Annotated in this window: 51 protein-coding genes and 1 other annotated feature (1 of these 52 only partly in view); of the genes, 32 read left to right on the top strand and 19 right to left on the bottom strand. The window is 56.7% G+C overall.

What is annotated here, in order from left to right; all coding sequences use genetic code 11:
• The first annotated feature begins 122 nt into the window (after positions 1–122).
• From RQI55_RS21900 to RQI55_RS21890, 3 genes are all read left to right on the top strand, one after another.
• Positions 123–1,889, top strand: a complete 1,767-nt coding sequence (locus RQI55_RS21900; protein WP_192067353.1) for a sensor domain-containing phosphodiesterase — start codon at positions 123–125, stop codon at positions 1,887–1,889.
• Between the two features lie 51 nt (positions 1,890–1,940).
• Positions 1,941–2,942 carry a sensor domain-containing diguanylate cyclase gene (locus tag RQI55_RS21895; RefSeq protein ID WP_311272951.1) on the top strand — a complete coding sequence of 334 codons (1,002 nt, stop codon included), beginning with the start codon at positions 1,941–1,943 and terminating at the stop codon, positions 2,940–2,942.
• Positions 2,943–3,056: 114 nt separating this feature from the next.
• Positions 3,057–3,112: a sequence feature (sul1 is cis-regulatory element that is thought to sense ions involved in sulfur or methionine metabolism; They are found in Alphaproteobacteria), on the top strand.
• Positions 3,113–3,179: 67 nt separating this feature from the next.
• Complete coding sequence (locus tag RQI55_RS21890) at positions 3,180–4,646, top strand: SulP family inorganic anion transporter (RefSeq protein WP_311272950.1); 1,467 nt, start codon at positions 3,180–3,182, stop codon at positions 4,644–4,646.
• 62 nt (positions 4,647–4,708) lie between these two features.
• Here the strand turns inward: RQI55_RS21890 and RQI55_RS21885 are convergent, their stop codons facing one another.
• Positions 4,709–5,086, bottom strand: coding sequence for a PH domain-containing protein (locus tag RQI55_RS21885; RefSeq protein ID WP_243257884.1), 378 nt, complete (start codon positions 5,084–5,086; stop codon positions 4,709–4,711).
• A 179-nt stretch (positions 5,087–5,265) separates the two neighbouring features.
• Between RQI55_RS21885 and treZ the strand changes: the two genes are divergently transcribed.
• Positions 5,266–7,044, top strand: coding sequence for a malto-oligosyltrehalose trehalohydrolase (treZ, locus tag RQI55_RS21880; RefSeq protein ID WP_409233765.1), 1,779 nt, complete (start codon positions 5,266–5,268; stop codon positions 7,042–7,044).
• Positions 7,045–7,196: 152 nt separating this feature from the next.
• The gene (locus tag RQI55_RS21875) at positions 7,197–9,281 is read left to right on the top strand and encodes a carboxy terminal-processing peptidase (protein ID WP_311272948.1); all 2,085 of its coding nucleotides are present in this window, start codon (positions 7,197–7,199) and stop codon (positions 9,279–9,281) included.
• Positions 9,282–9,338: 57 nt separating this feature from the next.
• Here RQI55_RS21875 and RQI55_RS21870 read toward each other — a convergent pair whose 3' ends face one another.
• Entirely contained in the window at positions 9,339–9,806 is a 468-nt protein-coding gene (locus tag RQI55_RS21870; protein WP_311272947.1) for a DUF3597 domain-containing protein, read from the bottom strand.
• A gap of 225 nt (positions 9,807–10,031) precedes the next feature.
• Here RQI55_RS21870 and RQI55_RS21865 point away from each other — a divergent pair, with 225 nt between their 5' ends.
• Entirely contained in the window at positions 10,032–10,745 is a 714-nt protein-coding gene (locus RQI55_RS21865; protein ID WP_042616962.1) for an outer membrane protein, read from the top strand.
• A 126-nt stretch (positions 10,746–10,871) separates the two neighbouring features.
• Here RQI55_RS21865 and RQI55_RS21860 read toward each other — a convergent pair whose 3' ends face one another.
• The 5 genes from RQI55_RS21860 to RQI55_RS21840 all read right to left on the bottom strand — a co-directional run bounded on the left by RQI55_RS21860 (position 10,872) and on the right by RQI55_RS21840 (position 15,380).
• Positions 10,872–11,207 carry a hypothetical protein gene (locus tag RQI55_RS21860; protein ID WP_052496774.1) on the bottom strand — a complete coding sequence of 112 codons (336 nt, stop codon included), beginning with the start codon at positions 11,205–11,207 and terminating at the stop codon, positions 10,872–10,874.
• A 100-nt stretch (positions 11,208–11,307) separates the two neighbouring features.
• Positions 11,308–12,336, bottom strand: coding sequence for a hydroxyacid dehydrogenase (locus RQI55_RS21855; protein WP_042616963.1), 1,029 nt, complete (start codon positions 12,334–12,336; stop codon positions 11,308–11,310).
• A 47-nt stretch (positions 12,337–12,383) separates the two neighbouring features.
• Positions 12,384–13,025, bottom strand: a complete 642-nt coding sequence (locus RQI55_RS21850) for a ThuA domain-containing protein (RefSeq protein WP_042616964.1) — start codon at positions 13,023–13,025, stop codon at positions 12,384–12,386.
• A gap of 17 nt (positions 13,026–13,042) precedes the next feature.
• On the bottom strand, positions 13,043–14,143 hold the full coding sequence (locus tag RQI55_RS21845; protein ID WP_311272946.1) for a Gfo/Idh/MocA family oxidoreductase: 1,101 nt from the start codon (positions 14,141–14,143) through the stop codon (positions 13,043–13,045).
• Between the two features lie 37 nt (positions 14,144–14,180).
• The gene (locus RQI55_RS21840; RefSeq protein WP_311272945.1) at positions 14,181–15,380 is read right to left on the bottom strand and encodes an ROK family transcriptional regulator; all 1,200 of its coding nucleotides are present in this window, start codon (positions 15,378–15,380) and stop codon (positions 14,181–14,183) included.
• A gap of 233 nt (positions 15,381–15,613) precedes the next feature.
• On the opposite strand from RQI55_RS21840, the gene RQI55_RS21835 reads away from it, so the two are divergent.
• From RQI55_RS21835 to RQI55_RS21820, 4 genes are all read left to right on the top strand, one after another.
• A complete protein-coding gene (locus RQI55_RS21835; protein ID WP_409233764.1) occupies positions 15,614–16,873 on the top strand; it encodes an ABC transporter substrate-binding protein in 1,260 nt (419 codons plus the stop codon).
• A 79-nt stretch (positions 16,874–16,952) separates the two neighbouring features.
• The gene (locus tag RQI55_RS21830; RefSeq protein WP_192067333.1) at positions 16,953–17,891 is read left to right on the top strand and encodes a carbohydrate ABC transporter permease; all 939 of its coding nucleotides are present in this window, start codon (positions 16,953–16,955) and stop codon (positions 17,889–17,891) included.
• Entirely contained in the window at positions 17,884–18,732 is an 849-nt protein-coding gene (locus tag RQI55_RS21825) for a carbohydrate ABC transporter permease (RefSeq protein ID WP_042616969.1), read from the top strand. Before RQI55_RS21830 ends, RQI55_RS21825 begins: the two co-directional genes overlap by 8 nt.
• A gap of 14 nt (positions 18,733–18,746) precedes the next feature.
• A complete protein-coding gene (locus RQI55_RS21820; protein ID WP_311272943.1) occupies positions 18,747–19,820 on the top strand; it encodes a sn-glycerol-3-phosphate ABC transporter ATP-binding protein UgpC in 1,074 nt (357 codons plus the stop codon).
• 62 nt (positions 19,821–19,882) lie between these two features.
• On the opposite strand, the gene RQI55_RS21815 is transcribed toward RQI55_RS21820, so the two are convergent.
• Positions 19,883–20,287, bottom strand: a complete 405-nt coding sequence (locus tag RQI55_RS21815) for a host attachment protein (protein ID WP_311272942.1) — start codon at positions 20,285–20,287, stop codon at positions 19,883–19,885.
• 107 nt (positions 20,288–20,394) lie between these two features.
• Positions 20,395–20,904 (bottom strand): 2'-5' RNA ligase family protein, encoded by a 510-nt coding sequence (locus RQI55_RS21810; RefSeq protein ID WP_311272941.1) that lies wholly within the window; start codon positions 20,902–20,904, stop codon positions 20,395–20,397.
• 205 nt (positions 20,905–21,109) lie between these two features.
• On the opposite strand from RQI55_RS21810, the gene RQI55_RS21805 reads away from it, so the two are divergent.
• The 5 genes from RQI55_RS21805 (at position 21,110) to RQI55_RS21785 (ending at position 26,306) form a co-directional block, all read left to right on the top strand.
• Positions 21,110–22,639, top strand: a complete 1,530-nt coding sequence (locus tag RQI55_RS21805) for an ABC transporter substrate-binding protein (protein WP_311272940.1) — start codon at positions 21,110–21,112, stop codon at positions 22,637–22,639.
• An 82-nt stretch (positions 22,640–22,721) separates the two neighbouring features.
• A complete protein-coding gene (locus RQI55_RS21800) occupies positions 22,722–23,663 on the top strand; it encodes an ABC transporter permease (RefSeq protein ID WP_311272939.1) in 942 nt (313 codons plus the stop codon).
• A gap of 13 nt (positions 23,664–23,676) precedes the next feature.
• A complete protein-coding gene (locus RQI55_RS21795) occupies positions 23,677–24,555 on the top strand; it encodes an ABC transporter permease (protein WP_042616975.1) in 879 nt (292 codons plus the stop codon).
• 1 nt (position 24,556) lies between these two features.
• Positions 24,557–25,762: an amidohydrolase/deacetylase family metallohydrolase gene (locus tag RQI55_RS21790; RefSeq protein WP_042616976.1), complete on the top strand. Its 1,206-nt coding sequence runs from the start codon at positions 24,557–24,559 to the stop codon at positions 25,760–25,762.
• 46 nt (positions 25,763–25,808) lie between these two features.
• The gene (locus RQI55_RS21785; protein WP_042616977.1) at positions 25,809–26,306 is read left to right on the top strand and encodes a RidA family protein; all 498 of its coding nucleotides are present in this window, start codon (positions 25,809–25,811) and stop codon (positions 26,304–26,306) included.
• Between the two features lie 9 nt (positions 26,307–26,315).
• On the opposite strand, the gene RQI55_RS21780 is transcribed toward RQI55_RS21785, so the two are convergent.
• Positions 26,316–27,149 carry an IclR family transcriptional regulator gene (locus RQI55_RS21780; RefSeq protein ID WP_311272938.1) on the bottom strand — a complete coding sequence of 278 codons (834 nt, stop codon included), beginning with the start codon at positions 27,147–27,149 and terminating at the stop codon, positions 26,316–26,318.
• 102 nt (positions 27,150–27,251) lie between these two features.
• Between RQI55_RS21780 and RQI55_RS21775 the strand changes: the two genes are divergently transcribed.
• From RQI55_RS21775 to RQI55_RS21745, 7 genes are all read left to right on the top strand, one after another.
• Complete coding sequence (locus RQI55_RS21775) at positions 27,252–28,448, top strand: aminotransferase class V-fold PLP-dependent enzyme (protein WP_311272937.1); 1,197 nt, start codon at positions 27,252–27,254, stop codon at positions 28,446–28,448.
• Between the two features lie 40 nt (positions 28,449–28,488).
• Positions 28,489–30,333, top strand: coding sequence for an ABC transporter ATP-binding protein (locus tag RQI55_RS21770; RefSeq protein WP_042616980.1), 1,845 nt, complete (start codon positions 28,489–28,491; stop codon positions 30,331–30,333).
• 295 nt (positions 30,334–30,628) lie between these two features.
• Positions 30,629–32,455, top strand: a complete 1,827-nt coding sequence (locus tag RQI55_RS21765) for an ABC transporter ATP-binding protein (RefSeq protein WP_042617042.1) — start codon at positions 30,629–30,631, stop codon at positions 32,453–32,455.
• A gap of 41 nt (positions 32,456–32,496) precedes the next feature.
• On the top strand, positions 32,497–34,029 hold the full coding sequence (locus tag RQI55_RS21760) for an ABC transporter substrate-binding protein (RefSeq protein WP_311272936.1): 1,533 nt from the start codon (positions 32,497–32,499) through the stop codon (positions 34,027–34,029).
• Between the two features lie 60 nt (positions 34,030–34,089).
• Entirely contained in the window at positions 34,090–35,013 is a 924-nt protein-coding gene (locus RQI55_RS21755; protein WP_311272935.1) for an ABC transporter permease, read from the top strand.
• Between the two features lie 5 nt (positions 35,014–35,018).
• Complete coding sequence (locus RQI55_RS21750) at positions 35,019–35,867, top strand: ABC transporter permease (protein ID WP_192067319.1); 849 nt, start codon at positions 35,019–35,021, stop codon at positions 35,865–35,867.
• Positions 35,868–35,873: 6 nt separating this feature from the next.
• Positions 35,874–37,610, top strand: coding sequence for a M14 family metallopeptidase (locus tag RQI55_RS21745; protein ID WP_311272934.1), 1,737 nt, complete (start codon positions 35,874–35,876; stop codon positions 37,608–37,610).
• Positions 37,611–37,633: 23 nt separating this feature from the next.
• Here RQI55_RS21745 and RQI55_RS21740 read toward each other — a convergent pair whose 3' ends face one another.
• The 5 genes from RQI55_RS21740 to RQI55_RS21720 form a co-directional block, all read right to left on the bottom strand.
• Positions 37,634–38,554, bottom strand: coding sequence for an SMP-30/gluconolactonase/LRE family protein (locus RQI55_RS21740; RefSeq protein ID WP_042617043.1), 921 nt, complete (start codon positions 38,552–38,554; stop codon positions 37,634–37,636).
• Between the two features lie 29 nt (positions 38,555–38,583).
• Positions 38,584–39,531 (bottom strand): ABC transporter permease, encoded by a 948-nt coding sequence (locus tag RQI55_RS21735; protein WP_311272933.1) that lies wholly within the window; start codon positions 39,529–39,531, stop codon positions 38,584–38,586.
• On the bottom strand, positions 39,528–40,469 hold the full coding sequence (locus RQI55_RS21730; RefSeq protein ID WP_311272932.1) for an ABC transporter permease: 942 nt from the start codon (positions 40,467–40,469) through the stop codon (positions 39,528–39,530). The genes RQI55_RS21735 and RQI55_RS21730 overlap by 4 nt, the downstream gene beginning before the upstream one ends.
• Positions 40,466–41,929 (bottom strand): sugar ABC transporter ATP-binding protein, encoded by a 1,464-nt coding sequence (locus RQI55_RS21725; RefSeq protein WP_311272931.1) that lies wholly within the window; start codon positions 41,927–41,929, stop codon positions 40,466–40,468. Before RQI55_RS21725 ends, RQI55_RS21730 begins: the two co-directional genes overlap by 4 nt.
• A gap of 104 nt (positions 41,930–42,033) precedes the next feature.
• Complete coding sequence (locus RQI55_RS21720; RefSeq protein WP_042616988.1) at positions 42,034–43,050, bottom strand: ABC transporter substrate-binding protein; 1,017 nt, start codon at positions 43,048–43,050, stop codon at positions 42,034–42,036.
• A gap of 289 nt (positions 43,051–43,339) precedes the next feature.
• On the opposite strand from RQI55_RS21720, the gene RQI55_RS21715 reads away from it, so the two are divergent.
• Together RQI55_RS21715 and RQI55_RS21710 are read left to right on the top strand one after the other, a co-directional pair.
• The gene (locus RQI55_RS21715) at positions 43,340–44,572 is read left to right on the top strand and encodes a sensor histidine kinase (RefSeq protein ID WP_311272930.1); all 1,233 of its coding nucleotides are present in this window, start codon (positions 43,340–43,342) and stop codon (positions 44,570–44,572) included.
• A gap of 1 nt (position 44,573) precedes the next feature.
• The gene (locus RQI55_RS21710) at positions 44,574–45,296 is read left to right on the top strand and encodes a response regulator transcription factor (RefSeq protein WP_311272929.1); all 723 of its coding nucleotides are present in this window, start codon (positions 44,574–44,576) and stop codon (positions 45,294–45,296) included.
• Between the two features lie 2 nt (positions 45,297–45,298).
• On the opposite strand, the gene RQI55_RS21705 is transcribed toward RQI55_RS21710, so the two are convergent.
• The gene (locus tag RQI55_RS21705) at positions 45,299–46,186 is read right to left on the bottom strand and encodes a LysR substrate-binding domain-containing protein (RefSeq protein WP_311272928.1); all 888 of its coding nucleotides are present in this window, start codon (positions 46,184–46,186) and stop codon (positions 45,299–45,301) included.
• 146 nt (positions 46,187–46,332) lie between these two features.
• Between RQI55_RS21705 and RQI55_RS21700 the strand changes: the two genes are divergently transcribed.
• Positions 46,333–47,310: a putative sulfate exporter family transporter gene (locus RQI55_RS21700; protein ID WP_311273098.1), complete on the top strand. Its 978-nt coding sequence runs from the start codon at positions 46,333–46,335 to the stop codon at positions 47,308–47,310.
• Positions 47,311–47,352: 42 nt separating this feature from the next.
• Here the strand turns inward: RQI55_RS21700 and RQI55_RS21695 are convergent, their stop codons facing one another.
• Genes RQI55_RS21695 through RQI55_RS21685 form a run of 3 tightly spaced genes read right to left on the bottom strand, consistent with a single transcriptional unit; the run spans position 47,353 to position 49,927 of the window.
• Positions 47,353–47,880, bottom strand: a complete 528-nt coding sequence (locus RQI55_RS21695) for a flavin reductase family protein (protein ID WP_311272927.1) — start codon at positions 47,878–47,880, stop codon at positions 47,353–47,355.
• Positions 47,880–48,770: an aldo/keto reductase gene (locus RQI55_RS21690; RefSeq protein ID WP_311272926.1), complete on the bottom strand. Its 891-nt coding sequence runs from the start codon at positions 48,768–48,770 to the stop codon at positions 47,880–47,882. Before RQI55_RS21690 ends, RQI55_RS21695 begins: the two co-directional genes overlap by 1 nt.
• Positions 48,770–49,927: an LLM class flavin-dependent oxidoreductase gene (locus tag RQI55_RS21685; protein WP_311272925.1), complete on the bottom strand. Its 1,158-nt coding sequence runs from the start codon at positions 49,925–49,927 to the stop codon at positions 48,770–48,772. Before RQI55_RS21685 ends, RQI55_RS21690 begins: the two co-directional genes overlap by 1 nt.
• 101 nt (positions 49,928–50,028) lie before the next feature.
• Here RQI55_RS21685 and RQI55_RS21680 point away from each other — a divergent pair, with 101 nt between their 5' ends.
• The 7 genes from RQI55_RS21680 to RQI55_RS21650 all read left to right on the top strand — a co-directional run.
• Positions 50,029–50,733, top strand: a complete 705-nt coding sequence (locus RQI55_RS21680; protein ID WP_192067299.1) for a GntR family transcriptional regulator — start codon at positions 50,029–50,031, stop codon at positions 50,731–50,733.
• A 202-nt stretch (positions 50,734–50,935) separates the two neighbouring features.
• A complete protein-coding gene (locus tag RQI55_RS21675) occupies positions 50,936–52,009 on the top strand; it encodes a sn-glycerol-3-phosphate ABC transporter ATP-binding protein UgpC (RefSeq protein WP_311272924.1) in 1,074 nt (357 codons plus the stop codon).
• A gap of 56 nt (positions 52,010–52,065) precedes the next feature.
• The gene (locus tag RQI55_RS21670; RefSeq protein WP_311272923.1) at positions 52,066–53,301 is read left to right on the top strand and encodes an ABC transporter substrate-binding protein; all 1,236 of its coding nucleotides are present in this window, start codon (positions 52,066–52,068) and stop codon (positions 53,299–53,301) included.
• 134 nt (positions 53,302–53,435) lie between these two features.
• Positions 53,436–54,374, top strand: coding sequence for a carbohydrate ABC transporter permease (locus RQI55_RS21665; RefSeq protein WP_409233763.1), 939 nt, complete (start codon positions 53,436–53,438; stop codon positions 54,372–54,374).
• Positions 54,371–55,225 (top strand): carbohydrate ABC transporter permease, encoded by an 855-nt coding sequence (locus tag RQI55_RS21660; protein ID WP_042618746.1) that lies wholly within the window; start codon positions 54,371–54,373, stop codon positions 55,223–55,225. The genes RQI55_RS21665 and RQI55_RS21660 overlap by 4 nt, the downstream gene beginning before the upstream one ends.
• 43 nt (positions 55,226–55,268) lie before the next feature.
• On the top strand, positions 55,269–57,260 hold the full coding sequence (locus tag RQI55_RS21655) for an alpha-glucosidase (protein WP_311272922.1): 1,992 nt from the start codon (positions 55,269–55,271) through the stop codon (positions 57,258–57,260).
• Positions 57,261–57,452: 192 nt separating this feature from the next.
• Positions 57,453–57,671, top strand: the beginning of a protein-coding gene (locus RQI55_RS21650) for a tail fiber protein (protein WP_311272921.1). It continues 618 nt past the right edge of the window; only the first 219 of its 837 coding nucleotides appear in the window; it begins with the start codon at positions 57,453–57,455; its stop codon lies beyond the right edge, outside the window.

The raw sequence follows: 57,671 nt of genomic DNA, 5'->3' as shown, positions 1-57,671 counted from the left end.
AGTTTGTCCGATCCCGTCACCGTGGATATAAGCGCCGACATGGCTGCACCAAAAAATGAACCGCCCCCCACATTGTGGATGCGCACAAAGGTCGCGCACCAGTGTTGCCATGGATTTTTATCATGCAGAATGAGATCGCACGCCTATCGACCCTTAAAAATCTGAGGTTGCTCGATACGCTTCCCAGCGAGAGTTTTGACCGCATCACCCGGCTGGCCGCCAGCATTTTCGGCCTCCCGATTGCCGCCGTATCCCTCACAGACATGCAACGCCAATGGTTCAAATCGAAGGTCGGTGTCGATCACTTCGAAATACCGCGCCATAAGGCGCCCTGCGCCACCGTTGCTGAAACCTGCAAGCCTTTCGTGATCGAAGATTTCAAGCAGGACGAATACTATGTGGACAGCGTTCTCGGAAATGCGGGCATTCGCTTTTACGCGGGCGCGCCATTGGTCACGCACGATGGATTTGGCCTGGGTGCACTCTGCGTGCTGGGAACCGAGCCACGCGAGGTCACCGATGCAGAAATGGCGACTCTGAAAGATCTCGCGGCTATGGTGATGGATCAGGTTGAGCTGACCCATGCCATGGGGCGCATCGAAGCATCGAGCGGTCTGCCCAACCGGTTTCAGCTTTCGAATGATCTGTCGGATGCGGTCCTGCGTGGCGATAGCGGTGAGCGCATCATCGTTCTGCTCGATCTGGCGCAGACGGAGCAGTTCGAACGGATCTCGCGTGTGCTTGGCCCTTCCTATCTGGATGACGTCATTCAGGCCGTTTCGCTGCTTCTGCGCAAGCATGTCGGGGAAGAGGCCGCCGCTTATCATGTCGGCCCCACGCAGTTTGCGTTTTTCGCGCCTCACAACATGAGCGCTGATCGCTATGTTGAATTCCTCAAGACGATGCTTGGCGAAATTCAGGACTATAGCGACACACAAATCTCGATGTCGCCCTCCATTGGCATGGTTGCCTACGACCCGCAGACCATGCCGCCGGATGACATTTTGAGATCGTTGCAAAGCGCCATTCAGGACGCCCACCAGAGCCCGACGAAAATCGGCATGTTTTCGCCAGCCATCGACTTGCGCCACAGGCGCAATTTCCGAATCCTCAACGATTTTCAAACGGCATTGACGGCCCCCGACCAGCTTTCTCTGGTCTTTCAACCGCGGCTGGATGTTGCGAGCGGCGAGGTTCACAGTGCGGAGGTTCTCCTGCGGTGGAACCATCCCGTTCTTGGCCCGGTGTCGCCTGTCGAATTCATTCCTGTGGTCGAAGCCTCCGCATCTGCACGAGAGCTGACGGACTGGGTCATAAACGAGACGCTTGTCACGCTTGCGGCTTGGGAGCGCAGAGGCCTTCGTTTCAGTGTGTCCCTCAATCTCTCGGCTCTCAATCTCGAAGAACCAGACTTTTACGAGCGGTTGATGTCCAAGCTTGCTTCGTTCGACATCAGTCCGGCGCAGATTGAGCTGGAACTGACAGAAACCGTGATGATGAAAGAGACCGATGGCGCTTTTGAGCTGCTGAACCAGTTGAAGGCAGCGGGCATCCGCCTTGCCATCGACGACTTTGGAACTGGCTATAGCAGCCTTGCCTATCTTCAAAAATTACCGGCAGACATTGTAAAGATCGACCGTTCATTCGTCTCGGACATGGAAAACGGCAACCGTGAACGGGTTCTCGTGCGCTCCATGATCGATCTTTCGCACAGCCTGGGTTATCGCGTTGTTGCGGAAGGCGTCGAAACGCTGGAGGCAGCCGATTTGCTGGGCGTGATGGGTTGTGACGAAATCCAGGGTTACTGGCTCTCGCGGCCTGTTGGAAGCGAGCAACTGTTTGCCTGGTTGATGGAACGTCAGCGCCCGAAAGTGTGTGCTGCAGGATAGCATTGCATTCTTGATTGTACTGTGTCCCGGAGCCCAAAAGACGGTGGTGAAATGAAGCATATCCTGCAAAGAATGGTCAGTGGCACTCATCAGCCGGATGATGAATTTCTGCTTCTTCTCGATGCCCTGCCAATTCCCCTATCCTGGGCATCCTATCCCGAGGGCCGGATACGCTTCATCAATAAAGCTTTCATCAGGACTTTCGGCTACCCCAATGGCCATTTCGAAACCATCCAGCAATGGTTCAGCGAAGTCTATGTCAACGATATCGAGAGCGGGGGCGCTTGCAGGATCTGGGCAGCCACACTGACACCGGGCGCATTGGGCATAACAGAGGTCGAGCCCTACGAAGTGCAGGTCAGGCACGCAAATGGGAATATTGTTCCGGTTCTGCACCGGGGCATCGTCATGCACGAATTCGGCCTCGTCATCACGATTTTCGAAGATCTCACCAACCATAAGCTTGCAGAACACGTACTCAGGCGCATTGCGTTCGAGGATGCGCTGACAGGCTTGGGCAACAGGCGAATGCTTGAGGAGCGCTGGAACACCGAGATTGCCCAGCGGGCAACATTCACGTCGCAAAAGCTGATCGCGGTTCTGATGATCGATCTCGATAAATTCAAGCCGATCAACGATTATTTTGGCCATGCGGCCGGTGATGAGGTCTTGAAAAGCGCAGCACACCGCCTTCGTCACTCTGTGCGCTCAGATGATACCGTCGTCAGAATGGGGGGAGACGAATTTGCTATTCTGCTGACCGATCTGGACTGTCAGGTCGATGCAGACAAGATTTGCCAAAGAGTAACGGACGCCTTTAACGAGCCGTTTCTGGTGAGCGGTAAAAAGGTTATGGTTGGCGCAACGGTGGGGGCGAGTCTGTATCTGCGCCATGGCAACGATATCGAAACGCTGCTGAGTGCGGCAGACCAGGCGCTTTACCGCATGAAGCGAGAGGGCAGGCACAACTGGGCATGGTTCGACCAATCCTTCAAACCGGCGAACGAACAATTGTCTTTTGCACCCGCTGTCATGGAAGCCAGAAACGCTTGAGGAGGGTTGCATGGCCTTCCCGACACGCGCCCGCGCCATGACGATCTGTCCGCCGGCCTGTTGCCAATTCGGGCTTGCATCGAGAGATTTATTCGGTATTTAGAACATACTCACCACGGACCCGGTGAAACTCCGGGTGGCTCTTCTGGCCGCCGATCCGCCAGATAACGCAAATACCGCATGCCCATTTTATGACCGCTAACGATGCGTGTCGGCATGCTTTGCGAGATATCACATATGCAACTTACATCTATCCGTCGGGATTGGTCCGCCAATCCCTTGCGTGAAATGCTAGCCGGGGCTGTCGCGACATTCGCGCTCATTCCGGAAGTCATCGCGTTTTCCTTCGTTGCTGGTGTCGATCCACAGGTCGGCCTCTTTGCGTCCTTTGTTATCGGCATCGTCATCGCATTTTCCGGTGGTCGTCCTGCCATGATTTCGGCTGCTGCCGGTTCAGTTGCGCTTGTCGCAGCACCACTGGTCCATCTGCACGGCTTGCCCTATCTTTTCGCTGCGGGTCTGCTTGCCGGTGCGTTTCAGATTATATTCGGATTGCTGCGACTTGGCGTGTTGATGCGGTTCGTTTCGAAATCCGTTCGAACAGGCTTCGTCAACGCCTTGGCAATCCTCATCTTCGCCGCACAGCTTCCGCACATTATTGGCGGGGATGTGCTGGCCTATGGCATGCTGGCAGCGGGGCTTGTGCTGATCTATCTGGTTCCCCGGCTGACGACGGCCGTGCCTTCGCCGCTGATCTGTATTCTGGTTCTGACCGGGGTATCCATTTTCCTGCAATTGCCGGTCATGACCGTCGCCGATCTTGGGAAGCTGCCGGACAGCCTTCCCATGTTCGCCTGGCCTCAGGTGCCGCTGACGCTGGAGACGCTGAAGATCATTGCCGGGCCTGCGCTCGCCATCGCCATGGTGGGCCTGCTGGAATCGATGATGACGGCGAGTGTGGTGGACGATCTCACCGGCACGCCAAGCTCCAAGAACCGGGAATGCACAGGTCTGGGCATTGCCAACACTGCAGCCAGTCTCTTCGGCGGCATTGCCGGTTGCGGCATGATCGGGCAGACCGTCAGCAACGTGAAATATGGCGGTCGCGGCAGGCTGTCCACATTGTTTGCGGGTGCATTTCTTTTGATCCTGATGGTGGTCCTTAAGCCTTGGGTGTCTCAGGTTCCGGTGGCGGCACTGGTTGCCATCATGGTGATGGTGTCCATCGATACGTTCGATTGGTCATCCGTCAAAACGCTGATCGTCCATCCGAAAATGTCGAGCGTGGTTATGGTCGTGACTGTGATCGTGACGGTTCTCAGCTCCAATCTCGCGCTGGGTGTCGCCGTCGGCGTTCTTCTGAGCGGGGTGTTCTTCACCTTCAAGGTGGCGAGACTGCTGCGTGTTGAAACCGTCAAGGACGAACCGGCGCGGCGGTTGACATATCGTGTGTCCGGTCAGGTCTTCTTTGCCTCGGCCGATGTGTTCGTGGATGCCTTCGACATCGAGGAGGCAAACGAGATGTCGGTGCTGATCGATATTTCACAGGCCCATTTCTGGGATATTACCGCTGTTGCCGCGCTGGAAAAGGTGGTTGATCGCTACAAGCAGCATGACATCCCGGTCACGGTTGTCGGCGTCAACGAAGCCAGTGCGACCTTGATCGAAAGCCTCGGCAGTGGGGCTAGCCTCAAGGAAATCTGATTTCGATATCCTTTGCCCACCGCGCTTAAATCAGGAGCGCGGTGGTCTTTAACATCCGTCCCTTATCGCAGGACGCCCGTCGCAAGTGCGCGCTGAATGCCGCGCACATCCGTTCCCTTTTTCAGCGTCTTGCTGATCGGGGTGGCCGAGCCTGAAACCCAGATTTTCAGCTCTGAATCCAGATCGAAGGTTCCGGCGGTCTCAACGGAAAACCGTGTGATGGCGCGGTAGGGAATGGAGGTATAATCCACCTTGCTCCCGGTTATGCCCTGAATATCGACAAGGATAATCCGGTACTGGGTGAAGACGAAGAAGTCGCGGATGACTTTGAACGCCAGTTGCGGCTCTTCTCCATCCACCAGCACGCCATCGAGGCGCTTGTTCAAATCTGCAGGATCCACGGTTGATCCGTGACCCAGTAACCCGTCGAATAGACCCATCTGCAATCATCCCTTTATGCTCAAGCCATGGAAATGGAGTTTATGAGCACTTTGTTCAATATGCGCGACGCAGAGGGTGCGAAAACGCTGCCCGTACGCTTTGCATGAAACCATTGGTGGCCGTTGGCGTTAGGCCAAGTCGTCGCTCCCGCTTCATTTCATCAGAGAGTCATTCATTGTTGTACGATTTCGATTTCGGCCCCTTGGTTCTGGAAGACGCAACCCTGTTTCGCCTTTGGGCGCCGCTGCAGCAATCCGTTGTGCTGAAGCTGGAGACCGGTGAGCAATATGACATGGAGCCTAAGGGCGATGGCTGGTTTCACCACACATTGCCGTGCGTGGGTGCGGGCACGCTCTACCGTTTCCAGTTGGCTGACGGGCAGGTGATACCGGATCCGGCATCGCGGTTTCAGCCTGAAGATGTGCATGGCCCCAGCGAAGTGGTTGATGTGACCAATTACGTCTGGAAAACCGAAAGCTGGAGCGGGCGACCCTGGGAAGAGATGGTCATTTATGAGCTGCACCCGGGCACTTTCACGCAGGAGGGCAGCTTTCTCGCAGCCATCGAGAAGCTCGACCATCTGCGCCAACTCGGCATAACCGCCATTCAGCTGATGCCGACAGCCGATTTTCCCGGCAGCTATGGCTGGGGCTATGATGGCGTTATGCCCTATGCGCCCGAAAGCAGCTATGGCCGCCCGGAAGACCTGCTGAAATTCGTAAATGAAGCACATGCACGCGGCATCTGCGTGTTTATGGATGTGGTCTACAATCACTTCGGCCCAGACGGCAATTATATGCCCGCCGTGGCGCCGCTGTTTACCGAGCACCACTCATCTCCCTGGGGCATGGGCATCAATTACGACGATGAAGGCTCTGACCAGATCCGCGAATTCGTCATTCAGAACGCGATCTATTGGATAACGCAGTTTCGCATTGATGGACTGCGATTGGATGCCGTTCATCAGATCAAGGACGATAGCGGTGAACATCTGATTGTCGAACTCGCACGGCGTGTTCGCGATGCTGCGGGCAGACGTCATGTTCATCTGATCGTCGAAAACGAGGATAATGACAGCGATCTGCTAGTGCGTGGCGAAGACGGCCAGCCGAAGCACTTCACGGCACAGTGGAACGATGATGTGCATCACGTTCTGCACGTCGCAGCCACGGACGAGACCTTCGGCTATTATCAGGAATATGTCGGCAATGACGACAATATTGGCCGGGCGCTGGCACAGGGTTTCGTCTTTCAGGGAGAGCACATGCCCTATCGCGGCGAGGCGCGTGGCAAACCGAGCGAGCATCTTTCGCCGCTGGCCTTCATATCCTTCATCCAAAACCATGATCAGATCGGCAACCGTGCTAACGGCGACAGGATGGCCTCCTACATTGCTGCGGAACCCTTGAAGGCCATCGCTGCGATCTATCTTCTGGCGCCGCAGGTTCCGATGCTGTTCATGGGTGAGGAATGGGGAGCCAAGGAGCCCTTTCCTTACTTCTGTCAGTTCGATGAGGATCTGAATGAAAAGGTCCGCGAGGGCAGGCGCAGGGAAATGTCACGTCTGCCGGGCTTCGACGGTGACAATGTTCCCGACCCAACAGCGCGGTCGACCTTTCTGTCAGCCAAGCTCGATTGGTCGAAGTCCAAGGCGGAGGAGGGCGCTGAGATGCTTGCCTTTTACCGATCGCTGCTTGCCTTGCGCCACGAGCATATCGTGCCTTTGCTCAGTCATGGCGAATTGAGGGGCGGCACCTTTGAAGCCAAGGGCCGTGCGGTGAAAGTGATATGGCAGATGGGTGAGACTGAACTGGAGCTGATGGCCAACCTGTCCAACGACATCGTGGCAATCGAAAACGGATCGAGCGCTGGAGAACTGCTCTATGCATTCGGCGATGTTGAGGCTGGTCGCCTCGGCCCATGGTCCGTTCTGTGGCATCGTCGTCGCTTGACCTGACATATGCGTTTCATCTTGCCCCTCGAAAACGTCTGACAGAGGCCGATCACGAGCAATTGCCTAAAATCATTATTTTGGGTGAGAGGTTCTTATCGTAATTGCCGCTCCGGTGCAGTATGACGGATGATGACAACGATGAGGAATGATGTCGCATGCGCATAAGGTACGGTCTCTTTTGGTTGGCATTCTCCATTGCGTCTTCTGCGCAGGCACGACAGCCGGCTTCACCGCCTGTGCTGGAGCCCACTCAAGTTCAGGCCCAGGCGGCCAATCTGAGTGCGCAATTCCTTGGCCGCTACGCCTATAAGACCGTGCCGCTCGACGATGCCCTGTCTACGCATATCATGTCGAAGTTCATCAAGTCGCTTGATCCCGACCGTATGCTGTTTATGCAGAGCGATATTGACGGTTTCAACGCAGACAGCACGAAGATCGACGATGCGATCCTCAACGAGGATCTTAAAATACCGTTCTCGATCTTCAACAGCTACACGCGCCGTGTCGTGGATCGCATGACGTTTGCGCGCGCCGAGCTGAAGCAGAATTTCGATTTCACGGTGCGTGAAGAATACCCGATATCGCGCGAAGACGCGCCGTGGGCCACGACGCAGCAACAGAGTGACGATCTCTGGCGCAAGCGCGTCAAGAGCGATTGGCTTCGCCTGAAACTGGCAGGCCAGGCCGATGCCGCAATTCGTGAGACGCTGGACAAGCGCTACAAGAACATTCTGGACCGGGTTTATCCGTACAAGAGCGACGACGTGTTCCAGTCGTTCATGGCGGCCTATACGACGTCTGTTGATCCACACACGGATTACTTCAGCGCATCCGCTTCCGCAGAGTTCGACATTTCGATGAAGCTGTCGCTTGTCGGCATTGGCGCCGTGTTGCAGGAGCGGGACGGCTACACCACCATTCGCGAGCTGGTGGCCGGTGGGCCGGCACAGCTTTCTGCCAAGCTTGCGGTGGGAGATCGCATCGTTGGCGTAGGGCAGGGCGAGGATGGTCCGATCAAGGAAGTCGTCGGCACGCGCCTTGATGAGGTGGTGCAGATGATCCGCGGTGCAGTCGGCTCGGTCGTGCGCCTCGATATCTTGCCCGCAGAATCTGGCAGCTCTGGTGGCCACCGCGTCATCAGTCTTGTCAGGGACAAGGTGAGCCTTGAAAAGCAGGCGGCCAAGAAGACGATACTGTCCGTCAAGAATGGCGATGCCACCTCAAAGATCGGCGTCATCACCCTTCCAACGTTTTACGAGGACTTCGAAGGCCGCCGTAAGGGTGACAAGGATTACCGCAGCGCCAGCCGCGACGTGGCCAAGTTGCTGGCTGAGCTGAAGCAGGACGATGTCTCCGGTGTGCTGTTCGATCTTCGCGACAATGGCGGCGGCTCGCTTGCCGAAGCCATTGACCTGACGGGTCTGTTCATCGGCAAGGGTCCGGTCGTTCAGCAGAAGGACGCTGAAGGCAATGTCAAGGTCGAGAGCGATGACATGACGGCACCCGCCTGGAGCGGTCCGCTTGGCGTGTTGATCAATCGTGGTTCGGCCTCGGCGTCTGAAATCTTTGCCGCAGCCATTCAGGATTACGGACGCGGCATCATCATCGGCGAACCATCCTTCGGAAAAGGCACGGTCCAGACCGTTGTCGATCTCGACCGTGTCGCCCGCAACAGCAAGCCGGAACTTGGTCAGCTGAAACTGACCATCGCTCAGTTCTTCCGTGTTGATGGTGGTACGACACAGTTGCAGGGCGTGGTGCCGGATATCAGCCTTCCGGGTTTTCTCGACCCGAAGGCTATCGGCGAATCCAGCTATGACAATGCTTTGCCATGGACGAAGATAAAGCCAGCGAAATATGCCCTGCAGGGTGATCCGGACAAGTTGCTGCCGACATTGCAGGCAAAGCATGATGCGCGGATCAAGACAGACCAGGATTTCCAGCGGTTCGTTGAAGACATAGCTGATCTGAAGGCTGTGCGGGAAAAGAAGACCATTTCGCTCAATGAAGTCGAGCGCAGAGCCGAAATGGCTGAAACCGAAGCCAAGATGAAAGCGCGTGCCGAAAGCGGGACGGGCCTCGTTCGTGAAAACGACGACGGTCTTCAGGCCAATGAGCGTAGCATCACGGCAAACATCGCAATCGAAAACGCGCGAAAGAATGCAAAGGACGTGCTGCAAAACGAAGCAGCAGCCATCGTTGTCGATCTGGCTGAAGCGGCACCCGCCAAAACGCGATAGACGCAAAAAAGCGCCGAGGCTTAGGTAAGCCTCGGCGCTTCATTTCAACTGTCGATATTAATCGAGAAGGTCAGCTGGCACCTTGCCGCCGTTCTCGGACAGCTTCTTCATCAGCGCCTTGTGCAGCCATGTGTTCATCTCGGCAGAGCCATTAAGGTCTCCGGTATAACCGAGTTCCTGCGCCAGTTCCTTGCGCTCTGCAAGACTTGCATCCATGCCCAGCGCCTTCATCAGATCAACGATTGAACGCTTCCATTCCAGCTTATGACCGCTGTTCTTAACGGCTGCATCCAGTTGCGCCGCCACGTCCACGGTCTGCGCGGTTGGCTGCGAAGGGCTTTGTGGCGCTGTGCCCGAAGCCTTCGGAACCTCGCCGCCGGTGCCGCCAATGGGTGGGGCCGTTGTTGCCGCAGGCTCAGGGATAGAGGATGGGGCAGGCGTTGGCTCTGCCGCACTGGGTGATGCCGGTGCCGCCGTTGCCGGGCCGCCGAAAATCGCGTCTTTGATCTTGCTGAAAATACTCATTGTTCTCTCCTCGCTTTGCTTGATCTCCCTCGACAAACGGCTGCGGAGTCCTTTGCGTTCCGGTGAAAAAAGAGAAAACCTATATTTGATGCGTTGCACGACGGCAACGCTTTCACAAAAGCCTTTATTAGGACCTGACAAATATCAAAAATTGTCTCGACAGTTTCGCGTGTCTGAGGCGATATGCGACTCATCGGCGGGGGCTGATCTTGAAAGGTCTTTTATATGTACCGCGCTATCAAAATTGCTGGCCTTCTGGGGCTTCTTGCGACATCCGCTCATTCCGCAGACATGGCCGTTCAGAGCGAGCCTGCTGTTGTTGCCAATCCAGGCGGCTTTTATCTGGGAACACTGAGCAGCCTGACATTCCTTGATGACACCGGCTTTGCTACTGCTGGCGGCAGCGTCAGCACGGATTACGATCTCGGCTTCTACAGCGCCCTGCGTGCTGGCTACAGCTTCGGCACATACGGCTTTGTTTCGCCACGTCTGGAACTGGAAGTTGGTTACGGCACAGCTGATGTGAATGAACACACGGTTGGTGGCGTAAACTTCGGCAATGCTTCCTTCGGTGAAGCCCGTGCAATTCAGGGCTATGTCAACGGTTACCTCGATATCGAAACCACCACAGCCTTTACGCCATATTTCGGCGGTGGCGTTGGTGCGATGAACCTTGAGCTGCACCGTCAGGGTGTCAACACCATCGCGATGGATGACGACGATACGAAGTTTGCATACCACCTCGACGCAGGCGTTGGCATCAAGCTCGACACGATCTCGTTCTTCCGCGACAGCTCGCTGTTCGCCAACACGACGTTCGATATCGGTTACCGCTACACAGCTGCTGACGATTTCGACTTCACCGGCACAGACGGCGTAACCTCCAGCACGGATTTCAGCAGCCATGCTGTTACCATGGGCTTTAGACGCCAGTTCTAAGAGCGGAACATCGCTTCCTGTCTTGGGCATTCAGTCTGAGGCAGGGCGCGATTTTGATTGCGCAGAATATATATCGACAAAAAAGCCGGGCTGTGACCCGGCTTTTTTCTTGGCTATGGATATAAATTAGTTTGCGGGGCAGTTCGTGCCCGGCGCTGTGGCTGTGCCAGTCGTTGCAGGGCCGCCATTGGTCGTGCCCTCTGCCGTCTTGCCACCACCTACGCAATTGGTGTTGTTGGTGTCGCCATTTGTACCCGAACCGTTTGTGCCGGATGCGGAGCCGCTTCCACCTGCGCCTGCGCCATTGTTGGTGCCGCCGCTGTTTGAGCCGTCAGATGCACTCGATCCGCCGTTCGAACCAGCGCCGGAGCCCGAGCCGCCAGATCCAGAACCAGCGCCCTGCGCTACGGCGAGCGATGTGAAGCTGAGGGCAAAAACGGTTGCGATAAGATACTTTTTCATGGGTATTCCTCCACTGTTTTGTTTGTCTGCAAGACCCTAACCCTGTCAGTCAGGCAGAGTTCCCAGAAACTTGGAGTGTTGATGGCTGATTATCCCGGCCTCAGGAAACGCTGACAGGTTTGGAGCGCAGCCTGCTGGCGGTGGCAGGGTCGGCGCGTCGGCACAGTTGCGGCGGCAGGCCTTTCATGATGAGCTCGGCATCCGAAACAGCCATGGAGCCGAGTTTGTAGAACGCATCGCGGGTTCCGCCGGTGCGGTGGGCAGAGAGCAGAAGACCGGGAATGGACCTGACAGGGTCATCGGCCGCGACAGGTTCATCTGGAAAAACATCCGTTGCGGCGCGGATATGGCCTGAAATGACCGCATCGAGCATGGCCGGGAAGTCCACGACTGCGGCACGGCTCATCAGGAGAAACGCCGAACCCGGCTGCATGGCGGCGAAATGATCCTTGCCGATAAAACCCTGATTTTCGCTGGTCACGCTTGCGAAGACATAGACAACGCGCGATTGGGAAAACACTTGATCAAGGCTTGCCGGAATGCAGTCGAGACGCTCGATGATTTCGTTCGGCAGCCAAGGATCATAGACGTGAACCGGATTTTTGAAGGGACGGGTCAGTTCGCGCAGTTCACGGCCAAGATCACCAAAGCCGATGATTCCGATCGGGGCACCCGCATATCGAAACGTCGCCTCGTTTCCGGCAAGGCCGTACTCCTCCACGCCGTCACGAAACTGCCGGTCGGCGATGGTGATGCCTCTGGCCAGATCGATTGCCATTCCAAGCGATGCTTCCGCGACCGGCGATGAAAAGGCCGACGCCGGTGTGATCACCCAGATGCCGCGTTCGACACAGGCCTGATAATCGATATTGGGCAGGAAGTTGGATTCCACATTGATGATCGCCTTGAGCTTTTTCGCGCGCTCAAGGCGTTCTCTGGGCATATCGGTCTGGCCGAAAATGAGAACCGTATCGGGAAGAAGGGCATCCACCTGTTCTGCAGGCATCTGCCGATCCTCGGAAATAACCAGCTCTCCCAGTTTTTCGAGACGGGCGCGAACATCGGGCTCCATAATCAGATCGAGCGTCCTTGGCAGCGGATCGACCAGCACGATGTTGCGACCTGTCATGATACCTCCCTTAACGAGACGGCATCCCTATCCGTCTCTTGTCCTCGTTACCGTGCGGCCCAGTTGGCACCGCGACGGAAAATTTCTCGCATCTGCGGCACGGCGAATTCCTTCGCCACATGGCCGAGCGCCGAATAGAAGACGCGGCCCTTGCCATAGTTTCGTTTCCACGCCACCGGCATCACCACGCCATCAATCCACCAGGCGTGATCACCTGTAAATTTCGTCGTCGCCAACACCTCATTGGATGGGTCGGTGTGCATATAATACTGCTCGGACGTGTAAGGAAAGTCGGTGATGCCTTCCATGATCGGATCATCGGGTCGCGTGATGTTGACCGTATAGTCGATGATGTTGCCGGGATGCGCGACCCATTGCCCGCCAATCATGAACTGGTACTCCACGCATTCGCGGAAGCTGTCGCCCGCGCCGCCGTGATAGCCCGCAATGCCGACGCCGTTTTCAACCGCTGCTGCGAGGTTCTTGATCTCTTCTTTCTCGATTTTCGACATTGTGACAATCGGCACCACGAGGCTCAAATCATGCACCGAAGGGTCCGCGAAGGCCTCCGTGCTGTTTTCGACGTAAACCTTGAAACCTTCTTCCTCCAGCATATCCTTGATGATGACAGAGCATTCCTGCGGCTCGTGTCCGCTCCATCCGCCCCAAACAATCAGTGCTTCACGCATAGTCTTCCTCCTCAGGATTATTTGCCGATCTGGCCGTCAACAAGCGATTCATCCAGCGGCGCTGGACGATCAACCGCCGTCGTGATGGAAATGGTCGTGCCGGTGTCGGATGCCGTCTGAAACGCTTCCATCACCTCCAGCACATGCAGCGCAAGATCGCCATTGGCGCGATGTTGCCGGTTGGAGCGAATGGCATGCGCCATGTCTGCAACGCCGATGGAACGATAATTGCCATCCGCATAGGGTGAGGAAAGCTCCTGAACTTCGAACTCGCCACCCTTCTTCAAAAGCTGGACCTCGCCACCGAAATAGTTGGGGTCAGGCACAATCAATGTGCCTTCTGTGCCGTAGAGTTCCAGCGGCACATGCTTGTGGCCCGCAACATCGAAGCTCATACCCACCTGCACGACAGCGCCGTTTGCAAATGCCAAGGCACCGGCCACATGCGTGGCAATCTGCACCGGTATCTTCTCGCCATTGCGCGGCTCGCTGGTGATGAGACGTTCGGTTCTCGGCGAAAAGGCAAAGCCTGCGACCTTGGCAACGGGTCCGAAAAGATTGACCAGATCGGTAATGTAGTAAGGCCCCATATCCAGCATCGGCCCGCCCCCGACCTCGTAATAAAAGGCGGGGTTTGGGTGCCAGCGCTCATGGCCGGGGCACATGAATGTTGCAGTTCCACCAACCGGTGTGCCGATAACGCCCTGGTCCATCAATGTGCGCGCCGTCTGGTGGCCACCGCCCAGAAACGTGTCAGGCGCTGCGCCGATGCGCAGGTTGGCTGCTTTCGCCGCTTCTGCAAGGCGCTTGCCTTCTGCAAAATTGATGCCGAGCGGCTTTTCTGAATAGGTGTGCTTGCCAGCGGCAATGGCCCGCAAGGCCACCTCGACATGGGCTTTGGGAATGGTCAAATTGACGATGATCTCAATGTCAGGATCTGCAAACAGCTCATCCACGGATCGCGCCGGAACATTGAATTCCTCGGCTTTCGCTTTCGCCATTTCCGCATTCATGTCGGCCACGCCGCGAATGTCGAGAATGGGAAACGACGCCATGGCCTTCAGATACGCGCCGGAAATATTGCCGCATCCGATGATGCCAATGCCGACTTTCTTCATGGTCTCTCTCCCGTCATGATATGAACCGGCTTCCTCCTCAGAAGGCCGGGCCTGTGGTGTTCCAAGGCGATTCGTATAGTTCGTAAAGGGCAACGGCGGCAGCGCCTTGCGCCCACAATTCATCGCTCGATTTATCGAAAACCAGTTCCGCCACACCTTGCAAGGACGGCGGCACGGACGCTTCGAAGGCGGAGCGAATGCTGTCGATGAAAGGTGCGCCAAGCTCCAGGCTTGAGCCAACGATGATGACACGGGGTGGCGCAAACAGGGTGACGATATTGGCAAGCGTCAGGCCAATGGCGGCACCGGCGCGCTCGGCAGCAGCGATCAATTCATTGTCTTGCGCCTGCACCAATGTCTGAGCATGCATCATGCCGCGACCCAGACGTATGGCCTCCGCAAAACGTCCATCGGCGGGGCGTGAGCCGAGAATGGCATTCTCTCCTGCCTGGCTCGCAAGCCGCACGGTTTTTTCGGGGCCAGCGACCAAAACCAGATCACCCAGATTGTGGCTAAGGCCACCTGCGCCGCGAAACAGATCGTTCCTGTGCAAGACGCCAAGTCCCAGCGTCTGCTCCAGCGAGATCAGCACCATGTCTTCCAGATCCCGTGCCTTGCCAAACCAATGGTGGCCAAGGGTCACGGCATGGGCATCGCTCTCGATAATGGTCGGCTTGCCAAAGCGCGATGTCATTTCTTCTGCGAAGTTTATGTTGGTTTCCCGCAGGACAGGGCTGGAGCGGATGTTGCCCGTGCGGTGCTCGATCACGCCTGGCAGGCCAAGGCAGACCATATCAACATCTTCCAGCGAGAGACCTGCATCCACCACGCAGCGCCGCACGCCATCCTCGATCAGGTCGGCAATGACGCCGATGGGCTGGCGGTCGATGCGGATAGGCAGCGCCAACGTCGACAGCACGTTGCCGCAGAAATCGGTCACCACGAACATCATCCGGTTGGCCGCGATTTTCGCGCCGACCACACGGGCCGCATCCGGGTTCAGTTCAAGCATGACGCGGGGTCGACCACGCGCGCCTTCGGTTCTGATATCGCCCAGATGGCGCGACAGGATGAGGCCATCGTCTAGAAGCGATGCGGTGATGGCCGAGACGGTTGTCGTGGAAAGCTGGGTTCGCTCGCTGATTTCAACCCGTGAAATCGGCCCATGGCGACGGACTGTATCGAGCACATTCAGGCGATTGATCGCGCGCATCAGTTCCGGGTCTGCGGTCTTCATGATTTCCAGTCGCGATCAAGGCAATGCTAATGGCAATTACATCGGATTACGGATTTAATAGCCGAGCGACCTAGGGGTGTGTCAAGCAAAAGCTGAAAATAACAGCAAATTGCCTTGACATTGAGCGGATCCTTATATGAATTAATCCGCATTGGGGAATAATTGGGAACGTCCCCGGGAGGAATACCATCATGACGCATAAGCACGCAGGCGCAAGCCTGAGCGGCAAGTGGATGTCGTTTGCCGCGACCACAGCCATCACTTTCCTGCTCGGTACCGCCAGCGTGTCTGCTGCGGCAGTGGTCAAGTGGATGCATGTCGAGCTCGATCCGAAATCCGTGGCAGTCTGGGAGGAAATTGCCAAGGATTTCGAAAGCAAGCATCCAGATGTCGATGTTCAATTGCAATTCCTGGAAAACGAGGCTTTCAAGGCAAAGCTGCCGACCTTGCTGCAATCCAACGACGTGCCGGATTTCTTCTATAGCTGGGGCGGCGGCGTGCTGGAGGAGCAGTCCAAGACCGGCGCGTTGAAGGATCTTTCAGAGATATTCGATGCAGATGGCGGAAAGGTTCGCAAGGCCTATAACCCGGCTTCCATTGAGGGCCTATCCTTCGATGGCAAGGTCTGGGCCGTGCCCTATCGCGTCAGCCTCGTCAGCTTTTTCTATAATAAGGCGCTGTTTGCCAAAGCGGGCGTGAAGGCGGAAGACATCAAGACCTGGGATGATCTGGGCAAAGCCGTTCAAACCATCAAGGCCGCGGGCATCGTGCCGATTGCCGGCGGTGGCGGTGAAAAGTGGCCGATCCATTTTTACTGGAGCTACCTCGTCATGCGCAATGGCGGGCAGGCTGTGTTCGAAGCAGCCAGCAAGGGTGAGGGCGAAGGCTTTATGGCCCCGGCCATGATCAAAGCTGGCGAGCAACTGGCAGAGTTCGGCAAGCTTGAGCCGTTCCAGCCCGGCTATCTCGGCTCAACATGGCCGCAGGCGCTTGGTGTTTTCGGTGATGGCAAGGCTGCGATGATTCTTGGTTTCGACAACACCGAAGCCAACCAGCGCAAGAATGCCGGTGATGGCAAGGGCTTAGCATCTGACAATCTCGGTCGTTTCGCCTTTCCGGCTGTCGAAGGCGGTGCCGGAAAAGCCACCGATACGCTCGGTGGTCTGAATGGCTGGGCCGTAACCAAGAATGCCTCCAAGGAAGCCATCGAATTCGCCACCTTCCTGACCAATGCTGACAACGAAAAGAAGATGGCCAAGGCCGGTATGATCCTGCCCGTCGCCGTTGGCGCCAATGAGGCCGTAACCAACCCGCTGATGGCTGGTTCAGCCAAGCAGCTTTCCGAGTCCACCTGGCACCAGAACTTCTTCGACCAGACACTGGGCGCTGCCGTTGGTCGCGTCGTGAATGATGTGTCTGTCGAGATCGTATCCGGCCAGATGACATCGGAAGAAGGCGCGCAGCAAATTCAGGATGCCTTCGAGCTTCGCTGATCCCGCACAAACGCAAGGACGCCCCGGCCTCGTTTCGTCGAGGCGTCCTTCGACCCGCGCGACAATGAAAGCGGACATCATGACGAATGTTTCAATTCCATCAGCATCCTCGCTGGTGAAGCCCATGCCCAAGCGAAAGCGCAAGCAAAGTTCAGTTGCCCACGACCGTGCGCTGACGCTGCTGTTCTTTCTGCCCCCGGCGCTTCTTCTGTTTACACTTTTTGTCATCCTGCCGATGAGCGAAGCCGCCTGGTACAGCCTTTATCGCTGGAATGGCTATGGCACGCCGACCGAGTTTGTCGGATTGAAGAACTTTCAGGTACTGTTCGGCAATGCCGCCTTTTCGCAGGCGCTGATCAACAATGCGCTGATCATCGTCATCTCCATCTGCATTCAGATTCCGCTCGCCATCTGGCTTGCCACCATGCTGGCGCATAAAATTCCGGGCGTCGTCGCCTTCCGGCTGGTGTTCTTCCTGCCCTATGTGCTTGCAGATGTGGCGGCCGGTCTGATCTGGCGCTTCGTTTATGACGGTGACTACGGCCTGTTTGCCGCCATTTCCAACTTCTTCGGTTTTGCCAACCCCTATGTTCTGGCAGACAAGGATGTCGCGATCTATGCGGTCCTTGCCGTTATCGTATGGAAATATTTCGGCTTCCACATGATGCTGTTCATCGCCGGCCTCCAATCGGTCGACAAGAACGTGCTTGAAGCAGCAGAAATCGATGGTGCCACGGGCTGGCAGAAATTCCGCTACGTGACATTGCCGATGCTGGGCTCAACGGTGCGCCTGTCCGTCTTCTTTGCCGTTATCGGTTCGCTGCAACTGTTTGACATGATCATGCCGTTGACGGGTGGTGGCCCCTCCAACTCCACGCAAACCATGGTGACGTTCCTCTATACGTACGGCGTCATGCGCATGCAGGTGGGGCTTGGAAGTGCCGTGGGCGTCGTGCTGTTCATCATCTGCATCACGCTCGCCTTTGGTTACAAAAGGATATTCATGCGCCATGACTGATACATCCTCTTCCATCCGCGTGAGCATGAAGACACGACTTTACCTCTATGTCTCCCTCGGGCTCATCGCTGCCATCGTGCTGATTCCGCTTTTGACAACGGCACTTGGCGGCTTCAAGACGCTGGGCGATCTGCGCGTCAACCCGTTCGGCTTGCCCGATGAATGGCAATGGTCGAACTATGGCGATATTCTTTTCGGCAAGCGATACTGGCTGCAGATCTTCAATTCGCTTGTTATTGCGGTGCTAACCGTGTTCCTGACGCTTGTTGTTTCGGCCATGGCCGCCTTCACCTTCGCCCATGTGAAGTTCTTCGGCTCGAATTTCCTGCTCAACTACTTCCTGTTGGGCCTGATGTTTCCTGCCGCCACGGCCATCCTGCCGCTGTTCATCCGCATCCGGGATCTGGGGCTTCTCGATACCTATTGGGGTGTGGTCCTGCCGCAGGTGGCCTTTGGGCTTGGCATGAGCATTCTGCTGTTTCGCAACTACTTCAAGAACCTGCCGGAAGAGCTGTTTCAGGCCGCTTTTGTGGATGGCTGCGGATATCTCAAATTCTTCTGGTATATTTCAATGCCGCTTTCGCGGCCCATCATTGCAACGGTGGGCATCGTTTCCTTTGTCGGAAGCTGGAACAGCTACATCCTGCCGCTTATCATGCTGAACTCGGAATCCAAATATCCCTGGCCGCTCGGCATCATGGTCTACCGGGGCGAGTTCGGCACGGAGTGGCAGCTGGTGCTGGCCTTCATCACCATGACGATCCTGCCCACGATCATCGTCTTTTTCCTTGCACAAAAACATATCATTGCAGGTCTGACGGCTGGCGCCGTCAAGTCCTGACACGGGAGCAGAACATGGCATCTGTCGAACTTAAAGATATCCGCAAGTCCTACGGCTCGCTGGGTGTCATCCACGGCATTTCGCTCGAAATAGCAGATGGCGAATTCATCGCGCTTGTCGGACCGTCGGGTTGCGGCAAGTCCACCCTCTTGCGCATGATTGCCGGGCTCGAAGAGATTACCGATGGCGACATCATGATCGGCGGCAATATCGTCAACGAGATGACGCCGCGAGAGCGCAACATTGCGATGGTGTTCCAGTCATACGCTCTCTACCCACATATGACGGTCGCGGAAAATATGGGCTTCAACCTGAAGATAGCAGGGCAGCCGAAAGCCGTGATCGATGAACGGGTTGCAGAAGCTGCCCGCATGCTCGACCTCGCAAGCCTTATGGACCGCAAGCCATCGCAGCTCTCCGGCGGCCAGCGACAGCGCGTGGCTATGGGGCGCGCCGTTGTGCGCAACCCGGCAGTGTTTCTGTTCGATGAACCCTTGTCGAACCTTGATGCCAAGCTGCGCGTACAGATGCGCAGCGAAATCAAGACACTGCATCAGAAGGTCGGCACGACGTCCATCTATGTGACCCATGATCAGATCGAGGCCATGACGCTGGCAGATCGTGTCGTTGTGCTTAACCAGGGCCGCATCGAGCAGCAGGGAACGCCGCTTGAGCTTTACAAGACACCGGCAAACCTCTTCGTCGCAGCTTTCATCGGCTCGCCAGCCATGAACCTCATTGAGTGCATTGTGGATGGCGAAGACGGAGTTCCCGCCGCCCGCCTTGATGACGGCACCGCCATCAGCATCTCGCAAGACCGCAAGGTCAAGCGAGGTCAATCCGTTACGATCGGGCTTCGTCCTGAACATTTCGCTGTCGATGGAAGTGGTGATGTCGCAGTGGAGGGCAGAACGCTTCTGGTTGAGCCGACGGGTGCACAAACCCACGTCATTTTCGATCTTGCCGGACACCATGTGACTGCCGTGGTGGATGGTGAGCAGCCTGTGAAAACCAATACGCCGTTTGCAGCGCGCATCAGCCGCGAGCGTGTGCATGTATTTGACAGAGCCTCCGGGCTGGCACTCTGACGCCAGGCATTGGCATAAAAAAAGGGAGCGACTGATGCCGCTCCCTTTTTACGCCTGGCTGTTTAAGCAGCTGCGAGCGCTTTTTCGATATCCTGAATGGAATGACCTGTCAGGTCCTTGTCGAGTTCGCCGAGGAGAATGTCAGACAAGGATTTGTGATATCCCTTGCGCATCTCACCCAGAGTACGCGGAGCCGCAATGACGATCAGGCCCTTGATGTTGCCGCCCAAGACCTGCTTGTTGAGCAGCTCAGTCACACCGGCGCTGAAGCCGTCTTCGTCCTGCTGGCTGTCATCAGGGTTGGCAGAGCTGCTGGAGTGGCGTGCACCGGACGGGATTTTGGAATCGTCGACCTCTGCACTCGGCATCGCCTTTAGCTTCACATTCTGCGCATCGCCTTCGTTCTTGAAAAGGCTCAGCTTTGCGCCATCTGCAACGGCGACGACAGTATGCTGTGGAATATCCATGATCTTCTCCCAAATTGGCATTCAAAGTGCGGTCATGTCAGACCTTGGCTCGTTTGATTAACTGGTTGGGAGACAATCCGTTCCTTATGATCGAGTTGGCGCTCGTGTTACGGCGTGAAAGGCTGGGACGCATAATGGTCCCATGGGCCGCCCATGTACCGCCACAGATCAAGACCCACAATTTCGATGGCGTGAGGACGAAACTCGGCGACGAGGCCTTTGTATGTTGCATCAGCCTCCGCTCGTGAGACCTTGTTCTGGATGGTTATGTGCGGCTGCCATTTCTGCATATCCTGCCCACCCAGCCACGGCCTCAAAACCTGCTTCAGACGCGCATGGATATCCAGCAATTCTGGGCTGGTAATTGTAAACGCGACTCCTGCGCCAAGATGACGGATGCCGCTGACATCAGCTGTTATTGAGCTGCATGCGGTAACGTCCTTGAGGTGCTCGATGATTTTATCGGCGTATTCTCCGGGCAAGCGGTGGAACATCGTCAGGTGGGCCCGAAGGAAATTTCGATCCGGCGGGAAATGCTTTCGGCGCAAATCATCGAAAGGTTGAAGGTCTGCATCCGCGATTTTGGCCGTCAGAATAAGCGGATCAAGTGTCTTCATGGATGAGGTCCTCGGCACTCCCAAAGCGATACGACCAGACTAACCATTGCGCGGAAGATTGGAAGGGAGGCCGTTCCCTGGGGCGCAGCGGCGGTTACATTTCAATCTTGTCATTAACGCGATTGACACCCCCGATCATTTCGATATTCTGTTATAAAGTCTTAAATAACATAATAATGGAATAACTAAAAACCGGGAGCTTCGCATGAAACTCAAGCTAGCATTTCTGATGGCCACGGCGCTTGTCGCGGCACCTTCGCTTCTTGTCGCCCAGGAGAAGGGTGGTGTGATCAATGTCGCCACGATTGGCGAGCCACCAACCCTTGACCCCATGGCATCCACTGCGGATCTGGTTGGTATCGTCACACAGCATATTTTCGAGACGCTTTACACCTTCGATAAGGACTGGAAGCCGACGCCGCTGCTGGCTGAAAGCCTGCCGGAGATCAGCGCAGATGGTAAAATCTATGCCATCAAACTTCGCTCAGGCATCAAGTTTCATGATGGCTCAGACATGGCCTCCGACGATGTCGTTGCTTCGCTCAATCGCTGGGTCAAGATTGCGTCACGCGGCAAGCAGGCGGCGTCCTTCATCGACAAGATCGAGGCGACGGACCCTTCCACGGTGACGATCACGCTGAAACAGCCCTATGCGCCGCTGGTTTCGCTGCTCGCCTTCAACAACTCTGCAGCCATTGTTCTGCCCGCTGAAAAGCAGGATGAGCCCATGAAGGAGTTCATCGGCACTGGTCCTTATATGCTGAAAGAGCGTAAGGCAGACCAATATATCCAGCTTGCCCGCTTTGATGGCTACACGCCGCTTTCCGGCGAAAGCGATGGTTACGGCGGCGCACGCCACCAGTATCTCGATGAAATCCGGTTCGTGCCGGTGCCGGATGCCAATACTCGCGTCGAGGCGGCAGTTTCCGGCCAGTATGACTATATTGACAGTCTCCCGGTCGAATCTTTCGACAAGATCAAGTCTTCTACACTGACTGAACCAGTGGTCCTGAAACCCTTCGGCTATCCTGTCTTCGTGTTCAACACGGCAGAGGGCGTTGCCAAGGATGTTGCCATGCGCAAGGCCATACGCCAAGCGCTCAGCATGGAAGACATGATGGCCGCTGCCTTCGGAAGCACGGATTTCTATGCGCTGGACGGTGATATCTATCCCAAGCCTTTCGTCTGGAACACGGATGCGGGCGTTGAAGGCAACTATAATCTGGCCGACCCCGAAGGCGCTGCCGAGGCGGCTAAGGCTGCGGGTTACGACGGCGAAAAGCCGATCCGCATCCTGACCAGCCGTCAATACGAGTTCCATTACAAGATGGCGCAGGTCGCTGCCGAATATCTGAAACTGGCCGGTTTCAAGGTGGATATGCAGGTTGTTGACTGGGCAACGCTGACGCAGCGCCGTGCCGACAAGGCGCTATGGGATATCTACATCACCCACAGCCCGTTCCTGCCTGAGCCTGCACTGATCGGATCGCTTGCTCCAACTTCGCCCGGCTGGTGGGATACACCGTTGCGCAAGCAGACTGTCGAGGCATTTTCTGCCGAGTCCGATCCGCAAAAGCGGGTTGCTCTCTGGGCCGACGTTCAAAAGGCCATGTATGCGGAAATTCCCTACATGAAGATCGGTGACTTCAACGGCCTGACCGCCAAGGCGAAAAAGGTCGAAGGCGTTGATCCTGCCCCATGGCCGTATTTCTGGAATGCTTCCATCAAAAAGTAACGTGTTTTCGATGGCCGGATGCCGCCTCACGCGGCACCGGTTTCGGAAATGTTTCTGATCTGGAGCATGAAGAGAGACAGATATGATCCGTTATATTCTCCAGCGCCTGTTCGGCATGATTGTCGTGATGTTCCTCGTCGTGACCATCGTCTTCGTCATTGTGCGCGTTACGCCGGGTGATCCGGCTGCCGTCATGCTCGGCCCGGATGCCTCCGCTCAGGATATTGCTGATTTGCGCATGCGGCTGGGGCTGGATCAGTCCCTCGTCGTTCAATATTTCATCTATATCGGACAGATGCTGAAGGGAGATCTTGGTCAATCGATCTTCCTCAACATGCCCGTCACATCGGCTCTTTTGGCTCGTGCGGAACCGACGTTCTTTCTGACACTGTTTTCGTTGCTGATCGCCAGCGTCATTGCATTGCCCATCGGCATCTACGCGGCCTATCGCCGTGGGTCCTTTGTCGATCAGGCCGCAACGACGATTGCCATGCTGGCCGCCAGCATACCCAGCTTCTGGCTCGGCCTCATTCTCATGCAGTTCTTTTCCGTTAAGCTGAACCTGTTTCCGGTTTCCGGCTATGGTGGGCCGGGCTCCAGCTTTATGGAGCGCATGTACCACCTGACACTGCCAGCCTTTGCACTAGGCATCGTTTCATCTGCGCTCATCCTGCGCTTTACCCGCGCCTCCATGCTGGATGTGCTGGGCGATGATTACATCCGCACAGCCCGGGCCAAGGGGCTGATAGAGCGCCGCGTCATCCTCAAGCACGCCTTGAAGAATGCGCTCATTCCGATCCTAACCGTCATCGGCTTGACCGCTGCCGTGCTGATCTCGGGCGCAGTCGTGACCGAGACGGTGTTTGGCCTTCCGGGCGTTGGAAGTCTTGTGGTTTCGGCGGTGTTGCGACGGGATTATCCAGTCATCCAGGGAGCCTTGCTGGGTATCGCGGCGCTCTATGTCTTCATCAATTTTGCGATCGATATGCTGTATCTGGCGATCGATCCGCGCGTTCGTTATTAAGGGGGCGCGACGGATGGTCGATATCACAGCAACCATGCCAAAGCCCGCGGCAAGCGAAGGATCGAAGTTGCTGCGCCGCTTCCTGAAGCGCAAGACGGTGGCCTTCGGCCTCATCATTCTCGTGGTCTTTGTTATCTTGGCAGCACTCGCGCCCTGGATCGCGCCTTACTCACCGTCGAAGCTTTCGATCGTCAACCGGCTGAAACCACCCAGCGAGGTGTTCTGGTTCGGCACGGATGAATTCGGCCGTGACGTCTTCTCGCGCACGATTTATTCGGCTCGTTTGTCGCTGCTCATCGGCGCTTCCGTTGTGGTTCTGTCGGCATTGATCGGCGTCACCCTCGGTCTGCTGGCGGGTTTCTTCAAACGGCTCGACACGCCGATTGCCCGTCTGATCGATGCAATGATGGCGTTTCCCGATATTCTGCTGGCCATCGCTCTGGTGGCCGCCCTCGGACCGTCGCTCACCACCGTCATCGTGGCACTCTCCATTGTTTATTCGCCGCGTCTTGCGCGCATCGTCCGGGCCTCGACACTGGTCATCCGCGAACTGCCTTATGTGGAGGCGGCGCAAGCGCTTGGCATATCCACGTTCCACATCATGACGCGGCATGTCCTGCGCAACCTTCTGTCGCCCATCCTTGTTCAGGCCACCTTCCTGTTTGCCAGCGCCATGCTGGCCGAAGCTGGCCTTTCCTTTCTCGGGCTCGGTGTCAGCCCGGAAATTCCAACCTGGGGAACCATGATCGCCAGCGGCCGCCAATATATCGGTCAGGCCGACTGGATGACCTACTTCCCCGGCTTTGCCATCATTCTTTCCGTGCTGTCGCTGCAAATGGTGGGCGATGGCTTGCGGGATATGCTCGATCCAAGACTGCGAAGGGATTTGTAATATGACCGGGGAAAACGCGAAACCGCTCCTCCTCACCAACGTCAAGCCCATGGCTTTTGGCGAAACCGCACAGACAGGCACGACCGATATTCTGGTCGGTGGTGACGGCAAGATCGCCGCCATCGGTGAGTCCATTGCCGCCCCGGCAGACGCCACGCGCGTTGATGGAAAGGGCGCCTGGATTTCCCCCGGCTGGGTGGATCTGCATGTCCACATCTGGCATGGCGGCACGGATATTTCGATCCGTCCATCCGAATGCGGCGCAGAGCGCGGCGTAACAACGCTTGTTGACGCAGGCTCCGCGGGCGAAGCGAACTTCCACGGCTTCCGCGAATATATCATCGAGCCCTCGAAAGAGCGGATCAAGGCTTTCCTCAATCTCGGTTCAATTGGCCTTGTTGCCTGCAACCGCGTCGCTGAACTGCGCGATATTAGAGACATCGACCTTGATCGCATTCTGGAATGCTACGCCGAAAACAGCGAGCATATCGTCGGCCTGAAGGTGCGCGCCAGCCACGTCATCACCGGCTCCTGGGGCGTGACGCCGGTCAAGCTTGGCAAGAAAATCGCCAAAATCCTGAAAATACCGATGATGGTGCATGTGGGCGAGCCCCCCGCGCTCTATGACGAGGTGCTGGAAATCCTCGGCCCGGGTGATGTCGTAACCCATTGCTTCAATGGCAAGGCGGGCTCATCGATTATGGAAGATGAGGACCTGTTCAATCTCGCTGAACGTTGCGCGTCCGAGGGCGTGCGGCTCGATATCGGCCATGGCGGCGCGTCGTTTTCGTTCAAGGTGGCGGAAGCCGCGATTGCCCGTGGTTTGCTGCCGCATTCCATTTCCACAGATCTGCATGGCCACTCCATGAACTTCCCGGTCTGGGATCTGGCGACGACGATGTCGAAGCTCATGGCTGTCGGCATGCCCTTTGACAAGGTGGTCAATGCCGTGACCCACGCCCCGGCAGAAGTCATCAAGCTCGATATGCAAAACCGCCTGTCGGTGGGTGCCCGTGCTGATTTCACCATTTTCGACGTCGTTGATTCAGATCTGGAAGCGACGGATTCCAATGGCGACGTTTCGCAATTGAACCGGCTTTTCGAACCACGCTTCGCGGTGATCGGCTCGGAAGCCATTGCGGCAAGCCGTTACATTCCGCGCGCCCGCAAACTGGTCCGACACAGCCACGGTTATTCCTACCGATGATGCTGCTAGCCATGAACACAAGATTTCGCATGACACAGGAGTTTGCGTGACCCAGTCCCCGATCAAAGCCGAAGCGAAGGCTGATACGCCCTATCATCGGCTGGCTGCACTCGGCATCGAACTGCCACCGCCAGCGCCACCCATCGCCAATTTCGTGACGCATGTCATTGAAGGCAATGTGCTGTATCTGTCCGGCCAGGGCCCGCGCGAAGCCGATGGTTTCCTGCACACCGGAAAAGTCGGGACGGATGTCTCGACGGAAAAGGCCTATGCCGATGCGCGGCTGACCGGCATCAACCTGCTGGCCGTGATGCACGACGCGCTGGGAGACCTTGCCCGGATCCGGCGGGTGGTGAAGCTGCTGGGCATGGTCAATGCCGCGCCTGATTTTCTGGATCACCCGCAGGTTATCAACGGGTGCTCCGATCTCTTCAATGCCGTGTTCGGCGAGGCGGGCCAGCACGCCCGCTCTGCGGTCGGCTTTGGCTCGCTTCCCGGCAATATCACGGTCGAGATCGAAGCCATCGTGGCGCTTCACGCATAAAGGAGACGGTCAGTGGTTGCGCCAGCCCATCAGCTTTTCGATCCTCGCTGCCGACGCCTTGACGCGGTCGGCATAGCCGGACTTGTCGGCCAGCACCTTCTGCTCGGGAAGCACGATGGAAATCGTCGCAACGCAATCGCCTCTGTTATCCACAATCGGCGAGGCGATACACGCCACCGAGTAATCGGACTCACCGGCCTGAACGGACAGTCGTTCCTCAAAGGCTTTGGCGGCGGCATCAGACAAGGTCGTCGCATCCACCGTGGCGCGACCGGTCGGCGAAATACGCGCGCCGCGCTTGAACAGTTCGATACGCTCTTCTTCCGGCATATGGCCGACGAGAAGACGACCGGACGCCGTCCAGTTGAGAGGAACGCGGGTGCCGACGCGGGATGCGACTTGAAAATGGCTTGGGCCATCGGCCATTGCCAGAACGAGCATATGCTCGGCATCGCGGCCGCAAACCTGAACAGTTTCGCCCGCCTCGCGACAAAGATCGTGCATTTCGTGGGTGGCAACGCTCATGAAATCCAGCGAACGCGCATAGGCAAGGCCGTAATGATAAAGCCGCGCGCCAAGCCAGATCAGGCCATCGGCGTTGCGGGCCAGCATGTTCTTTTCGACCAGATCATCGATGATCACATAGACGGTGGAAAGCGGAGCCTTGACGGCCTTGGCAATGGCGTAGGCCCCGGCGGGCGCTCCCGTTTCGTAGAGATAATCGATGATCTGCAAGGCGCGGTCCATGCCGCTGACCCGCGAGCGGCGGGCCTTGCCGTCATTTTCAACCACAGATGCCTCGTCGGAAAGAGCCTCCGATGATGTCTTCAAATCCAAAATCACGCTCCTGCGTCCTAAAGAACCTATTTCATTACTATGGCATAGGCATGAGCAGGGCAACTGAAATCAAAGCTGGGCTGACCGGCCCAAAGACTGGAGAGTAACATGTCCGACGATATTCGCGCCAAACTCGGCCTGCGCCCCGTAATCAACGTATCCGGCACGATGACCAGTCTCGGTGCCTCTATTGTGGTGCCGGAAGCGATCGCCGCGATGGCAGCCATTCTGCCGCAGTTTGTTGAGATCAACGATCTGCAACGCAAGGCAAGCGTCATCATCTCGCGCTTGACGGGTGGCGAGGCAGGCTTCGTCACCGCATCCTGCTCTTCCGGCATCAGCCTTGCCGTGGCGGCGACCATCACCGGGCCGGACCTGCTGGCCATCGAACATCTGCCGCAAACGTCTACGGACAAGAACGAGGTTCTGGTGCAGATGGGCCATATAGTCAGCTATGGCGCACCTGTGGACCAGTCCATTCGGCTGGCCGGTGGCAAGGTGGTGATGGTGGGGCAGGCGACGTCTGCGCATCGCTATCACATGGAAAACGCGATCACAGACAAGACGGCATGTGCTGTCTATGTCGTGTCTCACCATGTGGTCGATTACGGTCTGTTGAGCCTTACGGAATTCGTCGAGATTGCCCATGCGAAGAACGTTCCGGTTATTGTGGATGCGGCATCTGAATATGATTTGAAGCTGTTTCTGGCGCAGGGTGCCGATATCGTTCTTTATTCCGGCCACAAGTTCCTCGGTGGTCCAACGTCTGGCATCGTCGCCGGTAGGAAAGACCTGGTGCGCAACGCTTTCCTTCAGAACATGGGCATCGGCCGTGGCATGAAGGTCGGCAAGGAAAGCATTTACGGCGTTATGGCTGCGCTGGGAGCCTGGGAAAAGCGGGACCACGCTGGTATCCGCGAACGGGAAACCAGCTATCTGAACCTGTGGAAGGAGACGCTCGCGAACCGGCCCGGCGTGACCGCCTTGATCGAGCCAGACCCGACCAATAATCCGCTTGATCGGATGCGCGTCATCATCTCCCCGCAAGAAGCGCATATCACCGCATGGGATCTCGCCGCCGCATTGAGGCAAGGACCACAGCCGATCATCGTGCGGGACCATGAAGTTGAGCATCACTACTTCTACCTCGATCCATGCAACCTGCATCCGGGCCAAGAAACCATCGTGGCATCGAGACTGGCCGAAGAACTCGACAAGGCTCGCGCCTCCAACGAAATCATCGCCACACCCATCGAGGATCTCTCCCGCCATCGTTTCGATGGCGCTTTGCGCTGGCCTGATTGAGCAGCCGACACCGCAGAAGACTGGAAATAAGGGAACGATCATGACCATTCTTGCTCAGACCACGCCAATTGCGCCGCAAACGACCGACCCGATTTTATCGGTCGAGAACTTGAGGACGTCCTTCGTGGTCGATGGCAAGTGGAAGCCTGTCGTTCGAGATATCTCCTTTACGGTGGCACCCGGTGAGACAGTGGCGATTGTCGGTGAGAGCGGGTCTGGAAAATCCGTCACATCGCTCTCGATCATGCGTCTGTTGCAGCCCGATACCAGCCGCATTGAGGGCAAGGTCATGTTGGGCGGTCGCAATCTGCTGGCCTTGCCGGAACATGAGATGCGCAAGGTGCGCGGCAATGAGGTGGCGATGATCTTTCAGGAGCCGATGACGAGCCTCAATCCGCTTTTCACCATTGGCGACCAGATATCCGAAGCCCTTCTATGTCACGAGCCGATGAGCAAGCGCGAGGCAAAGGCCGAGACGATCCGCATTCTCGAAAAAGTGCGCATTCCCTCAGCCGCCTCTCGCTTCGATGAATATCCGCACCGTTTTTCCGGCGGCATGAGGCAGCGGGTGATGATTGCCATGGCGCTGGCGACGAAGCCGAAGCTGCTGATCGCTGATGAGCCGACGACGGCGCTCGACGTGACGATTCAGGGCCAGATCCTTGATCTCATCAAGACCCTGCAGGAAGAGGAGGGCACGTCCGTGCTCTTCATTACGCACGATATGGGCGTTGTCGCCGAGATCGCGGATCGTACCGTGGTCATGTATCAGGGGGAGCAGGTGGAAACGGGCGCCACCGCAGATATCTTCCATCGCGGCCAACACCCTTATACGCGGGCGCTGTTGTCGGCGGTGCCAGTTCTGGGTTCCATGCGGGACTACCAAAGACCGCGCCGCTTCCCAGTGGTCGATGTCCTCACCGGGGAATCCGACATTCCGGTGGAAGTTGGTGACACCGTCGCAAAAGGCCAGCCGGTGCTGCAGGTGAAGAACCTCACCAAGCATTTCGATATCCATTCAGGTCTGTTCGGGTCGATTGCTGGTCGCGTTCATGCCGTAGAAAACGTGTCGTTTGATCTGCATGCCGGTGAAACCCTGTCACTCGTCGGAGAGTCCGGCTGCGGCAAATCCACCACGGGGCGCGCCATCATGCGTTTGATTGAGCCCGGAAGCGGTTCTGTGATGGTTGAAGGGCGCGAAGTGCTGACCCTGGACAAGAAGGCGATGCGCGAAATGCGCAAATCCGTCCAGATGATCTTTCAGGATCCTTTCGCCTCGCTCAATCCGCGCATGACGGTTGGCGCTGCCATTGCCGAACCGTTCCTGGAGCACAGGATGGGGGACAAGAAACAGGCGAAAGATGTGGTCGCAGATATGCTCGTTAAGGTGGGCCTGACACCAGACATGGCTAAACGCTATCCACATGAATTCTCTGGCGGTCAGCGCCAGCGCGTCTGCATTGCCCGTGCGTTGGCACTTCAGCCAAAGGTGATCGTGGCGGATGAGAGCGTGTCGGCGCTCGATGTTTCCATCAAGGCGCAGGTCATCAACCTCATGCTGGATTTGCAGGAAAAGCTCGATCTCGCCTTCCTCTTCATCTCGCATGATATGGCCGTGGTCGAGCGCGTCAGCCACCGTGTGGCGGTGATGTATCTGGGGGCAATCGTCGAAATCGGACCCCGCGTCGCGGTCTTCGGCAATCCGCAGCATCCCTATACGAAGCGCCTCATGTCGGCAGTGCCCGTTCCAGATCCCGACCGGCGCAGGGTCAAAAGCGCAGGTGCTGCCGAGGAGCTGAAAAGTCCAATACGGCCTGTCGATTACGAGATTGTCCTGCCACGGTTTCGAGAGGTTTCGCCGGGCCATCTCGTCGCGGAGACCTGACCGCTTCTGGCAACAGACGTCCACTTTATCTGCACAATCTACTTTTCATCGTGCAGATCAACCTCTGTCACTCAGTGCGTTGCTTGCTCATTGCTCAAATGCATATTTGTTAGGCAATGGTAGAATATTGTTCAACAGTCTAGACACGATTGTCCTACTTTGGTAGCCTGTATTAGCAATCAGATCTGTTTGATGGCGGGGAGGAGAGATGTGTGAGCTTTGCTCGCCGCCTTGTGTTTTGCTCGCGATGCCAACGGCTCTGGATGAGACAGCACATGCCGCCGGAGACGCAGACATGACGAAAGCATCGGACAGCCCAACCGCTCTTCTCTCCGTTGAAGGATTAAGCGTCGAGTTTGGATCCAGCCGGGTTGTCGATGATCTCTCTTTTTCTGTCGCCCCCGGAAAAACTGTCGCAGTGGTGGGAGAGTCCGGTTCCGGTAAATCCGTGACATCCCTGTCGACCATGCGTCTTGCCGATATGATGGGCGCGAAGTTTCCGGCTGGTCGCATCATGTTTGGTGGCCGCGATCTTCTCAAAGTCTCGCAAAAGGACATGCGCTCCATTCGTGGCAAGGATATTGCCATGATTTTTCAGGAGCCGATGACCTCGCTTAACCCGGTTTTCACCATCGGTGACCAGATTTGCGAAGTGCTCATTCTGCATGAGAAAATGACGAAGCCCGCCGCGATGGAAGAGGCGCGCAGGCTGCTTGATATGGTGCGTTTGCCGGATGCCGCAGCGCTTCTCGGTCGTTACCCGCACCAGCTTTCAGGTGGAATGCGCCAGCGTGTGATGATCGCCATGGCGCTGGCCTGCCGCCCCAAGCTTCTGATTGCGGATGAGCCGACAACCGCTCTCGATGTCACCATTCAGGCACAAATTCTCAACATCATGCGGGATCTGCAAAAAGAACTCGGCATGGGCATGATCTTCATTACCCATGATATGGGCGTCGTTGCCGAAATGGCCGATGACGTGGTTGTCATGTGGAAGGGCAAGAAGGTGGAGGAAGGCCCGGTCGGCCAAATCTTTGCCAACCCGCAACATCCCTACACCCGCATGCTTCTCTCCGCCGTACCACGCCTTGGCAGCATGCAGGGAGAGGATTTTCCAAAGCGCACGCCATTGACGGTTCTTGAGGATGGAAAACCCAAGGTCATTGGTGAGGAACGAGTGCAGGATACTGCGACCTATGGCAACACGCCTCTGCTCTCGGTGAAGGATCTGATGGTCCGGTTCGATGTGCGCAGCAACCTGTTCGGCAAGGCCACGCACCGCTTGAGCGCGGTCCAGAAGGTCAGCTTCGACATCCACCCCGGCGAGACTTTGGCGCTGGTGGGCGAGTCCGGCTCTGGCAAATCCACCATTGGCCGCACCATCCAGCAGCTTCAGTCATCCATGGGTGGAGAAATCGCCTTTGAGGGGCGGCCCTTTTCGGCCATGTCTGCGGCGGAACGGTTCCGCATGCGCCAGCAGGTGCAATATATCTTTCAGGATCCGTTCGCCTCGCTCGATCCGCGCAAAACGGTTGGTTTTTCCATTGCTGAGCCGATCAACACCCATAGCCTCATCTCTGACCGCAAGGCAGTCCGCCGCCGGGTTGATGAGTTGCTGGAGCGCGTTGGTTTGAACTCTACGCTAGCAGAACGCTACCCGCATGAATTTTCCGGCGGCCAGCGCCAGCGTGTCTGCATCGCGCGGGCCTTGGCGTCCGATCCCAAGCTCATCATTGCGGATGAGGCGCTTTCGGCGCTCGATGTTTCCATTCAAGCGCAGATCATCAACCTGTTCATGGATTTGCAGGCAGAGCGCGGCCTATCCTATCTGTTTATCAGCCATGACATGGCCGTCGTGGAAAAGATCAGCCACCGGGTTGCTGTCCTCTATCTCGGGCAGGTCGTGGAGCTCGGCAGTCGTCGGCAGGTGTTTGAAACGCCGGGGCATGATTACACACGCAAATTGCTGTCATCCGTCCCGGTCGCGGATCCGACGGCTGTGCGACATACGGCACTGATCGAGGGTGAAATTCCCAACCCCGTCCGGCGCGTGGGCGATGAGCCCAAAATACTCATCCATGAGGAAATCAATCCGGGTCATTTTGTTGCAAAAACGGCCTGAAAAACAGCGAAAAATCGCATCCATCTGAGAGGAACAGATCAATGACTACAATAAAGAGTGGACTGACGGCCTTTGTGGCGCTGGCATTGTCGAGCGTGGCATTTGCCGCAACGCCGGCATTCGCAGCCGGTAAAATGACGATTTCCTCGCCGCAGGATCCCGGCAGCTGGGACCCGATCGATACGTTTCTGGTTCAGTGGGCCGCCGTTGCGACCAATATTTTCGACGGCCTGACCTATCGCGGCCCGGATTTGAAGCTGGTGCCCGGTCTTGCTGAATCCTGGGAAGAGCTGGACGAAGGCAAGCGCATCCGTTTCAAGCTGCGCCAGAATGTGAAGTTCCACAATGGCGAGCCCTTTAATGCTGAGGCCGTCAAGTTTACCTTTGATCGCCTGCTTGGCGAACAGGGTGCCAAAGGACCGCAGCGGTCCAACTATACGGCCATCGAGAGCGTTGAAATCATTGACGACAACACGGTCGATATGAAGCTGAAGGCCCCTGATCCTGTGTTGCTGACCAAGCTTGCCGGTTACGGTGCAATGATCGTTCCGCCGAAATACATTCAGGAAAAGGGTGAGGACAACTTCAACACCAATCCGGTTGGTACTGGCGCGTTCAAATTCGTGTCCTATGCGCCGAAGGTGAACATCAAGCTTGAAGCCAATGCCGATTACTGGGGCGGCGCGCCAAAGCTGTCTGAACTCGACTACCGCTTCATCTCAGAGCCTGCGACAGCCGTTGCCGAGCTTCAGGCTGGCCGCGTCGATCTCGTCATTCCGCCAACCATTCCGATTGGCATGTTGCCGGTCATTCAGGGCGATTCCAATCTGGAAATCGTCAGTGTTCCCGGCCCAACTGTGGATGCGCTGCGCTTCAACACCCGCGATGGTATCACCAAGGACCCCAAGGTTCGCAAGGCGATCATCATGGCGGTGGATCGCGCCACTATCGTGAAGTCGATCCTCGCAGGTCAGGGTTCTGAAATCGCAAGCTTCCAAGGCGAGCTTTCCTTCGGCTACGACGCGGACCTGAAGCCCCTTCCTTACGATCCTGAAGGTGCGAAGAAGCTTCTCGCTGAAGCAGGCGTCAAGCCGGGCTCTACCGTTCAGATCGATATTCGTGGCAATGATGCGACGATGAACGAGGTCACGCAGGTTATCGCCAGCTACCTGCAGATGGTCGGCATCACCGCGACCATCAAGCCATACGAAACCAACGTTCTGCTGAACGACATCATCCCGCAGGGAAAGACCGGCGCGATGTTCCAGCAGAAATGGGGTGGATGGACGTTCGATTACGACAACACGGCCTACTCCATGTACCACTCCGGTGAAAAGTGGAACCCTTACGAAAAGGACGAGGCGCTGGACAAGCTGCTGGAATCCCAGCGTCCGCTGACAGACCGCGCAGAGCGCGAGCGTATCCTGAAGGAAGTTGGCAAGTACACCGCTGAAAAGGCGCTGGAACTGCCGCTTTACAACACCAACGCGATTTACGGTGTCAGCAAGAAGGTCAAGAACTTCGTTGCCGCACCGGATAACCGCCTGAAGCTCACCGACGTCACCGTCGAGTAATCAGCATCTGACGCCGCTCCACCGGGGCGGCGTCACCATTCTCAATTCAAGGAAAAGAACGTGGCCGGTTTCCTCATCAAGCGATTGTTGCAGGCGTTTTTCGTCGTCATCGCCATCACGCTGCTCGTCTCCTTTGCCATTCGCCTGACCGGCGACCCCGCCGTGACCATGTTTCAGGGCGGCGGCAGCATGACGGAAGAGGATTTGGCGCGCATCCGCGTGGCGCTTGGTACCGACCAGCCGTTTTTTGTCCAATATTGGAACTTCCTCAAAGGCCTTGTGACCTTCGATCTAGGGAAAAGCTTCGTTGGCGGCACGCCGGTCTCGCGGTTGATTGGCGATGCACTGCCCGCCACATTGATGCTCGCCTTCATTTCCATGGTTGTATCCATCGCGCTGTCGATCCCGCTCGGCATCAAGGCCGCGACATCAAAAGGCAAGGGCGTGGATCAAGCGATCCGCATCTTTTCGCTGCTTGGCCTGTCATTCCCCAATTTCTGGCTCGCACTCATGCTGGTTCTCTTGTTTTCGATCACGCTGGGCTGGTTGCCGCCAAGCGGCATGGGCGGTTTTGTGAGCTACATCATGCCTGCGCTGACCATGGGCGTTATTCTGACGGCCACGAATGTGCGCCTCGTTCGCACGGCCATGCTCGAGACCTTGCAGTCTCAATATATCATGGTTGCATGCGCCAAGGGGCTCAGCGAAAGCAAGGTTCTTTACAAGCACGCGCTGCGCAACTGCGCCATTCCGCTCATCACCTATTTCGGCCTTCAGTTCGGCGGATTGCTGGGCGGTATCGTGGTGATTGAACGGGTGTTCAACTGGCCCGGCATGGGCTCGCTCGCGTTCGATGCCGTCGGCGCGCGCGATTATCCGGTGTTGCAGGCGGTCATCACTGTGCTGTCACTGATGATCGTCGGCATCAATCTTCTGGTCGATATTGCTTACGGGCTGGTCGATCCCCGTATCCGCACGGAGTAACCCACATGGCTGCCAACACCTTTCGCCAGTCGCGCTTTTACAGCCTCGAGTTCATTCTCGGTGCCTCGCTGACGGTTATTATCTGCGCCGCCGTGCTGCTGTCCGATGTGCTTTTTCCCGGTGGCGCGGAAAAGATCGATCTGATGGCGCGGCTTGCCAAACCCTTTGCCACTGCCGCGCATCCTTTCGGCACAGATCCGCTGGGGCGCGATGTTCTGGCCCGCGTCGTTGCAGGCGGCAAAATCTCACTGCTGGTCGGCTTCACATCGGTCATCGGTGCCGTTGTGTTTGGCGTGCTGATGGGCCTGATCGCAGGCTATTACCGCGGCTTCTGGGATATGGTCGTCATGCGGTTTGCCGATATCCAGCTCGCCATGCCTTTTATCCTTCTCGCCATCACCTTCATCGCCATTGTTGGCGGCAGCCTCACCAACACCATCATCCTGCTGATCGTTTCGCAGTGGGTGCAATATGCGCGTCTGGTGCGCGGTTCTGTTCTGACACTGCGTGAGCGCGAATTCATCCTGTCGGCGCGGGCTATCGGCGTGAGGGATTGGCGTATCATTTTCCAGCACCTTTTGCCGAACCTCATAGGCCCGGTCATCGTGCTGATGACGTTGAATGTTGCCAACAACATTCTGCTGGAAAGCAGCCTGACATTCCTCGGCATGGGTGTCGATCCGACCATACCAAGCTGGGGCGGCATGCTGGCGGATGGCCGCACCTATCTGCAGATCGCATGGTGGGTCAGCGTATTTCCGGGCCTCGCAATTCTGCTCACCGTGCTTGGCCTCAATCTTCTGGGTGACTGGCTTCGTGACAGCCTTGATCCGACCGGCAGAACAGCAAGGTAGAATATCATGACGCAGATTTTCAGCCAAACGTTTGCTCGCACGTTGGATGATCTTGTACTACATGCAGTTGAAGGTCAGACTTTCGAAGCATGGACCTTCGACGATGCGAAAAGCCGCCGAGATGCCGAACGTCGCCTTGAAGACAAAGGTGTGACGGCGCGGATCCGGAGCGCTTACAAGCCTTTGCTTCACGCCTTTCTCGAAGAGATCGATTTAGCGGGCGTTGATCATATCAGGATCAGCTACCCCGTTCACGCCACTGCCGCTGCAAATCGTTTCCGGCTTGAAGCCTATCCGCTTGCGGCGCTTGCCGGGCAGGCAGAAATCGAATTTGTACCGCGTGAGGACGACGGTTTCTTCTATGACGTGGTTCTGACTCGCGCTGGAGAAACCGAGACACTGAAAGTCTTCGCGCCCAACCGCGTGCATGTGGATGTCGTTGGCGAAACCAATGTGTCGCCAACGGGTTGGCTGTGGCGTGATGGCGATGAGGTTGGCGAACGGCTGGAAACGGATTATAAGCGCCTGTTCGCATCGGCCATTCAAGCCGTTGCAGAGCATGATTGGGGCAATGACGAGCCCTATTTCGAAGAACTGAATATCCGCGTTCTCTTTCCATGCGAAGATCAACCGCTTGCCATCGGCGATGAAGTCATCAGCCTGCGTGAAGCGCTGCATGAGGATTTCTACTTCTCCCTGCTCGAATTCTTCCAAAAGAAATCAGGCCGCCCGCTGGGTGATCGTGGGCTGAAGCCGGGCCAGATTGTTCCTGAGATCATAGGTAGTGCCGGTGAGATTTCTGTTCTGATTGAGGAACAGCCGCTCGGCACTAGCTTCATCGACGCAGCCGATCAACTGATCGATACGGCCGCAGCACCTCTTTCGGCGGCACAAATATCGCGCCTGTTGACCGAAGTTGGTGGAGAAGAGTTTACCGCGCACGCGCGTTCAGGGCGGCAGGTTTCGGCGCGCTATATCAAGGGGAGCGATGCTGCCGTGATGATCAGCGGTGGGCAACATCCGAACGAGACGACGGGCATTGTCGGAGCGTTACGTGCGGCGCGCGAATTGCAAAAGCGGACAGGTGCGCATTTCACCATTTCGCCGCTTGAAAACCCTGATGGTTACGCTATCCACCAGCGGCTTCGTGTGGACAATCCAAGGCATATGCACCATGCCGCGCGCTACACTGCCCTGGGTGACGATCTCGAATACCGGACATCAGAAAATTCAGGCGCGCATCTCAACGAGAAGGCCATTCGCTTTGCAGCGCAGGAATTGAGCGGTGCGACCCTGCATGTGAACCTGCATGGCTACCCGTCGCATGAATGGACCCGCCCGCTTTCTGGCTATGTGCCTCGTAATTTTGCCATGTGGACGCTGCCAAAGGGCTTTTTCCTGGTTATGCGGCACCACCCCGAATGGGCCGAACAAGCGGAAATTTTGCTCGATAAGGTGACGCGCCATCTGGGTACGATACCCGGCCTGCTGGAGTATAATGATCGCCAGATCGCGCTTTACGAAACCCATGCAGGCGAAACCGGCTTTCGCCTCATCAACGGTTTTCCGTGCCTGTCTTCCGTTGATGATCGCCACACAGTTCCCATGACGCTCATCACCGAATACCCCGATGAAACCATCTATGGGGATGATTTCATTGCCGGCCACACGGCGCAGATGCAGACCGTGATATCCGCCTATAAGGCATGGCAGGAGATCGTGGCACTACGGGCGAGCGTGTAGACCACGCTTGCCCGCCATGTGATTCAAGGATATTGCGCGCCCGCTGTCGATACATAGATCGAATAGAGCGATTTCGACGCGGTGATGAACAGTCGGTTCTTGCGCGCGCCGCCGAAGGTGAGGTTTGCGACCGTTTGCGGGACTTTGATCTTTCCGAGCAAAGTGCCGTCGGGCGAAAAGCAGTGAACGCCGTCTCCGGCGCTGGTCCAGATATTACCGGCGATATCCAGACGCAGACCATCCGGCAGGCCAGCGTCAACGCTGCAGAAATCGCGCCCGCCTGTCAGGCGTTTGTCATCGATCACATCAAAAACCCTGATGTTGCGTGGTCTGGTGATATCGTGGCTGGAGGAGGAATCGGCGATATAGAGCTTTGTCTCATCGGGCGAGAAAGCAAGGCCATTGGGCTGTCCGAAGTCGTCCACCATGATCTCGACCTCGCCGCTTGAAGGGTCGATACGGTAGACATTTCGGGTTTCCTGCTCAGGTTCGGATTTATAACCTTCGTAGTCTGAAAGAATGCCGTATGTCGGGTCGGTGAACCAGATGCTGCCATCCGAGCGGACCACGACATCATTGGGGGAGTTCAGCCGTTTGCCGCGATAGCGATCGGCTAGCACCGTGATCGAGCCGTCGATCTCCGTGCGGGTCACCCGTCTGGTGCCGTGTTCGCAGGTAACAAGCCTGCCTTGGCGATCCCGCGTGTTGCCATTTGCAAAATTTGATGGCTGCCTGAAGACGGAAACGCCGTTTTGCGGGACCCAGCGCATGATGCGCTGGTTGGGAATATCGCTCCACAACAGGCAATTCAGATCTGAAAACCAGACCGGACCTTCTGCCCAGCGGCAGCCTGTATAAAGCTCTTCAAGCTCGGCATTGCCTGCAATCAGATAGCGGAAACGGTCGTCGTAAATTTCATAATGGGAAGCTGTGGCTTTCGTCATGGGAATAATCCGAAACTTGAGGTTCGCGTTCAACGGAGCTTTTTCGGCCCGCTTGCTAGAAGAATGACGGAAATGATGATGAGGCCGGTCAGGATGAGGCGAATGCCTGCGCCGAAACCGTAGGTGTTGAGCATGGACACCACCAGAAACATGAAGAGCGAGGCACCCCAGATGCCCGGTACGTTGGAATCGCCACCCGCCACCGCCGTGCCGCCAATGACCACCACGGCTATCGACATCAACAGATATTCGGCACCCATGTTGAGCGCGGCCCCGCCGGAGAAACTTGCCAGCAGATAGCCCGCGATAGCGGCCAGAACAGCGCACAGAACATAGGTGATGAAGCGGGTGCCATCCACGGGAATGCCCGTCATTCTGGCTGCGAACGTGCTTTGCCCAATGGCCGATATCCAACGCCCGTAGAAGCTACGGTCGAGAAGTATCCATGCCAGCCCTGAAAGAAGGAGCGCAACGAGAGCGACATTGGGAATACCGAGCGTGCTGGATATGGCGAAATCGGCCAGCATTTGTGGCGGTTTGATGCGAAGGCCGCGATTGCTCCAGATGGCGATGGACTGCACGATGAAGCTCATCGACAAGGTGGCGATGATGGGCGGAATGCGCAGGAGCTTGATGAGAGCATAATTGCCGATACCAATCGCGATACCGATGCCGATCGCCACCAGCAGGCCGGGCAGGATCATCGTATCCGACACATCCATGAACTTCAGCGCAATGGTGCCCGAAAGCGTCATGGTTGCGGGAACGCACAGATCGATATTGCCGGGGCCGAGTGTGATGACGAACATCTGGCCGATACCGACGATAACGGAAAAGGCTGCAAATGTCAGTGCCGCATGCGACAGGCCAAAGGAGCTGGCACCGCCGGTAAACAACACCGTGATGATCCACACCGCAACGGTGGCGACGAAGGACCATATCCAGGGTTTTCTGGAGAATTTCTGCAAGGCACTCATTGGTTTTTCTCCCGCTTTTCGAGGCGGTTCAGCAATAGCCTCAGGCCGAGAACGACGATGAGGATGGCCCCCTGCGCGCCAATCTGCCAATCCGGCGAAATCCGCATGAAGGACAGGAACGAGCCAGCAAGAGTCAGTGTGAGCGCACCGATGACGGCACCGATGGGCGAGACGCGGCCGCCCACAAATTCGCCGCCACCCAGGATGACACCTGCAATGGACAGCAGCGTGTAACGCAGGGCGATATTGGCATCGGCAGATGTTGTCAGCCCGACAAGCGCAATGCCCGCCAGCACCGCAAAGAAACCGGCAAGCGCAAAGGTCGCAGCACGAATGCCTATGACAGACCAGCCGGAGCGCTCCACGGAGCGGAAGTTACCACCAACGCCGCGCATCAAGACACCGAAGGACGAGCGCATGACGATATAATGCGCGATGGCCGCGATGATGATGCTGGCAACGATTGCCATCGGCAAGAAAGCCGGCTTTGCCGTCATGATGGCGCGAACCCAGCCGGGCGCTGCACCGCCGGGAGATGGCAGCAGCAGCACGGCAAGCCCGCCCCACACGAAGCTCATGCCAAGCGTGACGACAATGGACGGCAGCGTTCTTATATGGATGAGGGCACCCATCGCAGCGTAAACCGCAATCGCTGCGGCAAAAATCATAATGCCTATTAGCGGTGAGCTTTGCAGGTAGGTGGCGGTGACGCAGGCGCAGAAGCTGACAAAGGTTCCCATGGAAAGATCAAGATCATTGACCGACATGATCAGCATCTGGGCAATGGTGGCCAGCGCAATGGGAACCGCGAGATTGAACAGCAGGTTGAGGCCCGTATAACTCATGGTGCGTGGCTGCATGTAGAACACGGCCACCAGAAGTACAGCCAGCGAGGCTGCCGGGATGATGAGGCGCAGGGCGTTGGTTGAGAGTTTCATGCGTGTGCGTCTCCGGAAAAAGATGCAGCAAGCACTGCCTGTTCGTTGATCTCATCGCCCTTGAGTTCAGCCTGAATGCTGCCCTCGCGGAACACATAGACACGGTCGCAAAGACGGATTTCATCCATTTCCGTCGAGTACCATATGAAGGTCCGGCCGTTCGCAGCTTCGGCGCGCAGGATGTCATAGACCTCCTGCTTCGTGCCGATATCGACGCCGCGCATGGGATCGTCCATCAAGACAGTTGCAGCAGTTGTGGCAAGAGCGCGAGCAAACAGCACCTTTTGCTGGTTGCCGCCGGACAGCGAAAGGATTTTGTTATCGACATCTGGCGTGCGGATCTCGATCCGCTTTTTCCAACTTTCGCCGAGCGCATCTTCTTTTGTACGGTTCACCAGACCTGCTGGCGAAAAGTCGCGCAGAGAGGCGATGCTGAGGTTTTTCAGAATGCTCCACAGGGGGAAGGTGCCGTTCAGACTTCTGTCACCGGCCACGAAGGCGATATCCTGATGGCGCGTGGGAAACCAGTTGCTGTTGCGCGAGGTATAAAGGTCCAGCAGTGCTTCTGTCTGGCCATGACCACCAAGACCGGCCAGCCCGATAATCTCGCCCTTGTAGGCTTCAAACGGATAGCCCTGGCCTTTTCTCGGCGGCATGGACAGAACCTTTGGCCCGAATGTGCGGGTGGATTGGCGATGCCCGTCCTGTTCCTTCATCACGCTGCCCATGGCCTCGACCAGCGTCTTGTTGGTGAATTCGGCAGCGGGCCTGTTGGCAACCACCTTGCCATCCTTCATCACCACCACGCGTGTTGCGGTGGACAGGATTTCTCCGAGGATGTGAGAAATAAGCAGCACCGCGCCGCCTGCGCGAACGAAACGGCGGACATAATCCATCAGTTGCTCGGCCAGACCCGCATCCAGAGAGGATGTCGGCTCGTCCAGAATGACGAGCTTCGGCTCCTCGTTCACACCGGCAAAGTTGATTGCAATTTCCACCATCTGCCGCTCGGCAATGGAAAGGTCCGAAATGGTCAGGTCGCAATCGATGCCATGGTTGGGAAATATGTCGTCCAGCTTGGTGCGGATCAGGGTCAGCGCACGGCTGCGCCAGTTCCTGCCCTTCATGTCCGTGTGCATGATGCGCACGTTTTCATTGATCGCGAGGTTCGGGCAGAGCGACAGTTCCTGGAACACGCAGCGCACGCCGTTTGCACGCGCAGCCGCAATTCCATAGCTGCTGGGCTTGCCACCGTAGGAAACCGAGCCCTCATGCGGGGTCAGTCCACCATTGATAACATTGACGATGGTGGATTTTCCGGCACCATTGTGCCCAACAAGGCCGAGGCATTCGCCTGAGCGAATGACAAGATCGGCACCATCCAGCGCCTTGACGGCACCGAACACCACTTTTACGCCGCGTGCCGCGACCACTTCTTCAGTTGAGTTGAGTTCATTCATCAGCCGTTACGCCATGTTATGCAGCCGCTGCCACAGCCTCGCAACCACCGCAGCGCCGGTTTCAGCGCTGCGGTGTGTTTGTGCTTGAAGGTGAAACCTCCCGCTTACTTTGCGGCGGAGATAACCTTCTGTGCGTCTTCAAGGCTGTATTCGACGTTGGCGACGCCACCCTTCTGGGTGCCCTTGAGATTGGTCTCAAGGTTGGCCTGATCGATCCGCAGGAATGGTACGGTCAGGTCCTTCTTCACGTCCTTGCCATCAAGGATTTGCTGCGCGACCCAGAAGGCCAGCGTGGAGACACCAGGTGCAATGGAAACCGACATGGTTTCATAGCCGCTGGCATCCTTCTGCTGCTTCCACCACTGCAATTCATCCTCGCGGTTGCCCATGACGATGGTCGGTGTTGGACGCTTGGCAGCGGCAAAAGCCTGAGCTGCACCATAACCGTCGCCACCCTGTGTCACCACAGCGGCAACTTCGGGAAGACTTGGCAGGATACCGGCGACAGCGCGCTGGGCCACATCCTGTGCCCAGTCACCGTTGACGGAACCGACGATCTTGAACTGGCTGTTCTTGGCAACGCCTGCCGCAATGCCCGCATGGATTTCATCATCGACGGACACACCGGCGAGGCCACGGATTTCCAGCAGATTGCCACCCTTCGGCATCTTCTTGGCAAGATAATCGATCTGGCTTTCGCCCATCGCCTTGAAATCAACTGCTATGCGCCATGCGCAGGGTTCGGTCACGATGCCGTCGAACGAGACGACAATGATGCCTGCGTCACAGGCTTCCTTCACCGCGCCGTTGAGTGCTGTCGGTGAAGCGGCATTGATGACGATGGCATCATAGCCCTGCAGGATGAGATTTTGGATTTGCGCAGCCTGCTCGGTGGCCTGATTTTCCGCCGTCGTGAACGGATCGGCAGCAGCAACGGTGCCTGCCTTCACAGCGTCTTTTGTAATCTTGTCCCAGCTTGTCAGCATGGCCTGGCGCCAGGAATTGCCAGCGTAATTGTTCGAAAGCGCGATTTTCTTGGCGGATGTATCTGCATGTGCGGTGATCGGCAGCGCCGCAAACGCGACTGCGACCGATGCCAGAAGCATCTTCTTGATAGCCATTGATTTTCCTCCCTAGTGGCCCACCCGTTCCCGGGAAAAGAAACCTCGGTGATGCCTCCTCGACATCATCTGAGATTCTCGTTGCGCTGAGGCTCCATTCCCCAGTACATGGAGAACATGAACGGGAAAGCCCTTGTTGTATAGGCTGATCCCGGCAATCTGGTTGCGGGTTCCCGCAGAATATCTGCGGGTTTATGCAGGACGCAGGCGTTGCCACGGTGCAGAATGGCATCCGGTTCGTGCAAACGCCACGGAACCCTGTTGCAGACGCTTGGGAGGGCGTCCGCCTATGCTCGATACACCAAGATCCTCGCTGTTTCATCACTATATGGGAATTTCCAGACTGCTCGCAGGCCAGCTAGAATTCAATTCGATCATTCAGGCCGTCGCGACTGAAATCACCCATATCATTCCCCATGATCATCTCGATGTCTGCATCAAACTCATCGATGGCAAGTTTCACATTGCCTATGAGAGCGGCATGGACAGCGCCTGGAGCCAACAGCCGCCTGCGCTTCTGACGGGAAGTCCCATCCGTTCGCTTTTGTCGGGGGAAGTCGATTTTCTGCTGAGTGGCGATGCCTGCTCAGATCCCAGATTTCATTTCGAAGGCGCGTTTTCCAGCCCGATCATAGAGCTTGGGCTTTACAGCCGCCTGCATGTTCCCATGAAGGTTCACGGCGATATCATCGGTGCCTTGAGTTGTTCCTCTCTGGAGGCCAATGCCTATACGATGGAGGATGTGGCCAATGCCCGCGCGGTGGCCGATCTTCTCGCGCCCTATTTCTTCGCCATCCGAGCAGCCGATCAGGCCAAGCGATCTGCAATCGTGGAAGCCGAGGCCCATGCCCGCGAAGAAGGCTTGCGGCTGGGCGCGCTGAAACTGACCCAGGCGCTGGAAGCGGAGCGTCAGCGTATCGGCATGGACCTGCATGACCAGACCTTGGCCGATCTGACCCGGCTTGCGCGCCGCATCGAGCAGATGACGCATCTGGCCGAGCTGTCAGGCGAAATGCTGGAGCCGCTGGTGCGAAGCCTTCAGCACTCCATGCAGGATTTGCGGCAGATCATCGAAGAGGCAAAACCCTCGATCCTGCACCTGTTTGGCGTCGTCCAGGCTATTGAGAATGATCTGGAGCGGTCGGTGCGCGATAGCGGTCTGCCCATCATCACCACGGTAACGGATGATACCGAGGGCCGGGTGGAGGCGTTGGAGCAAACAGTGGCCATATCGCTATTTCGCATTGTTCAGGAGGCCGTCAACAATGCGATCCGCCATGGGCAACCGCAAAAAATCCATGTCCACATGGGCCATGTCGATGGGCGGCTTCGTGTAACAGTCAGCGATGACGGAAGCGGCTTCGGCAAGCACACGTCCACCCACGGCCTCGGCATCGGCAATATGAAAACCCGCGCACGACTGATTTCAGCCCGCTTTGAAATGGGTCACAACCGGCATGGTCCGGGAACCTATGTCAGCATTACGCTCGCTGATACGGCTCAGAACATGGGAGACCTGTGAGATGGAAGTCCTGATCGTGGAAGACGACGTTCTTCATCGCTCCTACCTGAATGAGGCCGTTCGCGCAGCGCTGCCAGAATGCAATCGTGTCATCGAAGCGGAGAACGGCAGGGCGGGCGAAAAGCTGGCGCGTGAAAACCGGTCAGAACATATTGTCATGGATCTGCAAATGGCGGAGCGGAACGGGATCGAAGCTGCCCGCACCATCTGGAAGGAGCGCCCGGATACGCGCATCCTCTTCTGGTCGAACTACTCGGACGAAGCCTATGTGCGTGGCGTTTCGAGAATCGTGCCTGAAGGAGCCGCTTATGGCTATGTGCTGAAGTCGGCTTCAGACGATCGTCTTCGGCTCGCATTGCGCAGCATTTTCATCGAGTCCCAATGCGTGATCGACCGCGAAGTGCGCGGAATGCAGGAAAAGAGCCTGGGGCGGGTTCGCGGCGTCAGCGATTCCGAATATGAAATCCTTGTCGATGTCGCACTCGGCCTGACCGATAAGACGATTGCACGCCGCCGCAACCTGTCGCTCAGAAGCGTTCAGAACCGTCTTCAAAGCCTGTATGAGAAGCTGAATGTCTACCAGACAGCAGACGAGGGCGAGCCGGATGGTCAATATAATCTGCGCAGCCGGGCCGTTACCGTCGCATTTCTTCGGAAGCTTCTGAATTACAGCGCGCTGGAACGCGCAGAACAGGAGCTTGCCACATGGTTAGGTGGCCGGTGATCTCAGCCAGTATCCTGGTGACAGATCTCAAGAAGCGTGAGTGCGGCTTTGCTGGCATAACGCTCCTTGTGCCTGAGAAGACGGAACTCGCGGGCGGGTGCGGGAAAGTCCACCTCGCATAGGCGACCACTCTCAATATATTGCTCTGCCGCAAGGCGCGATACGGTGGCGGCACCGCTGCCGGTCAGCAATGCGCAGAGGATGGATTCATTCGACGGCAGCACCAGAACGATATCGAGCGTCCCTGCCTTGATACCCAGATCATTCAAGGCCTCTTCAAATGCAGACCGTGTGCCGGAGCCGACTTCGCGCATGACCCAACGCCCGGACCTGATATCATCGACATCGAGCGCCTTTTTCCCCGCCCAGGGATGCGATGGGCCAACGACGACCACCAGTTCATCATGGGCCACAATGGAGGCTGCAAGTGCTGGCTCATCCAGTTCGCCCTCCACAAATCCAATATCCGCTTCTCCGCTGATAACCGCGTCTGCGACGGTGCGTGTATTGCCGATCGTCAGTTGTAACTCTATTCCGGGAAACCTGTTGTGAAACTCCATCAGGCGCGGCGGCAACCAGTAGCTTGCGATGGTCTGGCTGGCGAAGACATTCAACGAGCCCCGTTGCAGACTGCCAAGCTCGCTCAGAATAAGCTCCACGGATTGCGACCGGGCCAGAAGCTTGCGCGCCTCCTCGAGGAAAATGCGTCCCGCATCGGTCAGCTCGATCCGCCGGCCAATGCGATGGAAAAGCTCGACACCGTAATGCTGCTCAAGGCTGCGGATTGAGGCGCTGACCGCCGATGGCGTCAGATTGATGGCCGCAGCAGCCTTCGTCAGGTGCTCACGTTCTGCGACGGCAACGAAAATTGCGAGTTGTTCGAATGTCATGGGAAATCGTTCTGTTTTATCGAATGAAACGTAGAAATTTATTCGATGGAAGTAAACTAAATTAGATGAAATGAACTGTCTCAGTGTAGCAATCGAGACAGGCCATCGTGAATTTTTTCCAGCTCCGTAAGATCATCCCCGGCCTCATGATATGTGTCTTGGTGGCGGGTGCAGCCTACCTTTTGGGGCGCATCCAGCACGCTTTGTTTGGTGCAGGCTTTCTGGAGCCTCTGGTCTTTGCCATCATCATCGGCATCATCATCCGCACAATGCTGTCTGAAAAAGCGTCATGGCGGCCCGGCATCAGTTTCAGCTCCAAGACATTGCTTGAGATAGCCATTGTTCTCCTTGGTGCGTCCATCAGCTTCGCAACCATCAAAAACGCCGGTCTCACTCTGATCGTTTCTGTTGCGGCCATCGTCACCTTGTCGATCTATGTCAGCTTTGCCGTCGCACGCCTGCTCGGCCTCTCGCCCCGGCTTGCAATGCTGATTGCCTGCGGAAATTCCATCTGCGGCAATTCGGCGATTGTGGCCGTGGCTCCGGTTATCGAAGCAAATTCCGATGAGGTTGCCTCCGCTTTGGCTTTCACAGCAGTTCTTGGCGTTGCCTCTGTTCTCCTTCTGCCGCTTCTCTATGTCTATGCGAGCCTTGGTGCTGCCCAATATGGTGCCATTGCTGGCCTGACCGTCTATGCCGTTCCGCAGGTGCTGGCTGCTGCTGCTCCCGCAGGTTTGATTGCGGTTCAGACCGGAACCGTCATCAAGCTTCTGCGGGTTCTCATGCTGGGGCCAGTGATTTTCACGCTTGGCATTTTGAATGGCAGGGCGGCCCGGCGTGAGGGGCGCACGACCTCCCGCAGTCATCTGGTGCCCTGGTTCATCATTGGTTTCATGGCTGTCGTAGTTATCAGGTCTCTCGGTCTCATCCCGCCAAACCTTGTGGATATGCTGCTTGCCATATCGAGCGGATTGACAGTGGTTGCCATGGCTGGCCTTGGCCTGTCTGTCGATATCCGCACGGTGGCCAGTGCTGGCGGGCGCGTCATCCTTGCCTCAACGATTTCACTGCTGCTGCTGATAGCGGTCAGTTATTTCGTCGTGATTGAGGCGCTGCACCCATAGTTCAAAGAAGAAGCCGCCGCCTTCACGGCGTGCGGCCCTGTCTCAGGAAACGGCGGTAAACCGGCCCATGGCTCCGCGTGCAAAGCAAAGCGGCTCTCCGTCGCGGTGGGCCGCGCGCAGGACGCGGCCTAATAGGATGGAATGATCGCCACCATCATAGACCGATGCCTGCTCGCATTCGAAACGGCTGAGCGTACCGGGGATAATGGGAACGCCCTCGGCGTTCGTTTCCCAGGCCAACTCTTCAAAGGCAAGACCACCACGGGTGAAGCGGGTGCACAGTTCGCCCTGATCTGCAGCAAGCACGTGGATTGCGAAATGCATCGCGCCAGCGAAGAGATCATGCCGCGACGATGTCTTTGCTGGAGACCACAGAATTAAGGGCGGGTCGAGCGAAACAGACGAAAAGCTGTTTACCGTCATCCCAATCGGCCCGTCGGGCGTCTGGGCGGTGACGACGGTTATGCCTGTCGGAAAGTTACCAAGCGCAGTGCGGAAGCTGCGCGTATTGTCAGCATCCGGCACGAACCTGTGTTCGTCAGCGGAAAGGGTGCTGTCGAGCGATGTCATCACGGCACCTCATGGCCTTTTGCCAGCGTGTAAAGTTCAAACCACATCTGACGATCCATCACCACTTTGCCAGCCTGTGAAATCGAGGCGATGCGTTGCAGGTTGTTGGTACCCAGCACCGGAAGGATCTTCGCTGGGTGCCGCAGCAGCCATGCAATGGCCACGGCCGCGCTATCGACGCCCTGATCACCGGCAATCTTGGCCATCGCATCGGCCAGTGCGCCGCCTGCGGTCATCAACGCGCCGCCACCCAGCGGTGACCAGGCCATAACGGCAAGGTTGCGTTCCTGAAGATAGGCAAGATCACCATTGGTAAAGGCGGAAGTTTCGCCAAGGCTGAGCTCGATCTGGTTGGTCACCAGTTCGTTTTCCATATGGGTCTGCAACAGGGAGAAATCCCAGTGGCGGAAGTTTGAAACGCCGACACTGCGGACTTTTCCAGACGCCACCAACGCATCGAGAGCGGCGCCTGTTTCGTCAGGATCCATCATTGGATCGGGCCGGTGGATCAGCAGCAGATCGATATGGTCGGTTGCCATGTCGCGCAGGGAGGCGTCGACGGATGCGTTGATATGCTCTGCGCTCGTGTCATAATGTTTGACGCGGGCAGCCGAATGACGGCCTGCCGGAGCGACGATGCCGCATTTGGTTACGATCTCGACCTTGTCGCGCAGCGAGGGTGAAGCCTTGAATGCTTCGCCGAGGATCGCCTCAGCCGTATAGCCGCCATAGATATCGGCCTGATCGATGGTGGTAATGCCCTGCGAAAGGCACGCCTCGATCTTGGCCTGAACGTGGCTCGCAGAGGTATCCGTGTCATCGCCGACACGCCACATGCCGTAAACGATGCGGCTCAGAGACAGGTCGGGTGCGAGTTCGATGCGGTCCATTAGTGGCGTTCTCCAGTTCCAAGGGGTGTTGCAGGTGTTTCTGCCGGTACGCGCCCGTGGACGTGGGGCAATGAGCAGGTTTTGAGCTGCGGCAGGACCTTGCGACCGAAATGATCGGCTTCTTCCAGATGTGGGTAGCCCGAGAAGATGAAAGCACGAATACCCATCTTCTGATAATCTTCAAGTGCGCTCATGACCTGATCTGTTGATCCGACCAGTGCTGCCCCGCAGCCAGAACGCGCGCGTCCTATACCCGTCCAAAGGTTTGGCTCGATATAGCCGAACTTGTCCGCCAGTTCGCGAGCCTTTGCCTGATGGGCAACGCCGAGAGAGATGCTGTCATGGGCGCGGTTGCGAATGAGCTGACCGTATTCATCATCGAGCTTCGAAACGAGATGTTCGGCATATTCCTTCGCTTCTGTTTCCGTGTCGCGAACGATCATGTGAACGCGCAGACCGTAATCGAGCGTTCTGCCATGCGCTTCAGCGCGGGCGTGAACGGCCCGCATGCGCTCAGCCAGTTGGTCCTTCGTCTCGGGCCACATCAGATAGACGTCGCATTGCGCGCCGCAGAGTTCCAGCGCATCGGGCGAGTAGCCGCCGAAATAGAGGAGCGGACCACCGTTTTGCTGATAGGGGCGGGCCGGCTCGGTCGATACACCCTTGAACTGGTAGATTTCACCATCATGGTCGATTGTGTCCCGCGTCCAGGCCTGACGCAGGATTTCCACGACCTCGTGGCTGCGCCTGTATCGGTAGGCGCTGTCTGCCACTTCGCCAGGAAAATCGGAGCTGATGACGTTCAGCGTCAGGCGACCCTTGAGCATGTGATCAAGCGTGGCAACGGTGCGGGCCAACATGATAGGCTGCATTTCGCCACAGCGGATAGCCGCCAGAAAATTGATCTTGTCGGTGATGGGCGCGCAGCCCGCAACGAAGCTCAAAGTATCCTGCCCAACCTGATAGGATGATGGGCACAAAACATTGCGAAATCCGAGATCTTCCGCTTTCCTGACGATGGAGGAGCAATGATCCCAACTGGAGCGCAAAGAACCGTCGGGAACGCCCAGATAGGCGTAGTCATCGGAGCAGAGCGCTGAAAACCAGGACACTTCGGCTGCATCAAGATCTGCAGACGTTACAGGCACAATCGTCATGAAATCCTCCTCACAGGACGTTGCTCAATTAACTAACATCAGGTATTTAGTAAATCAATAATGTATCAATTATTTCTGCCGGATGCCGGGAGTGCTTGAAAATGCGGAGTTCTAAGGGAAGTCTGCCTGTGTATCTCCAGATCGCCGAGACGCTCGTGCGAGACATAACGGCGGGCCGACTGATCGACGGAGAGAAGCTTCCGCCGGAGCGAGATATGGCGCGCACGCTGGGAATTGCGGTCGGAACGCTGCGAAAGACGCTTGCTGAACTTCATAATCGCGGCCTGCTTGAGCGTATTCAGGGCTCGGGCAATTATATCAGGGCAGTCACCGATCCCAAGAGCGTCTATGCCATGTTCCGGCTGGAGCTGATCACTGGCGGTGGCTTTCCAACGGCCGAAATCCTGAGCGTCAGTCGCGAACTCAAGCCGAAAGAATTGCCGCCTTTCGGAACTTCCAGCGAGGCGCACCGGATTCGCCGGCTCAGACGCATCGCAGGTCAGGCGGCTGCCATCGAGGAGATATGGCTCGATGGCTCCTTTATCGACACCGTCGCTGCCGACGACCTGTCTGAGTCTCTTTATCTCTACTACCGCACGCGCTTGGGATTGTGGATTGCGAAAGCCGAAGATCACATCGATCTTGGCTTTGTGCCCGACTGGTCGCCCGATCCCTTCGGCCCGAAATCCGGCGCGCCGGTTCCGCATGTTCTCAGGGTCAGTTCATCTCATGAGGGGGTGACGGCGGAGGTCTCGCACACATGGTATGACCCCTCTGTCGCGCGCTATGTCAATCGGCTGAGATAGGTTTCGAAATTTCTTATGAAAGAAAACGGAAATCAATTTGCCTCATTCGGGGATTTAAATTAGTCGAAAATTATCGTGGGAAATCAAAGCTTAAATTTTAATTTCAAATGAAATAAATTAAATTGATACACTATTGATTTCCGTCAATCCTGACGTATGCTTCTTCGCAAGAGGAGGCCCGGCGAGGGTTGGGTGATTAGGAATGGCATCAGTTACGCTTACCAAGCTCGAGAAGAGTTATGGCGCATTGCGCATCGTCAAAGGTATTGATCTCAATATCAATGACGGGGAGTTCGTTGTTTTTGTTGGGCCTTCCGGCTGTGGTAAATCCACGACCTTGCGCATGGTCGCAGGTCTGGAAACGATCACCGGCGGCGAGGTGAAGATCGGTGATCGCGTCGTGAACCGTCTGGCTCCACGTGAGCGCGACATTGCGATGGTTTTCCAGGATTATGCGCTTTATCCGCATAAGACGGTGCGCGAAAATATGGGTTTCAGCCTCAAGGTGCGCGGCATTGCAGCTGGTGAGGCCGCGATGCGGGTCAATGAAGCCGCTGACATGCTCGGTATTTCCCATTTGCTGGATCGGCGTCCCGGCCAGTTGTCTGGCGGCCAGCGCCAGCGTGTGGCCATGGGCCGCGCCATCGTGCGTCGTCCGCAGGTGTTTTTGTTCGACGAGCCGCTATCCAACCTCGATGCCAAACTGCGTGGCCAAGTGCGCACCGAAATCAAGAAGCTTCATCAGCAGCTTGGAACGACAATCATCTATGTGACGCATGATCAGGTTGAGGCGATGACGCTGGCGGATCGTATCGTGATCCTGAAGGGCGGGGAGATCGAGCAGGTTGGAACACCGGATGAGGTGTACAATCACCCCGCTAGCGTGTTCGTCGGCGGTTTCGTCGGTTCGCCTGCCATGAATTTCGCCAAAGCCCGCGTGGATGGTGGCAATCTGGTGTTTGTGAATGGTGACCGCATTCCGGTTTCCGCGCTGCGGACCTCAGGTCACGCCGGCGCTGCCGAGGGACGAAATGTCATTGTTGGCATTCGCCCCGAACATTTCCGGGTGGACGCATCGGATATATCGCTGACCTGTCAGGTTCAGGTCGTGGAACCTCTCGGTTCCGATACGCTGGTCCATTTTGCCGTAGGCGAGGAAACCCTGACGGCGCGTATGCCGCCGGAAACGCAAATCCGCGCTGGAGACACGCTGAAAATCGGGGTCGATCCCGCAAAAATTCATCTTTTCGACGCGCAAACTGAACGCGCAGTCTAATCTTGAATACCATGCGGGGAGGACCGCATGATCAAAACATCAAACGGGAGGGTAGAATGACTTTGACAAAACTGACCGGCGCCTTGTTCTGCGGTACGATGCTGGCTTTCGCCATGCCAGCTGCGGCTGAGACGACATTGAGCGTCTATATATCGAGCCAGCACCAGCCACAGGTATGGCGTCAGGCGCTCGACAAATATGAAGCCTCCAATCCTGATGTGAAGGTCAAGATTGAAACCGGTGGCAATACATCGGAAGCGCAGGCGCAATATCTGAATACGGTCATGTCCGCGAAGGATACGTCGCTGGACGTGCTGATCCTTGACGTTGTCCGTCCTGCCCAATTTGCAGCGGCTGGCTGGACAAGCGATTTTGCCAAGAAGGACATGTCGTCATATCTGCCCGCCTATGCAGGTGCCAACACGGTGGATGGAAAAGTCATTGCGCTGCCAGCCTTCGCTGACTCGCAGTTTCTTTATTATCGCAAGGATCTGCTGGATAAATACGGCATTCAGCCGCCTAAGACTTGGGACGAGTTGAAGGCTGCGACCAAGAAAATCTCCGAGGGTGAGGGCAATGCCAATCTTCAGGGACTTTCTTTCCAGGGCAAAGCCATCGAAGGCGCGGTCTGCACCTTCCTTCTGCCCTACTGGAGCCAGGGCAAGAACCTCACAGAGAACGGTCGCCTGACCTTTGACCGGGACGCTGCGATCAAGTCGCTGAGCCTCTGGAAGAGTTTTGTCGATGAAGGCGTGTCAAAGAAGAACATTGCCGAGGTCGGCACGGATGATACCCGCAAGGAATTCCAGGCAGGCAACGCTATCTTCGCGGTCAACTGGTCCTATGCCTGGGCGCAGGCTCAGGGCAAAGAATCCGCTGTCGTCGGCAAGGTCGGCGTTGCGCGTCTGCCAGCGGTTACCGGTGGCGAGCAGGCAACATGCCTTGGTGGCTGGGAATGGGGCGTTTCCGCCTATTCCAAGAACCAGGATGAAGCCAAGAAGCTAGTGGAATATCTTTCATCTCAGGATGTTTCCAAGTTCATGGCCATCAATGGCTCGCTGCTGCCAACCTATGCCGATCTCTACAAGGACGCGGATGTTCTGAAAAGCGCACCATGGTTTGGAGATGCCCTTCAGGTGGTCGAAACCGCCAAGCCACGCCCTGTGACCCCACGTTATAACGAGGTCAGCGAAGTCATTCGCACGACCGTCAACTCGGTTCTGGCTGGCGTATCGACACCAGAGCAGGGTGCGGACCAGATTGAAGCACGCCTGAAGCGGATTCTGCGATAAAACGCCGCTCGAATTTGAACGTCTCTGCTTCCCATTTGGAGGCGGAGACGTTTTCCTAAAAATGGTGCGACCGCCAATGGCGCCGCCCTACTTAGCCAGCAGACCTTTGAATGTCTCGGAACAAAGCCATGGCAATGACATCATCAACCAAAACGGCAGATCATGGCACCGCGCCACCGCCCGGCTGGACGCGGTTGCTCGACCTCAGCGATCGCTCTCTTGCCGTCTTGCTTCTGGCACCGGCTGCACTGCTGTTGGCGCTGATCATTGTCTATCCGGTGTGTCGTCTGATCTATACGAGCTTTTTCAGCCTGTCCCTGACGTCAGGCCTGCCAGCCGTCTTCGTGGGCTTTGAGAACTACGAATTGATGATTGAAGATCCGGTGTTTTGGGAAACAACCTGGAACACCGTTCTCATCACGCTCATCACCGTGCCGGGCGCTCTTCTGGTTGGGCTTGGTCTGGCGCTTATGGCCAACCTTCCTTTTGCGATGCAGTGGCCGGTGCGCCTGTCCCTGCTGATACCCTGGGCGCTGCCGCTTTCCTTTGCGGGCCTGATCTTCGCCTGGTTCTTCCATTCCGAATATGGTGTCGTCAACGATGTGCTCAACAGGCTCGGCTTTGAGGGCATCATCTGGTTCAACTCGCCCAATTGGGCTTTCGCGGCCATTTGCCTGACCATCATCTGGAAGACATCATCCTTCATGGCGCTGATTATTCTGGCGGGTCTGCAAACCATTCCGCGTTCGCTTTACGAAGCTGCCGATGTGGACGGTGCGGGCCGGTTGCGGCAGTTCTTCGAGATTACCCTGCCGCTGCTGAAGCCTTCAATCGTCGTGGCCCTCATCTTCCGCACCATCACCGCCCTGCAGACCTTCGATATTCCCTACATGATGACGGGCGGCGGGCCAGGCACATCGACCGCAACGCTTGCCATGTATATCCACCAGAACACCGTATCGTTTCTTGATCTGGGTTACGGCTCGGCCCTGGCCGTCGTTATGTTCGCGCTGTCCATGTGCGTGACGGCCGTTTATCTGCGTATGATCCGGACCAAGGAGTCGTCCTCATGAGTGCCACAACTCCATCAGGTCCAATGTCGTTTCTGTCTGGAAAACCGCTGCGCTTTATCGCCGCTGGCATATTGTTGATCAACGGCCTGTTTCCGGCACTATGGATTCTCTTCACATCCTTGAAGACGGAAGCGGAGCTGACGGCAAAGCCGATTACCTGGATACCGCACGCCCCCACGCTGCAAAATTACATGCAGGCATTTTCGGACCAGCCGCTGCATATTTTCCTGTTCAACAGCTTCATGGTGGCGCTGCTATCGACAGCGCTGACCCTGCTCGTTTCCGTTCTGGCGGCCTATGCGCTGGCGCGGCTGAACCTCGCCTATCGCGGTTTGATCCTGTCGTTGATCATTGCCGTTTCCACCTTTCCGCTCGTGACGCTTCTGGTTCCGCTTTTTGAAATCATGCGTGCGCTCAACCTTCTTAACAGCTGGACCGCTCTGGTTTTGCCATACACGGTGCTGAGCCTCCCGGTCTGCACGTTGATGCTGGTCTCATTCTTTGAAGGCATTCCGCGCGATCTTGAAAATGCCGCCATGATTGACGGATGCACGCGGATGGGGGCTTTGTTCAAAGTGGTGGTCCCGCTTTGCGCGCCTGGCGTCTTCACCGCTGGCATTCTTGCTTTTGTCAACGCCTGGGATGAGTTTTTGCTGGCCCTGTCGTTCAACTCCAACCCATCCCTGCGCACATTGCCGGTGGGCATCCAGCTTTATCAGGGCGAATTTGCTTTTCCCTGGCCCGTCATTTCCGCTGCCCTCGTTGTCGGCATCGTGCCGGTCGCCATTCTCATCGTCATTTTCCAGGAGCGTGTCGTTTCAGGTCTGACGGCAGGTGGCATCAAGGGTTGAGCGCGCCAGAAACGCGGGATCGAAAGATTTTCAAGGTATCACGATGAAACTCGAACAGACACAAACTGGCTTCACGCTCTCGCTGAACGGGCGGGTCATTCTGGAGCACAGTGATGCATCGCCAGCCATCTTTGTCGGCTACGGCCAAGAGCGCATGGACATGTATCGCGGCAATTTCGAGATCGAAGACTATGTGATTGAGCGCCGCCCGCTCTCTCACGCTCAGATCGATGGTGACAGGATTTCGCTCTCCGACGTAGCAGGACAGCCGCCGCGTCTCATTCTGACCGTTGCCGAAGATACTATAAAGCTCGACGCGACTGATCCTAAGCTCAATCGCCTCTGGGTCCGCATCAAAGCCGATGACGACGAGCATGTCTGGGGCGGTGGCGAGCAGATGTCTTATTTCGACATGCGCGGCCGCCGTTTTCCGCTATGGACCTCGGAACCCGGCGTGGGGCGCGACCCGACAAGCGAAATCACATTCAAGGCCAACGTCAAAGACAAAGCAGGCGGCGATTACTACAACACCAACTATCCGCAACCGACCTATGTCTCGTCGGCGCTGTACGCGCTACATGTTGAGACAACAGCCTATTCCGTGTTCGATTTTCGACAGAAAGCTTTCCACGAGATCGAGGTGTGGGCCATTCCCGAAAGGCTTGAGCTTTTCACCGCCCCAACATTCGTGGAACTGGTCGAGGCGCTCTCATCGCGCTTCGGTCGCCAGCCTCCGCTGCCGGACTGGGTTTACAATGGTGCGATCATCGGCCTCAAAGACGGCGCAAATTCCTTCACCCGGCTTGAGACAATTCGCAGTGCAGGGGTAGAGGTGTCCGCCCTATGGTGTGAAGACTGGGTCGGCCTGCGGCAGACCACCTTTGGCGCCAGATTGTTCTGGGACTGGCAGGCGAACGAGGCCAGATATCCGGGCCTCAAAGACAAGATCGCTGAATTGAGCGAAGGCGGCATCCGCTTTCTAGGCTACGTCAATCCCTATCTCTGCGTCGATGGTCCGCTCTTCAAGATCGCTGATGAGGCCGGTTACTTCGCCACTGACAGTGCGGGACAGACCGCACTGGTTGATTTTGGCGAATTTGATTGCGGCGTGGTTGATTTTACCAATGAGGCGGCAGCTGAGTGGTTTGCTGAAGAGATCATTGGCAAGAACATGCTGGACTACGGCCTATCTGGCTGGATGGCGGATTTTGGCGAGTATCTACCAATCGATATCACACTATCGAATGGCATCGACGCCAAGCTGATGCACAACGCCTGGCCGACATTGTGGGCCGAGGTGAATGCTAAGGCAGTTGCCTCGCGCGGCAGGACGGGTGATGCCCTGTTCTTCATGCGGGCAGGGTTCACGGGCGTTCAGCAATATTGCCCGCTTCTATGGGGCGGCGACCAGTCAGTGGACTTTTCCCGGCACGATGGCCTCGTCACGGTCATATGCGGCGCGCTTTCTTCAGGCCTTCTCGGCAATGCCTATCACCACTCGGATATCGGCGGTTACACCAGCCTGTTCGGAAATGTGCGAACGCCAGAGCTTATGATGCGCTGGGCCGAAATGGCGGCGTTCACGTCCGTCATGCGTACACACGAGGGAAACCGCCCGCGTGAGAATATTCAGATCGATCAGGACGCGGACGTCCTGTCGCATTTTGCCCGCATGACCCGCGTTTATCAACATCTGGCCCCCTATCTGAAGTCTTTGTCCGAGGAAGCAGTTGCGCGTGGTCTACCCGTCCAGCGGCCTCTCTTCCTGCACTATCAGAATGATCGGCGGACCTATACGATCCAGGACGCGTATCTCTACGGCGCCGACATGCTTGTCGCTCCGGTTTGGGAGGCCTCTAAAGACACTCGCTCCGTTTACTTGCCGCAGGGTGACCGTTGGGTGCATGCTTGGACCGGTGAATGCTTTGAGGGTGGCGCAGAGGTGCAGATCGCAGCACCGCTGGGAAAGCCGCCGGTATTTTACCGAGAGGGTTGTAATGACGAGGCACTCTTTGCGGGTCTTCGCGACATCTGAGCTCGCCGTTGCGACCGTTCCAGTCAAAACCCGTAGTAGGTCGCGATCTTGGCTTACACTATAAAATATTATAATTCATGTTGTGTATCCTTTAGGTTGTAGTGGTTTATTGAGGCAGTGCGCCGGAAGCGCGTAGTGACCGAAAGTAAGCAACTTGCAACATTGCATGCCTCGCATGCAGAGGGGGTACAAATGACATTATTGAAAACGTCGATTCATAGCGTCGTCAGCGGATTGGCGAGCCTGGGAATGATAAGCGGTTGGGGTGCCGCCCTTGGAGTTGCGGCGATCGCGACCGCAACGCCAGCCGCGGCTTGCAACTCTGAACCCTATATCGGGTCCATATGTACCTTTGCATTTGACTGGTGCCCACGAGGATACATGCAGGCTGATGGTCGACAGTTGGCCGTC

The organism is Rhizobium sp. WCS2018Hpa-16, from assembly GCF_031843705.1.
GTDB classification, from domain to species: Bacteria; Pseudomonadota; Alphaproteobacteria; order Rhizobiales; family Rhizobiaceae; genus Agrobacterium; species Agrobacterium tumefaciens_C.
Note: the sequence above shows the minus strand (reverse complement) of the source record. Positions and strands in the feature narration are given on the sequence as shown.

What these genes read in the sequence shown, in the direction of transcription:
- RQI55_RS21870 (WP_311272947.1), bottom strand. Translation starts at nt 9,806, where the DNA reads ATGAGTATTTTCAGCAAGATCAAAGACGCGATTTTCGGCGGCCCGGCA.
- RQI55_RS21670 (WP_311272923.1), top strand. Translation starts at nt 52,066, where the DNA reads ATGACTTTGACAAAACTGACCGGCGCCTTGTTCTGCGGTACGATGCTG.
- RQI55_RS21700 (WP_311273098.1), top strand. Translation starts at nt 46,333, where the DNA reads ATGATATGTGTCTTGGTGGCGGGTGCAGCCTACCTTTTGGGGCGCATC.
- RQI55_RS21720 (WP_042616988.1), bottom strand. Translation starts at nt 43,050, where the DNA reads ATGGCTATCAAGAAGATGCTTCTGGCATCGGTCGCAGTCGCGTTTGCG.
- RQI55_RS21860 (WP_052496774.1), bottom strand. Translation starts at nt 11,207, where the DNA reads ATGAAAAAGTATCTTATCGCAACCGTTTTTGCCCTCAGCTTCACATCG.
- RQI55_RS21875 (WP_311272948.1), top strand. Translation starts at nt 7,197, where the DNA reads ATGCGCATAAGGTACGGTCTCTTTTGGTTGGCATTCTCCATTGCGTCT.
- RQI55_RS21855 (WP_042616963.1), bottom strand. Translation starts at nt 12,336, where the DNA reads ATGACAGGTCGCAACATCGTGCTGGTCGATCCGCTGCCAAGGACGCTC.
- RQI55_RS21820 (WP_311272943.1), top strand. Translation starts at nt 18,747, where the DNA reads ATGGCATCTGTCGAACTTAAAGATATCCGCAAGTCCTACGGCTCGCTG.
- RQI55_RS21760 (WP_311272936.1), top strand. Translation starts at nt 32,497, where the DNA reads ATGACTACAATAAAGAGTGGACTGACGGCCTTTGTGGCGCTGGCATTG.
- RQI55_RS21890 (WP_311272950.1), top strand. Translation starts at nt 3,180, where the DNA reads ATGCAACTTACATCTATCCGTCGGGATTGGTCCGCCAATCCCTTGCGT.
- RQI55_RS21885 (WP_243257884.1), bottom strand. Translation starts at nt 5,086, where the DNA reads ATGGGTCTATTCGACGGGTTACTGGGTCACGGATCAACCGTGGATCCT.
- RQI55_RS21695 (WP_311272927.1), bottom strand. Translation starts at nt 47,880, where the DNA reads ATGACATCGCTCGACAGCACCCTTTCCGCTGACGAACACAGGTTCGTG.
- RQI55_RS21690 (WP_311272926.1), bottom strand. Translation starts at nt 48,770, where the DNA reads ATGGACCGCATCGAACTCGCACCCGACCTGTCTCTGAGCCGCATCGTT.
- RQI55_RS21750 (WP_192067319.1), top strand. Translation starts at nt 35,019, where the DNA reads ATGGCTGCCAACACCTTTCGCCAGTCGCGCTTTTACAGCCTCGAGTTC.
- RQI55_RS21745 (WP_311272934.1), top strand. Translation starts at nt 35,874, where the DNA reads ATGACGCAGATTTTCAGCCAAACGTTTGCTCGCACGTTGGATGATCTT.
- RQI55_RS21765 (WP_042617042.1), top strand. Translation starts at nt 30,629, where the DNA reads ATGACGAAAGCATCGGACAGCCCAACCGCTCTTCTCTCCGTTGAAGGA.
- RQI55_RS21655 (WP_311272922.1), top strand. Translation starts at nt 55,269, where the DNA reads ATGAAACTCGAACAGACACAAACTGGCTTCACGCTCTCGCTGAACGGG.
- RQI55_RS21715 (WP_311272930.1), top strand. Translation starts at nt 43,340, where the DNA reads ATGCTCGATACACCAAGATCCTCGCTGTTTCATCACTATATGGGAATT.
- RQI55_RS21835 (WP_409233764.1), top strand. Translation starts at nt 15,614, where the DNA reads ATGTCGTTTGCCGCGACCACAGCCATCACTTTCCTGCTCGGTACCGCC.
- RQI55_RS21850 (WP_042616964.1), bottom strand. Translation starts at nt 13,025, where the DNA reads ATGCGTGAAGCACTGATTGTTTGGGGCGGATGGAGCGGACACGAGCCG.
- RQI55_RS21830 (WP_192067333.1), top strand. Translation starts at nt 16,953, where the DNA reads ATGACGAATGTTTCAATTCCATCAGCATCCTCGCTGGTGAAGCCCATG.
- RQI55_RS21810 (WP_311272941.1), bottom strand. Translation starts at nt 20,904, where the DNA reads ATGAAGACACTTGATCCGCTTATTCTGACGGCCAAAATCGCGGATGCA.
- RQI55_RS21730 (WP_311272932.1), bottom strand. Translation starts at nt 40,469, where the DNA reads ATGAAACTCTCAACCAACGCCCTGCGCCTCATCATCCCGGCAGCCTCG.
- RQI55_RS21815 (WP_311272942.1), bottom strand. Translation starts at nt 20,287, where the DNA reads ATGGATATTCCACAGCATACTGTCGTCGCCGTTGCAGATGGCGCAAAG.
- RQI55_RS21675 (WP_311272924.1), top strand. Translation starts at nt 50,936, where the DNA reads ATGGCATCAGTTACGCTTACCAAGCTCGAGAAGAGTTATGGCGCATTG.
- RQI55_RS21790 (WP_042616976.1), top strand. Translation starts at nt 24,557, where the DNA reads ATGACCGGGGAAAACGCGAAACCGCTCCTCCTCACCAACGTCAAGCCC.
- RQI55_RS21710 (WP_311272929.1), top strand. Translation starts at nt 44,574, where the DNA reads ATGGAAGTCCTGATCGTGGAAGACGACGTTCTTCATCGCTCCTACCTG.
- RQI55_RS21840 (WP_311272945.1), bottom strand. Translation starts at nt 15,380, where the DNA reads ATGAAGACCGCAGACCCGGAACTGATGCGCGCGATCAATCGCCTGAAT.
- RQI55_RS21740 (WP_042617043.1), bottom strand. Translation starts at nt 38,554, where the DNA reads ATGACGAAAGCCACAGCTTCCCATTATGAAATTTACGACGACCGTTTC.
- RQI55_RS21805 (WP_311272940.1), top strand. Translation starts at nt 21,110, where the DNA reads ATGAAACTCAAGCTAGCATTTCTGATGGCCACGGCGCTTGTCGCGGCA.
- RQI55_RS21680 (WP_192067299.1), top strand. Translation starts at nt 50,029, where the DNA reads ATGCGGAGTTCTAAGGGAAGTCTGCCTGTGTATCTCCAGATCGCCGAG.
- RQI55_RS21705 (WP_311272928.1), bottom strand. Translation starts at nt 46,186, where the DNA reads ATGACATTCGAACAACTCGCAATTTTCGTTGCCGTCGCAGAACGTGAG.
- RQI55_RS21735 (WP_311272933.1), bottom strand. Translation starts at nt 39,531, where the DNA reads ATGAGTGCCTTGCAGAAATTCTCCAGAAAACCCTGGATATGGTCCTTC.
- RQI55_RS21865 (WP_042616962.1), top strand. Translation starts at nt 10,032, where the DNA reads ATGTACCGCGCTATCAAAATTGCTGGCCTTCTGGGGCTTCTTGCGACA.
- RQI55_RS21795 (WP_042616975.1), top strand. Translation starts at nt 23,677, where the DNA reads ATGGTCGATATCACAGCAACCATGCCAAAGCCCGCGGCAAGCGAAGGA.
- RQI55_RS21660 (WP_042618746.1), top strand. Translation starts at nt 54,371, where the DNA reads ATGAGTGCCACAACTCCATCAGGTCCAATGTCGTTTCTGTCTGGAAAA.
- RQI55_RS21900 (WP_192067353.1), top strand. Translation starts at nt 123, where the DNA reads ATGCAGAATGAGATCGCACGCCTATCGACCCTTAAAAATCTGAGGTTG.
- RQI55_RS21825 (WP_042616969.1), top strand. Translation starts at nt 17,884, where the DNA reads ATGACTGATACATCCTCTTCCATCCGCGTGAGCATGAAGACACGACTT.
- RQI55_RS21685 (WP_311272925.1), bottom strand. Translation starts at nt 49,927, where the DNA reads ATGACGATTGTGCCTGTAACGTCTGCAGATCTTGATGCAGCCGAAGTG.
- RQI55_RS21775 (WP_311272937.1), top strand. Translation starts at nt 27,252, where the DNA reads ATGTCCGACGATATTCGCGCCAAACTCGGCCTGCGCCCCGTAATCAAC.
- RQI55_RS21800 (WP_311272939.1), top strand. Translation starts at nt 22,722, where the DNA reads ATGATCCGTTATATTCTCCAGCGCCTGTTCGGCATGATTGTCGTGATG.
- RQI55_RS21665 (WP_409233763.1), top strand. Translation starts at nt 53,436, where the DNA reads ATGACATCATCAACCAAAACGGCAGATCATGGCACCGCGCCACCGCCC.
- RQI55_RS21725 (WP_311272931.1), bottom strand. Translation starts at nt 41,929, where the DNA reads ATGAATGAACTCAACTCAACTGAAGAAGTGGTCGCGGCACGCGGCGTA.
- RQI55_RS21770 (WP_042616980.1), top strand. Translation starts at nt 28,489, where the DNA reads ATGACCATTCTTGCTCAGACCACGCCAATTGCGCCGCAAACGACCGAC.
- RQI55_RS21845 (WP_311272946.1), bottom strand. Translation starts at nt 14,143, where the DNA reads ATGAAGAAAGTCGGCATTGGCATCATCGGATGCGGCAATATTTCCGGC.
- RQI55_RS21895 (WP_311272951.1), top strand. Translation starts at nt 1,941, where the DNA reads ATGAAGCATATCCTGCAAAGAATGGTCAGTGGCACTCATCAGCCGGAT.